Genomic DNA, 55,929 nt, shown 5'->3' with positions numbered 1-55,929 from the left:
CCCCGCGGCGACTTCGACGAGCAGGAGCGGCTGGACCCATCCGGCGCCGTGGCGGTACTGGATCTGCAGGGGAGCGTCGGTCGTTTGCTCGAGCTCGAGGAGCAGTACTGCGTCGGCTTCGACCAGGTTGCGCACGGCGAAATAATCCTCGCCCGGCTCCAGCCGCTCGCGCCAGCGTGCGCGGGTGGCCTCGTCCAGTTCGGACCAAGAACGCAGGCGCCATGCCCGGGTATGCGCGGTCACGGGCCGGCCTTGGTCGAGGCGGATCCATTCGCCGGCAAGCGGCTCGGCCGCAGGGAAGGAGAAGTCGAGGCCGCGGCCGGCGCGCTCGGGGGCGAAACAGGCGGAGAGCCGCGAGTAGCGCCAGAATTCGTTCTTGCGCGTGGGAGGCGTGAGCGTGGCGAACCGCTCGGCGAGCCGTTCGTGCCAGGCGCGCGTTGCCGCGTCTTCCGCCCAGCCGCAGGGGTGGCAGACGGCGAGTGCGGTATTCATGCGACCGACCCCTCGAGCACGGCGGCGTAGCCGCCTGCTTCGATCTGATGGGCGAGCTCGGCTTCGCCCGAGCGGGCGATGCGTCCGCCGTGCAGCACGTGCACCCGGTCGGGACGGACGTATTCGAGGATACGGGGATAGTGGGTGATGATGAGGAAGGCGCGATCGGGGCGGCGCAGGCGATTGACGCCGGCGGCCACGAGCTTGAGCGCATCCACGTCCAGACCCGAATCGGGTTCGTCGAGGATGACGAAGCGCGGCTCGAGCAGCAGCATCTGCAGGATCTCGTTGCGTTTCTTCTCGCCGCCGGAGAAGCCTTCATTGACGCCGCGCTTGAGGAAGTCGGCCGGCAGCCCCAGCACTTGCGCCGCTTCGCGCGCGGCGCGCAGCAAGGCGGCGCTGTCGAGCGGCGCTTCGCCCCGGGCCTTGCGCAGGCAGTCGAGGGCGGTGCGCAGGAATTGCAGGTTGCTCACGCCGGGAATTTCCACCGGATGCTGGAAAGAGAGAAAAAGCCCCGCCTGGGCGCGCGCTTCCGGCTCCATGGTGAGCAGGTCTTGGCCATCGAGGAGCGCTTCGCCTTCCAGGACTTCGTATCCTTCGCGGCCGGCCAGCACGTTGGCGAGCGTGCTCTTGCCCGCACCGTTGGGGCCCATGAGGGCATGGACTTCGCCGGCGGCGATGTCCAGATCGAGCCCATCGAGGATGCGCCGGCCTTCGACGGCGACGGTGAGGTTGCGTATCGTGAGCATCATCCGACCGATCCTTCTAGACTGACTTCGAGGAGTTTGCCGGCCTCGACGGCGAATTCGAGCGGCAGTTTCTGGAACACGTCCTTGCAAAAGCCCCCGACGATGAGGGCGACGGCGCGCTCGGGGTCGATGCCGCGCTGGCGGCAATAGAAGAGCTGCTCTTCGCTCACGCGCGAGGTGCTGGCTTCGTGTTCCACGATGGCGCGCGGATTGCGGCTCTCGATGTAGGGAAAAGTGTGCGCGCCGCAGTGCGGGCCGATGAGCAGCGAATCGCACTGGGTGTAGTTGCGCGCGCCGCTCGCGCCGGGGTTGATGCGCACCAGCCCCCGGTAGGCGTTCTGGCTGTGGCCGGCGGCGATGCCCTTGGAGACGATGGTGCTGCGGGTGTTGCGCCCCAGGTGGATCATCTTGGTGCCGGTGTCGGCCTGTTGTCGGCCGCGGGTGAGCGCCACCGAGTAGAATTCGCCCACGCTGTCGTCGCCCTTGAGGATCACGCTGGGATACTTCCAGGTGATGGCTGAACCGGTCTCGACCTGGGTCCAGGAGATCTTGGCGCCGCGCCCGGCGCACAGCCCGCGTTTGGTGACGAAGTTGTAGACGCCGCCGCGGCCTTCTTCGTCGCCGGGGTACCAGTTTTGTACCGTGCTGTAGCGAATCTCGGCCCCTTCGAGGGCGATGAGCTCGACCACCGCAGCGTGCAGCTGGTGCTCGTCGCGCATGGGCGCGGTGCAGCCTTCGAGGTAGGAGACGTAGCTGCCTTCGTCGGCGATGATGAGCGTGCGCTCGAACTGCCCGGTGCGGGCGGTGTTGATGCGAAAGTAGGTGGAGAGCTCGAGCGGACAGCGCACGCCCTTGGGGACATAGACGAAGGAGCCGTCGCTGAAGACGGCGGAATTGAGCGCGGCGAAGAAGTTGTCTCCCGGCGGGACCACGCTGCCGAGATACTTCTGCACGAGTTCGGGATATTTTTGCACCGCTTCCGAGATGGGGCAGAAAATGACGCCGGCTTCGGCGAGCTTGTCCTTGAAGGTGGTGAGCACCGAGACCGAGTCGAACACGGCGTCGACCGCCACGCCGGCGAGCGCGGCCCTCTCGTGCACCGGCACGCCGAGTTTTTCATAGGTCTCGAGGAGCTTGGGATCGATCTCGGTTTCACTGCGGCGCTTGGGCGCGGCGTAGTAGATGAGCCCTTGGTAGTCGATGGGCTCGTAGTGCACGTGCGCCCAGTGCGGTTCGCGCATCGTCTGCCAGCGGCGGAAGGCATCGAGCCGCCATTGGCGCAGAAAATCGGGTTCGTTTTTCTTGGCCGAGATGTATTCGATCACTTTTTCGTCGAGGCCGGGCGGTAGCGTCTCGGTCTCGATGTCGGTGACGAAGCCGGCCTCGTAGGCTTGGTTGAGGGCGGCGTCGAGTTCGGTGGTGGACATGCGGCTCACTCCCCCGGAAGTCCGTGGATTTGTTGACCATTATACTAGGTTTTTTTGCCCGAAGGGGGCTATGCGCGCCCTAGGCTGAACCTATTGGGCGCGGGAAGAGGAGGTTTCGTTGAGGACGATGTTGACTTCGAGGATCTCGAGGTTGTCTTGCCGCTCGAGCTGGACCTTGATGTCTTCGGGGGCGATCTTCACGTATTTGGAAATGACGTCGAGCAGTTCTTTTTGTAATGCAGGGAGGAAGTCGGGCGAGGACTTGCCGTCGACGTGCTCGCGCGCGATGATGAGCTGCAAACGCTCCTTGGCGATTGCCGCGGTTTTTTTCTTTTCCCCGAAGAGGCGCGTGAGCAGCGACATCAGGTACCCCCGAAGATGCGTTTGATGAGGCTGGGTTTTTCGTAGGAGACGAAACGCAGGGGCTTGTCTTCTCCGAGGAAACGGGAGACGACGTCGGCGTAGGCTTCGGCGACGTCGGTGCCCTTGAGGTGGATTGCCGGAACCCCCTGGTTGGAGGCGTGCAGCACGGCATCGGACTCGGGGATGACACCAAGGAGCGGGACGCGCAGCAGCTCTTGGATGTCTTTGTAGGAGAGCATCTCGCCTTCCTCGACGCGCTTGGCGCTGTAGCGCGTCACCAGCAGGTGCTCCTTGACCGGATCGCGCCCTTCGATCGCCCGGCGGGACTTGGATTGCAAGATGCCGAGGATGCGGTCGGAATCGCGCACCGAGGAGACTTCCGGATTGGTGACGACGATGGCCTCGTCGGCGAAGAGCAGCGCCATCAAGGCACCGCGCTCGATCCCGGCGGGCGAGTCGCACACGACGTAGTCGAAGCCCATTGCTTCGAGCTCTTTGATGACCTTTTCCACGCCCTCTTCGGTGAGGGCATCCTTGTCCTTGGTCTGGGAGGCGGGCAAGATGTGGAGGGTATCGACGTGTTTGTCCTTGATGAGGGCTTGGGTGAGCTTGGCTTCTCCCTGGACCACGTTGACGAAATCGTAGACGACGCGGCGCTCGCATCCCATGATGAGATCGAGGTTGCGCAGACCGACGTCGAAGTCGATGACTGCGGTCTTGAAGCCGCGAAGCGCCAGGCCCGAGGCGAAAGCGGCGCTGGTGGTGGTCTTGCCCACCCCACCTTTGCCGGAAGTGACGACGACGATGCGCACGAGTGGAGCCTCTCAGAGGGTATCGATGGGTTCGATGAGCAGTTGGTTTTGCCCTTGGTTAATTTGCAATTTTACCTGGACGGAACGGTTTGCGATAGAGGCGGGCAGCCCGTTTTCGAAAGTCCGGTAAATGCCGGCGATGGAGACGAGTTCGGGGCCGAAGTAGGTGGCGAGAATGCGGGCTTGCAGATTGCCGCCGGCACCGGCGAGTACCCGCCCACGCAAGGGACCCCAGCAGTGGATGCTGCCAGCGGCGATGATTTCGGCGCCGGGATTGGAGCCGGCCAGGAGGACGACGTCTCCCTCGGGGGCGTAGATCTGCTGTCCGGCGCGTACGGGCCGTTCGATGAACTTGGTGGGCGCAGGGACGAGCGGCTCCGCAGACGAGGGCGATTCCGGCGGCGGGGGTGGGGGTTTGACGGGTTTGGGCGTGGCTGCGGCTTCGAGGCGCATTGCTGCTTCGTCGAGTACCGCCAGGTGCAAGCGCTTCAGGGCGGCGTCGAACGATTCGGGCACGCCGCGCACGCCGATGGGTTGCAGCCCGAGGCGGCGAAAAAAAGCCACGAGGCCGCTCCAGTCGACCTGTTCGGGCCAGTCGCCTACCTCGGAGAAATCGAGCACGGCCGGCTCGCCGCCAAAATAGCTCTCGGTGCCGGCAAAGCGCTTGTGTAGCACGTCGGCAAGCCGCGCTGGGCTCACGAGGGGGGAGCGCACGACGATGCCTTCGAATCGTCCGCTCTCGAATCGTACCTCTTCGCTCATCGGATTGACCCTTTCGATCAGTGGCGGGTGGCGGGCGCGGTGCCGTCGTCCTCGGTGAAGATGCGGGGAAGATCGTCGCGGGTGAAACGGTATTCCAGACCGCCGAGCTCGTCGCGCACGAGGATTTCTCCATCGCGATCGAGTTGCGCTTCGACTTCCTCCCGGCCGAGTAATCGCAGCATCCGGATCACGGCGGCCTCGTTGGGCTTGACCTCGTGCGTGATGCCGAGCGCGGTGAAGAGGCGCACCGTCTCTTCGGGGAAGAGGCGCGAAAGGAGCTCGGGGGCGTCGAGGGAAAGGAGTTCGGCCGCGGTGACGGTGTCGGCGAGCCGGGTGAGGCGGTTCCAGCCGTCGGGGTCTTTTTCGTCGGCAGAGGGGAGTTTTTGCAACAATAGCCCCGCGGCGGCGTGCTCGTCGGCGGCGAGCCACAGGCGCGCCGGCTGCTGCTCGGACTGGGCGAGAAAGGCTTCCAGCGTGTCGCGTAGCGTCTGGCCGTTCCAGGGAACGATGCTCACGTAGGGTTCCTTCGAGACCGGGAGGTCGAGCACCATCTGCAGCTGGGCTTCACCCAGGAGCTCGCGCGCATCGGCATCGGGTCGCGGTGCGCGATCGGGCTCGTAGCGGGCGAAGGCACGCAAATTGCGATCGGGGCCGAGGTCGACCACGAGCAGGCTCACCGGGCCTTCTCCCTGGGCCTGGAAGGTGATGCGGGTGGGATCCTTGAGTCGGGCGGCGATCATGGCGGCGAAGGCGGCGAGTTCGCCGAGCAGGCGCCGCACGGCGGGAGGGTCGTTCCGGCGGGCGAGGATGCCTTGCCAGGCGTCGACCAGGCGGACGTGGGCGCCGCGGATGTCGGCGTTGTCGATGAGGAAAGGTTGGACGGCGTCGTGCATGGCGAACCTCAGCGTTCCAGGGCGCGGGCGAGCGCTTGGGCGAGGGCGCTCTCGGGGGCAGGGGATTCGCGCCGGCCAGGCTTGGCGGGTTTGGCCGTCTTGGCGGGGCGACGCACTTCCTTGGCGGCGGGTTCGGCGCGCGGCTGGGCCGTCGGGGCCCCTTCGGCACGTTCCTTTTTCAACGACAGAGCGATGCGGCGCCGCTCGAGGTCGACTTCGAGCACGCGCACCCGCACGATTTGCCCTGGTTTGACGACCTCGTGCGGGTCGCGCACGAAGCGCTCGGAGAGCTCGGAGACGTGCGCGAGACCATCTTGATGCACGCCGATGTCGATGAAGGCGCCGAAATTGGTGACGTTGGTGACCACGCCTTCGAGCCATTGGCCGGGACGGAGGTCTTCGAGCGTCTCGATTCCTTCGGCGAAGCGTGCGGTGCGGAATTCCGGCCGCGGGTCGCGCCCCGGCTTGACGAGTTCGGCGAGGATGTCGCGCACGGTGGGCAAGCCGAAGCGCTCGTCGGTGAATTCGGCCGGGTCGAGCGTTTCGATGAGGGCGCGCTGGCCGAGGACTTCGCGCACGTCCTTGCCGATGCGTTGGAGGATTTTGCGCACCAGGGGATAGGCTTCGGGGTGCACGGCGGAGGCATCCAGCGGGTCGTCTCCTTCGGGGATGCGCAGGAATCCGGCGGCCTGCTCGAAGGTGCGGGGGCCGATGCGCGGAACCTCACGCAGTTGCTCGCGCCGGCGAAATCCGCCGTGGCGCTGGCGCCAGGCGACGATCTCTTCGGCGATGCTACGGTTGAGCCCCGAGACGCGGGCGAGCAGCGCGGGGCTGGCGGTGTTGAGGTCGACGCCGACGGCGTTGACGCAATCCTCGACCACGGCGTCCAGCGTGCGCGACAGTTGCGTCGCGTCGAGATCGTGCTGATACTGACCGATGCCGATCGACTTGGGATCGATCTTGACGAGTTCGGCGAGCGGATCCTGCAGGCGGCGGGCGATGGAGACGGCGCCGCGCAGGGAGACGTCGAGCTCGGGGAGTTCCTGCGAGGCGAGCTCGGAGGCGGAGTAGACCGAGGCGCCGGCTTCCGAGACGACCACTTTCTGCGCCCGCAGCTCGGAGTGGCGCGCCAGGCACTCGGCGACGAGGCGTTCGGTCTCGCGGCTGGCGGTGCCGTTGCCGATGGCGATGAGTTCGACGTTGTGCCGGGCGATGAGCGTGGCGAGTGCGGCGATCGTCGGCTCGTAGTGGCGCCGCGGCTCGAAGGGGTAGAGGGTGTCGGTGGCGATCACGCGGCCGGTGGCGTCGACCACGGCGACCTTGATGCCGGTGCGGATGCCCGGGTCGATGCCCATGGTCACGCGGGCGCCGGCCGGGGCGGCGAGCAGCAGTTCCTTCAGGTTGCGCCCGAAGACGCGGATCGCTTCCGTGCCGGCGCGCTCGCGCATGCGGTTGAGGGCGTCGAGTTCGAGATGGACCGAAAGCTTGGTCGCCCAGGCCCAGCGGGCGGTGTCGAGCCGCCAGCGGTCGGCGGGGCGCCCCTGGTCGGCCAGGCCATAGCGGCGCGCGATGACGGCGAGCGCGGGGTGGGGACGATCTTCGTCGTGGGGGATGTCGACGCTGAGCCGCAGCACGCCTTCGTTGCGTCCGCGCAGCAGGGCGAGCGCCCGGTGCGAGGGGATGGCGGCGATCGGTTCGTGGTGGTCGAACCAGTCGCGGAACTTGGCGCCTTCCGTTTCCTTGCCTTCGACGACGCGGCTATAGACATGGGCCTCCCGCTCGAAGAGGGCGCGCAGCTCGGCGAGCAGATCGGCATCTTCGGCGTAGCGCTCGGCGAGGATCTGGCGCGCCCCCTCGAGCACGGCCTTGACGTCGGCAAAGCCTGCGTCCGGGTTGAGGTAAGCGGCGGCGAGCGCTTCCGGTTCGGCGAGCGGGTCGCTGGCGAGCGCGTCGGCGAGCGGCTCCAGCCCCGCCTCGCGGGCGATCATGGCCTTGGTGCGCCGTTTGGGGCGATAAGGGAGGTAGAGGTCTTCGAGCGCTTGTTTGGTGTCGGCGGCGCGCAGCTTTTCTTCGAGTTCGGCGGTGAGCTTGCCTTGCTCGGCGATGGAGGAGCGAATCGCTTCGCGGCGCGCTTCGAGTTCGCGCAGGTAGCCCAGACGCTCTTCGAGCTGGCGCAGCTGCGTGTCGTCGAGCCCGCCAGTGAGCTCCTTGCGGTAGCGGGCGATGAAGGGGACGGTGGATCCGGCATCGAGCAGTGCCACGGCGGCCATCACCTGGCGCGGCGCGACGCCCAGTTCTTGGGCGATTCGGTTTTCGATCGTCGACATCGGCTATCGTCTTGGCAGGAAAAGGCGGATTGTGGCCGTCGGCGCGACGGCGGTCAACGTTCGGGGAGCATGAGTGCCTGTCGTCCAGCCCATTCCTCGTCGGGTTCGAGCGACACGGGGACGCTCGCCTGCGCGGCCTCGATGCAGACGAAACGCTGCCAGGCACCGGCGGGGAGGTCGGCGGGGCCGGCTTCGCCGGGGTTCCAGAGTACGGTCTCGCCGAAACCGGCCTGTGCGATCTCGGTGCGCAGGGTGGGGGTGGCGAGCGTGAGCACGCGTTCGCCACCACGGTAGAGCCGGTCGAGCGGCGGCTCCAGTCGTGTGACGTTCTCCGCTTCGGCGTGCCACAGGCGGGGGTCGGCCGGGTCGGTGTATTCGCTGCCGCCCAGTCCTTGCAGGGCGCTGCGCTCGATCTCGGGTACGGCCAGATAGGTGTGTAGCGCCGCGGTGAAGGTGAAAGGGGCGGTGCCGGTGTTGCGCACGGCGAGTTCCACGTCCAGGCGTCGCTCGGAGAGGAGCACGGTGACTTCGGCGAGGAAGTCGTGAGGGAAGGTGGTGCGTGCGCCGGGTTCGAGCAGGGTGGGGTCGAGCTGCAGGGTCACGAGCACGTAGTCTTCGCCTTGGCGCGTCTCGTCAATGCGCCAGGCGTGGGTGCGGGCGAAGCCGTGGCGCGCTCCGGAGCCGAGCGTGCCGAATTGGGGAAAAATGATGGGGATGCCGCCGCGGATGGGCTGCGCTCCGGTGAGAGCGGCGGATTCGCTCCTCAGATAGAGCCGCTCCTGGCCGTCTTCGGGGATCCAGGAGAGGACCTGGGCGCCGAACGGGGTGAGGGTGGCGCGGGCTTCACCCAGCGAGAGGGTGAGCGCCGGGAGTTCGCCGAGGCGGTGGGTGTCGATGTGGACGGTGGGCATGGTCAGGAACCTTGCAGCGGCAGGATGCCTTTCTTGATGGTGCGGTCTTCGGGGTCGTCGGTGAGGGTGAAGCCGAGGCTCTGCACGAAACGCAGCATGCGCTCGTTGTTGGCAAGGAAGACGCCGGTCATGTATTTCAGACCCCGGCTGCGGGCCGTTTCGATGAGGATCTGCATGAGGCGGCGGGCGAGCCCCCGACCCTGCCATTCGTCGGCGACGACGATGGCGAACTCGCAGGATTCGCCGTCGGGGTTCACGGCATAGCGGGCCACGCCCAGTTCGATCTCTTCGCCGTTCTTGTCTTTGGTGACAGCGATGAAGGCCATTTCGCGGTCGTAGTCGATCTGGGTGAGCCGCGCGAGCATGGGCGGAGGCAGCTCGTTGAGCGTGGTCATGAAACGGAAGTACTTGGTCTCGGGCGAGAGGCGGCGCACGAACTCGGCCTCGAGCTCGGCGTCTTCGGGGCGGATGGGCCGGATGGTGATCTGGGTGCCGTCTCCCAGAGTCCAGATGTGGATGAGGTGCGAAGGGTAGGGGTGGATCGCCATGTGGGCGTAGCGATCCGCCGAGGGATTGATGGGCTGGATGGTGATCTTGGCATCCAGAGCGATGGCTTCCCGTTCGTCGACCACCAGCGGATTGATGCTGAGGTAGTCGATCCAGGGGAGTTCGCATACCATCTCGGAGACGCGCAACAGCACCTGTTCGAGCTTGTCGAAGGCGATCGCCGGCATATTTCGGTATTCCTGAAGCATGGGGTAGACGCGGCTGTTGCGCACGAGATCCTGGGCGAGGAAGCCGTTCAAGGGGGGGAGGGCCACGTTCATATCCTCTTCCATGCCTACCCGCCTGCCTCCCTCACCGAAGAGGATCACCGGGCCGAAAATGGGGTCGCGGCGCACGCGGATCGCCAGTTCTCGCCCATGACGCTTGATGACCATCGGTTCGATGGCTACGCCGTTGATTACCGCATCGGGCACGTTCTTCTTGACGTCGGCGATGATCTCCTGATAGGCGGTGCGTACCGCGGCCAAGGAACCGAGGTTCAGGCGTACGCCGCCCGAGTCGGCTTTGTCGATCACCGAGGGGGAATCGATCTTCATCGCCACGGGCAAGCCCAGCTCTTCGGCGAGCACCATGGCCTCGGTGACACTGCGCGCGACCACCGTCTGGGCGATGGGAATGTGGAAAGCCGCGAGGATGGCTTTCGATTCCATTTCGTTGAGACGGTTGCGCCGCTCGGAGAGTGCCGTTTCGATGACGAGCTGCGCATTCTCCACGCGCGGCGGCTCGTGGTGCGACAGAGGAGCCGGCGTTTGGGCGAGGAGCTTCTGGTTGCGGTAGTAGGAGGAGACGTGCGAGAAGAGCTCGACCGCGGGCTCGGGCGCTTCGAACGTGGGAATGCCGGCGGCGATGAATTTCTGCCGTGCCTCTTCGACGAGCTCCTGTCCGAGCCAGCAGGTGACGACGGGCTTTTCGGCGTGCTTTTCTTCTTCGATGATCGCCTCGGCCACGGCGGTGGGGTCGGTCATGGCCTGTGGCGTGAGGATGAGGAGCACGCCGTCGACTTCGGGAGATTCGAGCACGATCTGGAAGGTTTTGCGGTAGCGCTCGGCATCGGCATCGCCCAGGATGTCGAGGGGATTGCCGTGTGACCAGGATTCGGGCAGGAAGGCATCGAGCCGCCCGAGGGTGTCGCTGCTGAGTTTGGCCAGGGGGATTTTCAGATCGGCGGCACGGTCGGCCGCCATCGCTCCGAGGCCGCCGCCGTTGGTGATGATGGCGAGCCGGTTGCCGCGTGGACGCAGGCGGGCGAAGAGGGCGGTGGCAGCCGCGTAGAGCTGACTGATGTTGTACAGGCGGATCACGCCGGAGCGGCGCAGGGCGGCATCGAATACGGCGTCGTTGCCGGGTTGGTTGCCGGTATGGGCAAGGATGACCTGCATCACTTCCGGTCGGCGCCCGGCCTTGAGTACCAGGACGGGCTTGACGCGGGCGGCGGCCCGCAGCGCGCTCATGAAGCGGCGCGCGTTGCGGATGCCTTCGATGTAGAGGATGATGGATTCGGTGCGGTGGTCGGTGGCGAGAAAGTCGAGTACGTCGCCGAAATCGACGTCGGCCGACACGCCCAGCGACACGACGGCGGAAAAACCCACGCCGTTGGGTTTGGCCCAGTCGAGCACGGCGGCACACAGGGCGCCCGACTGCGATACGAGCCCGATGGACCCCTTGATGGCCGAGGCATGGGCAAAGGTGGCGTTGAGTCCGATGCTCGGGCGCACGACCCCGAGGCAGTTGGGTCCGAGCACGCGCATCTTGTAGCGCCGGGCGATCTCGATGATCTGACGCTCGAGATAGCTGCCGCGCGGGCCGGATTCGGAGAAACCGGAGCTGAGCACGACGATGGCCTTGACTCCGGCGCGGCCGCAGGCCTCGACGATGCCGGGGGCCCGTTCGGGCCGGGTGCAGATGACCGCCAGGTCGAGCCGGTGCGGCACGTCTTCGACCGACTTGTAGCAGGGCAGGTCGAAGAGCGTTTCGTGGTTGGGGTTGATCAGGAAGAGCCGCCCATGGAAGCCGGCCTCCAGCATGTTGCGGGTGACGGTCTGCCCGAGCGAACCCGGGCGGTCGGAGGCGCCGATGATGCCGACGGAACGCGGTTCGAGCAGCGGCTGGAGATAATGGGTCTCTTTCATGACGTCGGGCCCCGAGCGATGAGGCCATAAGTTTATCGCACCCCAGCGCAGCGCGGGCATGGTGCGCGGCGCTCGGGGGTAGAATCGTCGGGCGGCTGTGCGCGCGATGAGAGGAAAGGAGCGAAGGATGTCGCTGGAGGCGGTGCGGGCAAAGGGTTTGCTGGTCGATCGGGCCTGGATCGGAGGGCAATGGTGCGAGGCCGATTCGGGAAGGCGCTTCCCCGTCTTCGATCCGGCAAGCGGCGATCGCCTGGCCGAAGTGCCGGACATGGGAGAGGCCGAGACCCGGCGGGCGATCGCGGCGGCTGCGGCGGCGTTCGATTCCTGGCGCCGGAGCCTGCCTCAGGAGCGGGCGGTGGTGCTGTCGCGCTGGGCGGCTCTGATGCGCTCTTCGCTCGAGGAGCTCGCCACGCTGGTGATGCACGAGCAGGGGAAACCGCTCGCGCAGGCGCGCGGCGAAGTGGCGCACGCGGCGGCTTTCGTCGAGTGGTTCGCCGAAGAAGGGAAGCGCATCTACGGCGAGATCATGCCGACCAATCGGGCCGACCGGCGTTTCCTCGTGCTGCGTCAGCCGGTGGGCGTGTGCGCGGCGATCACGCCGTGGAATTTTCCTGCCTCGATGATCACGCGCAAGGTGGCGCCGGCGCTGGCGGTGGGCTGCACCGTGGTGGTGAAGCCGGCCGAGCAGACGCCGCTCACGGCCCTGGCGCTCGCGCGGCTCGCCGAGCAGGCGGGCATGCCGCCCGGGGTGCTCGATGTCGTCACCGGCGCCGATCCAGCGCCGATCGGCCTGGCGCTCACGTCCGATCCTCGCGTGCGCAAGATTTCTTTCACCGGCTCGACCGAGGTCGGGCGGCTGCTGATGGCGCAAAGCGCCGCCACGCTCAAGCGCCTGTCGCTGGAGCTGGGGGGCGACGCGCCTTTTCTCGTGTTCGACGACGCGGACGTGGAGGCCGCGGTACAGGGGGCGATCGCCTCGAAATACCGCAATTCGGGGCAGACCTGCGTGTGCGCCAACCGCATCCTGGTGCAGGCGGGGATCTACGAAGCGTTCGTGCGCCGCTACGTCGAGGAGGTAGAGAAGCTCGCCGTCGGGCCGGGATGGCAGCCGGGGGTGACGGTGGGGCCGCTCATCGACGAGGCGGCGCTCGACAAGGTGGAGGCTTTGGTGGCCGACGCGCGCGAAAAAGGGGCGCGGCTCTTGTGCGGCGGTCGGCGCGCGCAGGGGCTTTTTTACACGCCGACGGCGCTCGAGGGGATCACGCCCGACATGCGCATCGCGCACGAGGAGATCTTCGGGCCGGTGGCGCCGCTCTACCGCTTCGAGACGGAGGAAGAAGGCATCGCCTTGGCGAACGCCAGCGACTACGGTCTGGCGGGATATCTGTATGCGCGCGACGTGGGCCGCATCCTGCGCGTGGCCGAGGCGCTCGAAGTGGGCGTGGTCGGGGTCAATACCGGCTCGACCTCGAACGAGGCGGCGCCTTTCGGCGGCATCAAACAGTCCGGCTTCGGGCGCGAGGGCTCGAAGTACGGCGTGGAGGAGTATCTGGAGTTGAAGTCGGTATGCCTGGCGGGGCTGTAGCCCCGTTTCACCCTTACTGGGCGGCGAGCGCGCGGGCGGCGGTGCGCTGGTTCTCGCCCAGTGCCGCCAGGCCGATGCCCAGGAGCAGCAGCACGAAACCGAGCGCCTGCAGACCGCCGAGCCGCTCGCCGAACACGAGCCAGGCGAGCAGGCTGCTGCCCACCGGCTCGCCCAGGGTGACGATGGCCACAAAAGCGGCCGAGACGTGGCGCAGCGACCAGTTGTAGGCCGTGTGCCCCACCACCTGCGGCAAGAGGGCGAGCAGCAGCAATGCCTGCCAGCCTGCAGAAGACCACCCCGAAAGCGGCGTGCCGCTGAGCAGGCAGGCGAGCATGAGGAGCGCCGCGGCGCTGGTGTAGACGCTGAAGACGTAGGCCGGCAGCGTGAGCCGAGCCCGCAGCCGGTGGCCCACAAGCAGATAGGCCGAGAAACACCAGGCGCCGGCGAGCGCGAGGAAGTTGCCCCAGAGGGAATCGGCGCCGCCCGTGTGCCGGTCGCTCCAGAAGATGGCCAGACTGCCGGCGAGCGCGAGCGCCATGCCGGCGAGCAGTGTGCGGTTGAACCGCTCGCGCAGGAAGAGGAAGCCCACGAGGGCGATCCAGATGGGGTTGGTGGTGACCAGCACCGTGCTCGAGGCGACCGAGGTGAGGGCGAGCGAGCGGATCCACAGCGCGAAGTGCAGGGCGAGGAAGGCGCCGGCGAGTAGCGCCAGACCCAGCTGCCGCAGGGTCATGGCGCGCAGCGAGGCCCGGTCGAAGAAGAGCGCCACCGGCGCCACGGCGAGCGCGGCGAAGGTGAGACGCCAGGCGGCCACGGCGAGCGATTCCACGCCCTCGCCCTGGGCGAGGCGCGCGCAGATCGCCCCGGCGGCGATCGACAACATCCCACCCACGGCGATGAGATAGGCGATCAGCCGGCGTTCGATCATGAGGCAGCGTCGAGGTAGGCGGCGCGCACCTGGGGATCGGCGAGCAGGGCGGCACCGCTACCTTCGAGCACGATACGTCCGTTTTGTAGCACGTAGCCGCGGTGCGCGATCTTCAATGCCTGCCGGGCATTTTGTTCCACCAGCAGGATGGTGAGACCGTGTTCGCGGTTGAGGGCGACGATGGTGCGAAAGATGGTGCGGATGACGAGCGGCGCGAGCCCCAGCGAGGGTTCGTCGAGCAACAGCAGGCGTGGTTCGCTCATCAGCGCCCGCCCGATGGCCAGCATCTGCTGCTCGCCGCCGGAGAGCGTGCCGGCACGTTGGGCGCGGCGCGTTTCGAGCACTGGAAAGAGCGAGAAGACCCGCCGCAGGTTTTCTTCCACGTGAGCTCCGTCGAGCGGCGTGGCCCCCAGCAGCAGATTTTCGTAGACGCTCATTTTGGCGAAGACGCGGCGCCCCTCCGGAACGAGGGCCATGCCGCGGCGCGCGATGCGGTGCGGCGGTAGCGCCGTGATGTCCTCGCCCTCGAGCAGGATGCGGCCGCTGCTCGCGCGCGGGGTGCCGAAGAGCGTCGTCATCAAGGTGGATTTGCCGGCGCCGTTCGCGCCGATGAGCGTGACGATCTCGCCGGCGCGCACCACCAGGTCGACCTCGGCCAGTGCCTGGATGGGGCCGTAGTGGGCGCTGACGTGCTGCAATTCAAGCATCGGCGGCCTCTTCGTCTTCTTCGCCCAGATAGGCACGTATCACTTCGGGGTCGCGGCGCACCGCCTCGGGCGGCCCTTCGGCGATCTTGCGCCCGAAGTTCATCACCACCACGTAATCGGACACGTTCATCACTACGCTCATGTCGTGCTCGATGAAGAGCAGCGTCAGGCCGTGTGCGTCACGCAGCGCCGTGAGCAGCGCCTTGAGCTCGGCCGATTCGCGCGGATTGAGGCCGGCGGCCGGCTCGTCCAGGCACAGCAGGCGCGGTCGCGCGCACAGGGCGCGGGCGATTTCCACGCGGCGTTGAGTGCCATAGGGTAGCGCCCCGGCCGGCGTGTCGGCAAAGGCGGTGAGCCCCAGTTCGGCGAGCCAGCGCCGGGCGAGTTCGATCGCCTCGCGTTCGGCACGCCGATAGCCTGGTGTGTGCAGCAAACCGGCAAGGGCGAAACGCGACGCCCGCGTGAGCGCCTGATGCTGGGCGACGAGCAAATTTTCCAGCACCGTCATGCCACCGAAGAGGCGGATGTTCTGGAACGTGCGCACGATGCGCGCCTCGCGCGCGATGCGGTGGCCCTTGAGACGGGTGAGGTCGCGCTCGCTGCCGTCGTCCTCGTGCAGTAGGATGCGGCCGGCGCTGGGGCGATAGAAACCGGTGAGGCAGTTGAAGAGCGTCGTCTTGCCCGCTCCGTTGGGGCCGATGATGGCGGTGATCGCTCCGCGCGGCACCTGCAGCGAGAGCCCGTCGATGGCGGTGATGCCGCCGAAGCGCATCACGAGGTGGTCTACCGTGACGAGTGGCGTCATGGTGCGCTGCTCCGCGACGGGTTCAGGCGCACGGTGGGTTCGCGCCGCGCGAGCAGGCCCATGGGCCTCACCGCCATGATGGTGACCATGGCCGCACCGAAGACGAGCATGCGGTAGTCGGCGAACTGGCGCCCCACTTCCGGCAGTACGACCAGCACCGCCGCGGCCAGCACCACGCCGAGCTGCGACCCCATGCCGCCCAGCACGACGATGGCGAGGATCGTGGCCGATTCGGCGAAAGTGAAACTCTCCGGCGAAATGAATCCCTGCCGGGCGGCGAAGAACACGCCGGCAAAGCCGGCGAGCATCGCCCCGGTGGCGAACGCCGAGAGCTTGACGGTGGTGGTATTGATCCCCAGGGACTTGCAGGCGATCTCGTCTTCGCGCAGCGCTTCCCAGGCTCGTCCCGTGGGCAGCACGCGCAGGCGGCTGACCAGGGCGTGTGTGAGCAACGCCAAGGTGACGATGAGATAGTAGAGGAAGATGAGGCGGTGCATGGGCGAAAATTCCAGCCCGAAGAATTCATGGAAGGTTTGCCCCTCGGCGCTGCGTGCGAACGGCAGCCCGAAGAAACTAGGCCGGGGAATGCTGCCGATGCCGTTGGGGCCGCCGGAAAAGGAAGTCCAGTTGAGTAGCACGACGCGGATGATTTCGCCGAAACCCAGGGTGACGATGGCGAGGTAGTCGCCACGCAGCCGCAACACCGGATAGCCGAGCAGGATGCCGAAGAGCGCCGCCAGGGCGCCCGCCGCTGGCAGCGCCGCCCAGAAGCTCCAGCCGAACTGCGTCGACAGCAGCGCATAGGTATAGGCGCCCACGGCGTAGAAGGCGACGTAGCCCAGATCGAGCAGCCCGGCGAGCCCTACCACCACGTTGAGCCCCCAGCCGAGCATCACGTAGATGCCCAGCGTCGTGGCCGTGTCGATCACGTAGCGGTTGTCGGCGAAGAAGACCGGCAGCAGGAGCGCCGCCGCCAGCAGGCTCGTGCCGGCGGCGCGGCGCAGCACGGCGTCCCCGCTCGAGAAGACGGCGCGCCTGCCGGCCGGTCTGCGGCTGCGCCAGGCATCGAGCGCCGCCCGCAGCACCAGCCGCCCGAAGAAGAGTGCCGCGAGCGTCGCCCCCCACGCCCCCCAGCGGGTACGCACGGTGAGCGCGCCTCCCTCTTCGACGGTGACGAGCCCGATGAAAGGCAAGGCGAGCAGCCCGCCGAGTACCGTGACGGCGAGCGCGTCGCGCAGGCGCAGGGCAAGCGGCGAAGACGCAGAGATCACGGCGGCGGTCATCACACTTTCTCCACGTCGGGTTTGCCCAGCAGCCCCGTGGGACGAAAGAGCAGCACCAGCACGAGGATGGAGAAGGTGGCTACGTCTTTGTACTCCGGCGAGAGGTAGGCCGACCAGAACGCCTCGACGAGGCCGATGAGGAGGCCGCCCAGCATGGCGCCGGGAATGGAGCCGATGCCGCCGAGCACTGCGGCGGTGAAGGCCTTGATGCCGGCGATGAAGCCGATAGAGAAGTCGATCACGCCGTACTGCAGCACCGCCATCATTCCCGCTACGGCCGCCAGCGCCGCACCGAGGATGAAGGTGAGCGAAATGGTGCGATCGACGTCGATGCCCAGCAAGGCGGCCATTTTGGGATCCTGCTCACAGGCGCGCTGCTGGCGGCCGAAGGAGGTGCGTGTGATCATCCAGGCAAACCCGGCCATGACGATCAGCGTGACGACGACCACGGTGAGCTGTGCCCAGCCGAAGGTGACGCGGAAGTCGTCGGCCGACCACAGCGTCACCCCTCCCTGCCACAGCGGCGGCACGGCCTTGATGCGCGCGCCCTGCGTGAGCTGGACGTAGTTCTGCAGGAAGATGGACATGCCGATGGCCGAAATCAGCGGAGCGAGGCGCGGCGCCCCGCGCAGCGGCCGGTAGCCGATGCGCTCGACCGCCCATCCGTAGAGGGCGGTGAAAGCGACCGACACGAAGAGCATGGCGAGCAGCACGAGCGGCGTCGGCCCGATCCCCAACGCGGTGCACAGCACGTAGGTGAGCACCGAGAGGAAGGCGCCGATCATGTAGATCTCGCCGTGGGCGAAGTTGATCATGCCGATGATGCCGTACACCATCGTGTAACCGATGGCGATGAGGCCATAGGTTGCCCCCAAGGTCAGGCCATTGATGAGTTGCTGCAGCGCGTAACCCAAAGGCGTTTCCCCTCCAGCGTCCGTTGAGCTTACTCGGCGTAGTCGTAGCTGCCGCCGGTCCACTTATAGACGGCGAAGGCCGGCTTCTTCAAGTCGCCTTTCTCGTCGAATTCCAGCGTGCCGATGGCCGTGTCGAATTTTCCTCGACGCAGCACCGGCTCGAGCTTGGCGCGCTCGACCCCGCCGGCCTGCGTCACGGCCTGCTCGAAGAGCTGCAGGGCCGCGTAGGCATAGAGCACGTACCCCTCGGGTTCGATCTTGGCGGCGCGGAAACGCTCGACGATGGGCGCGGCTTGCGGATTCTTGCGCGGATCGGGCGTGAAGGTGAAGTAGACGCGATCGGCGAGCTGGCCCGCAGCGGTGACGAGCTCGGAGTTGGTCATGGTGTCGCCTCCCACCACGACCAGCGGCAGCCCCACCTGATCGGCCTGGCGCAGCAGCAGCGCGACTTCGGTGTGATAGCCGCCGTAGGCGAGCACGTCGACGCCGGCGTTCTTCAGCCGGGTGACGATGCCGGAATAATCTTTTTCGCCGGCGGTGATGGATTCACGCAGCACCGGTTCCTTGCCGGCGGCTTTCATCGCCTTGGCGATCTCGTCGGCCAGCCCCTTGCCATAGGCGCTCTTGTCGTCGAGCACGGCGACTTTCTTGTCCTTGAATTTGCTGGCGATCCATTGCCCGATCACCGAGCCTTGCTGGTCGTCGCGCCCCATGATGCGGAAGATGTTCTTCAGGCCGCGTTCGGTCACCTGCGGGTTGGTCGACACGGTGGCCATGAGGATGTCGGCATCGTTGTAGATGTCGGAGGCGGGGATGGTGGAGCTGGAGCACCAGTGGCCGTGTACGAACTGTACTTTCTTGTTGACGAGGGCGTTGGCCACGGCCACGGCCTGTTTGGGATCGCAGGCGTCGTCGCCGTATTCGAGCTTGATCTTCTGCCCGAGCACGCCGCCCTTGGCGTTGATGTCGGCGGCGGCCGCTTCCGCCCCTTTTTTGATCTGGTCGCCGGCGGAGGCGTATTGGCCGGTGAAGGGGCCGGCCACGCCCACCAGCCAGTCGGCATGGGCAAGAAGGGGCGCGGCCAGACCGGCGGCGAGGACGAGGGTACGCAAAGGGGTCATCGGAGTCTCCTTTTGATATGGATGCAAACGGCGCTCGGAGGTGGGTGCGGCGCGAAGCATAGCGCGCGCCGCGGTGCTCGCCTATTGGGGTTTTCCCGCCTCAATCCTCCAGCGTCATGAGGCTCGCGTTCCCACCCACGGCGGCCGTGTTGATGCTGAGGCTGCGCTCGTGAATCAGCCGCTCGGCGCGGTAGGGTGGGGTGAGCAGGGGCACGATCGGCCCCGGTCGCTCGGCAAGCCGGGTTCGCCACAGGACGGCGAGGGCGGCCTCGCCCGAGAAGAGCAGCAAGTCGATGGGTTCGGCGAGCAGATCTTCGCTCGAGCGGCAGCGTGCCTGCAAGGACTCGGGCAGGCTATGCCGGATGCGCTCGGTCTCCGGCGTTCTGGGGAGCACGAGGGGGGCATCGTTGGCAAACGCCGTCACGATCTGTTCGGCGTAGCCTTCGAGCGTGGTGGCGAAACCGCCGACGAGGCGACGTGGCAGGAATCGCAGGCGATTCTCCTCGCCGGTTGGACCGGGCAAGAGCAATTCCTTGCCGACGAGCGAACGTTCGCGCCAAGCCTCGAGCGTCGTGAGCAGCCGTTGCTTGGCTGCCGGGCCGAAGAGCGCTTCGCCCTGCCTTTCCAACCAGTCGCGCAGGGGGGCCAGATCGGCAGGCTCGTGCAGGAGCCGTGCCTGAGGAAAGCGCGGTTCGGGCGCGTGTGCGAGTAGCCGCAACAGGTAGAGCGGTCCTCCGGCTTTGGGGCCCGTGCCGGAGAGCCCTTCGCCGCCGAAGGGCTGTACGCCCACTGCGGCACCGATGATGGTGCGATTGACGTAGAGGTTGCCGACGTGGGCGCGTTGGGCGATGAATTCCACGGTGCCGTCGATGCGGCTGTGGATGCCCATCGTCAGCCCATAGCCCGTGGCATCGATCTCCTCGAGCAGAGCGTCGAGCGCCTCGGCACGAAAACGTTTCACGTGCAGGATGGGGCCGAAACGTTCGCCTCCGATGGATTCGATGCGGTCGATCTCGATCACGGTCGGGGCGACGAAGGTGCCGGTGGCGCATCCAGCCGGAGGATCCAGCCGATGGACGCGATGACCGGCACGCGCCATGCGTTCGACGTGCGCTTCGAGGGCGGCTTGGGCTTCGGCGTCGATCACGGGGCCGACGTCGGTACGCAGATCTCGCGGATCGCCCAAACGCAGCTCGCGCAGGGCCCCGAGCAGCATGGTCAGGGTCTTGTCGGCAATCTCCTCTTGTAGACAGAGGACGCGCAGGGCCGAACAGCGTTGTCCGGCCGAGTCGAAAGCGGAAGTGATCGCGTCGGCCACCACCTGCTCGGTGAGGGCGCTCGAGTCGACGATCATCGTATTGAGCCCGCCGGTCTCGGCGATGAGCGGCACTTCTTCCTCACGCGCGGCGAGCGTGCGCTGGATGGCACGCGCCACGGTGGTGGAGCCGGTAAACATCACCCCCCGCACGCGGGGATCGGCCACGAGGCGCGCGCCCACCGTCTCGCCGCGACCGGGCAGGAGTTGCAACGCTTCGCCGGGGATGCCCGCTTCGTGCAGCAGCCGCACGGCCTCAAAGGCGGTGAGCGGCGTCTGTTCGGCCGGTTTGGCGAGCACGGCATTGCCTGCCGCAAGTGCCGCCGCGATCTGGCCGACGAAGATCGACAAGGGAAAGTTCCACGGGCTGATGCACACCACGGGCCCCAAGGGTTGGAGCTCGGGCGCGTCGGTGGCGAGGCGACGGATCTCGGCGGCGTAATAGCGGCAGAAATCGACCGCCTCGCGGATCTCACCCACGGCATTGGCCCAAGTCTTGCCGGCCTCGCGCACGATGAGGGCAAGCAGCGCATCGGTATGGGCTTCGAGGGCATCGGCCGCCGCCTCGAGTCGTCGGGCACGCTCCGGCGGGGGAGTCGCACCCCAGCGGGCACGAACGGCGATCTCCAAGGCCGCTTCGATCGTCGAATCGTCAGCCTCGATCGCCTCGCCGAGTACGTCGGCGGCATCGGCCGGATTGCGGCAGGGCAGACGGAAGGTGCCCTCGCCCGCCGCTCCTGCGACGAGCGGGCTCGCGGTACGTCGGATCGTCTTGTCGGCGGCGATGCGCGCCGCGAGCCGGCGCTGGGTGGGGCGATCGGCGAGATCCAGCCCCAGCGAATTGCGCCGCTGCGGCGCGAAGAGCTCGGGCGGCACGGGGATGTTGGGGTGGGGCGCACCGCCCAGCGCCCGGGCGCGCGCCACCGGGTCGGCGATCAGGGTCTCCAGGGGCACGTCGGCGGCGATGCGGTTGACGAAACTGGTGTTGGCGCCGTTTTCCAGCAGGCGGCGCACGAGGTAGGGGAGCAGCGTCTCGTGGCTGCCCACTGGCGCATAGATGCGTACCTGTCGGTGCCGCTCGGGGTGCCCGACGAGCGACTCGTAGAGCGGCTCGCCCATGCCGTGCAGGCATTGGAATTCATAATCGCCCGGCTGCCAGCGCTCGCCGGCCAGGTGAAAGACCGCCGCGAGCGTATGGGCGTTGTGCGTGGCGAATTGGGGATAGATCACGTCGCGCGCGGCGAGCAGCCGTTTGGCGCAGGCGAGATAGGAGACGTCGGTGTAGACCTTGCGCGTATAGACGGGATAGCCCGTGAGTCCGTCGACCTGGGCGCGTTTGATCTCGCTGTCCCAGTAGGCGCCCTTGACGAGACGGATCATCAGCCGGCGCTCGCGCGCCCGCGCCCGGGCCACTACCCAGTCGATGACGAAAGGCGCGCGTTTCTGGTACGCCTGGACGACGAATCCGAGCCCTTGCCAGCCGGCGAGCTCGGGATCGGCGAGCGCCGCATCCAGCAGGTCGAGCGAGAGTTCGAGCCGGTCGGCTTCCTCGGCGTCGATGTTGAGTCCAATGTCGTAGCGCTTGGCGAGGTGGCACAGCTGCAGCAGGCGCGGTAGCAGCTCGGCGAGCACACGGTCGGGCTGCGACCAGTGATAGCGCGGGTGCAGGGCGCTCAGCTTCACCGAGATGCCGTTGCCGTCGACCACGCCGCGTCCGGCATCGCGCCGGCCGATGGCGTGGATGGCGTGCTCGTAATCGGCCAGGTAGCGCGCGGCGTCTTCGGCCGTCATCGCCGCTTCGCCCAGCATGTCGAAGGAGTAACGGAACCCTTTCTGCTCGAGCGGCCGCACGCGATCGAGCGCTTCCTCGATCGTGCGGCCGGTGACGAAGGTTTCACCCAGCAGGCGCATGGCCACGTCCAGCCCCTTGCGCACCAGCGGCTCGCCGCCGCGCGCGAGCAGGCGCGTGAGGGCGGAGGAAAGCGCCTTTTCCTCGGCAAGGGAAACGAGCTTGCCGGTGACGACCAAGCCCCAGGCGGCGGCATTGACGAAGATCGAGCGGCTGCGGCCCAGATGCTCGCGCCATTGGCCGCGCGCGAGTTTGTCGCGGATGAGGGCATCGCGCGTGGCGGCGTCCGGGATACGCAGCAGCGCCTCGGCCAGGCACATGAGCGCCACGCCTTCGCGGCTGGAAAGGCTGAATTCGGCCATCAGCGCGGCCACGCCGCCCTGCTTGCGCTGGCGCTCGCGCAACGCCCGGGCGAGCGCCGCGGCCAAACCTTCGATGCGCGGCGAGAGTTCGGCAGGCAAGGTGGCCTCGTCGATTCGGGTCGGTACACAGTCCGGCTCGGGTGGCCGGGTGGCAAGCGCGATGATGTCGCGCCGGGGGTCCGCGGGGGCCGCGGAGCGGGGAGTGAAGCTCATGGCGTCTCCCGCAGGATCAAGGGGTGCGCCGATTATAAAGTATCTGGATGGTAGTATTGGCGGATCGCGGGCACTTTGCCGATGTCCCAGTGCGCCACCGCCCAGGCGAGGAGTTCGGCGGGCGGGGCGCCGCGCAGTTCCGCCGGCGGCGCATGGCCGAGAAAGTCGAGCGCTTGGGCGATACGCACGCTCGCCTCGGCGGCCTCCAACGGGCGGGCGAGCGTTTGCTTCGAGAGCTTGTCGCCGTGCGCGTCGACGGCCACCGGCAGATGTGCGTAGCGCGGCACCGGCAGCTCCAGCGCACGGTGCAGGGCGATTTGGCGCGCGGTGGAACCGAGCAGGTCGGCGCCGCGCACCACGTCGGTCACGCCGCCGAGCGCATCGTCGATCACCACCGCGAGCTGGTAGGCGAAAACGCCGTCGGCGCGCTTGACGACGAAGTCGCCCACCTCGCGCGGCAGATCCTCGACGATACGCCCCTGGATGCGATCGTCGAAGGTTACCGTTCCTTCAGCACGGAAACGCCAGGCTCGCGCCGCTTTGCCCGGCGGCAACCCGTGGCGGCAGGTACCGGGGTAGAGCGTGCTGCCGTCGATCGCCCGCGGCGCCTCGGTGAGGTCCTTGCGGCTGCAGCCGCAGGGATAGAGCCAAGCACCCTCGCGCAACCTCGCGAACGCGGCCTCGTACTGCGCCAGATTTCGGCTCTGGTAGGCGACTTCGCCGTCCCAGGCAAAACCGTAGGCTTCGAGCGTGCGCAGGATGTCGGCATCCATGCCGGGAATGGCACGCGCCGCGTCGAGATCGTCGATGCGCACGAGCCAGCGCCCGCCGCGCGATCTCGCGTCGCAATGGCTGGCGAGCGCCGCCAGCAGCGAGCCGAAGTGCAGCCGACCGGTAGGGGAGGGGGCGAAGCGGCCGACGACGGGGGAGGGCGGAGCGGCACGGGGCGGATGTTTCATCGTCGCTTGCGGCATGGCGGGGAAAGATGGCATGCTCGATCCTACTACGAGACGTGTGCAAGGAGAGGGGGATGGAGGAACGGCCCGTGCAGGGAAAGGACGGTGCGGCGTATCGGCTCCGGGAAGTGCCCCGCTGCCGGCGGCTGCCGCTGCGGGGTCTGGAAGAATCGTGCGTGCGCGAATGGGGGCCGGAAGGCGGGCTGCCCGTGTTCCTGCTGCACGGCTGGATGGACAGCGGTGCCACCTGGCAGTTCGTCGTCGATGTCCTCTTGGAGCAGGCGCCATCCTGCCGTCTGATCGCCCCGGACTGGCGCGGCTTCGGCGATAGCGCCTGGTGTACCCACGGCTACTGGTTTCCGGACTATCTGGCGGATCTGGAAGCGCTGCTCGATGCGCTCGCGCCTGGGAAAGACGTGGTGCTGATCGGGCACAGCATGGGGGGCAACGTCGCCGGACTCTATGCCGGCATTCGCCCGGAACGCGTGCGCGCGCTCGCCCTGCTGGAAGGCTTTGGTCTGCCGGAACATCGCCCCGAAGAAGCGCCGCAGCGTTATCGCAGCTGGCTCGACCAGCTCGCAGCGCCGCCCACCTTGAACGCCCCGGAATCGATCGAGGAATTCGCACAGCGCCTGTGCCGGCGGCACCCTCGTCTGCCGCTCGATCGGGCGCGCTTCGTGGCGGCCTCCTGGCTGCGGCAAACGCCGGAGGGGCGACTCGTTTTTCGCGCCGATCCGCGGCACAAGATCCTCAACCCCATTCTCTATCGTCTGGAGGAAGCCAAAGCCTGCTGGCGCGCCATCACCGCGCCTTGCCTGTGGCTGTGGGGCGAGGAATCGGAAATCCCCCGCCAGCTCGCTGCCGACTGGGAGGCGCGCAAGGCGTGTTTCCGCCGCTGTGAGGGACGGTCGATCGCCGAAGCGGGACACATGATGCATCACGAGCAGCCGCAGGCCGTGGCGCAGGCGTTGGGGGAATTCATCGAACGGGCAGTGCGGACGCCAGACTGAGACCGTCGGTTCAGTCGATCACTTCCCAGCGTCCTTCGCCCACGGCGCAGGCCTTGCCGCGGACTTTCTCCTTGCGCCCGTCGCGGGTGATCACCGTCTCGTAATGACGGCACTTGCGCCCATCACGGACGAATTCATCCAGCGGGGTGACGGCATAGGTGACGCCATAAGGAGTACGCCAGCTCACGGTCTGTCCCCGTTTGCCAAGCTCCAGCGTGTGCCCAAAACAGGCCCGATCCTCTTCGTCCATCTGGCGTCCCAGTTCGGCGCCAAGCACGGCGCCGAGGACGCTGCCGAGGATGATCGCCGCCGCCCGACCGCCGCCCTCGCCGATTTGGCTACCCACGGCGGCGCCGGCCATGCCGCCCAGGGCCGCACCGAGCGCCTCGCGGTTGCAGCGTCCGGCATAGATGCCGAAATCATTGCCCCATTTTTTTCCCGAATACCCCAGATAGAGCGGGTCGTGCTGCTTGCGCCAGCCGTGGGCCGGGGCCCAAGAAGGAGGATCGGCAAGCACGGGGGCCGGCAGTGCAGAGGAGAGGAGGGTGGCTGCGGCGGCAATCAGGATGCCACGTGAAAAAGGACGTTCCATCGAAAGACTCCAGGATGTCATGCCGAACGATGCAAGATTATCTCGTGTCGTCGGTCGTGGCGCATCATTTTTTCAGACGGTAACTCAATTGCGGCCGCGTCAGCCCGAGCAGACGCGCTGCCGCCGAGAGATTGCCGCCGGCGCGTTCCACTGCGCGGTGCAAGACCATGCGCTCGAAAGATTCGAGGGGAATGCCCCGTTCGATCAGCGTGTCGGCGAGGTCGGCGTGCGTTTCCCCGGTGTTTTCTTCCAGACCTCCGCTCACGCCCAGCACGTGGGCGGGCGGTCCTTCAGTGCCTTTGCCAACGAAGAGATGTTCTACCTCGATGGTGCCGTGGTTCGGCGCAAGGATCACGCCGCGTTCGATCATGTTCTCCAGTTCGCGCACGTTGCCCGGCCAGCGATAGGCTTTGAGTGCGAGCATGGCCTTGTCGCTGATGCCGGCGATCTTCTTGCCATGCAAACTCTGGAAACGCTCGATCATCGCTTCTACGAGGAGGGGAATATCGGAGATGCGCTCGCGCAGCGGTGGGATATGGATCGGATAGACGTTGAGCCGATAGAAGAGATCACGGCGAAAACGCCCTGATTCGACGGCCTGCTGCAGGTCGACATTGGTGGCGGCGACCAACCGGACGTTGATCTTGCGTACCTGCTCGCCGCCGAGCCGCTCGATTTCCCCTTCTTGGAGTACCCGCAGGAGTTTCGCCTGGGCCGAGAGCGAGAGCTCCCCAACCTCGTCGAGAAAGAGCGTGCCGCCATCGGCCCGTTCGAATTTGCCGGCACGCGGGGCATGGGCGCCCGTGAAGGCGCCACGCTCGACGCCAAAGAGCTCGGATTCGATCAGCTCTTCCGGAATGGCCGCGCAATTGACAGCAACGAAAGGCCCGTTCTTGCGGGGGCTGAGCTCATGCAGCGTACGCGCGAAGCGTTCTTTACCCACGCCGGTTTCGCCCAGCAGCAAAACGGTCACCTGCGTGGACGCAGCCCGGGCCACGAGATCGTAGGCACGCAGGAACGCAGCAGAGGTACCGATGAGATCGGGCACGCGGCGCGGTTCGGCCAGGGTGTTGCGCATCGCCTCGATCTCTTCACGCAGTTCCAGCAAACGGCCAACGATGGGGTCTTCCTCGAAGAAATGAATTAGTTCCGGAGCGTCTTCCCATTTTTCCTTCGGTTTGCCCACGATGTGGCAGTGTTCGTGCCCCATCGCCGCGCAGGCGGTTTCCCGGAATAGGATGAAGCGGTTCATGAAGGCGGAGGTGTAGCCCGAAGCGTAACCAATCATCATCCAGCAGGTCGGCTCCTCGCTCCCGCCGAAGACCTGCAGGTGAGCCTCTGCCTCCCAGGAATGAACCCAGGCGAATTCGCCATGGAACGTATCGGCCTCGAGCTCGATCTTGAGGGGAATGACGCGGGCGCTGCCTTCGAGCATGTGCAGCTGGGGGCCGACGACGAAGGCATCCCGTAGTGTGCTGTGCGGTCGTGTCTTCTTGGCGAGTTCCGCATCGCGCATGCCCGAGACGAATCCCATCCGCGTCAGCAGCCTGCGCGCCTGAAGCTTGCCCACCGAAGTAACCAGCTCCTTGCGCAGGGCGGCGAGCGACCCGACGTGCAGCAACAGCATGCGGTGCTCGCCGAGCCAAATCAAACCGTCTTCGGGCAGGAAACGCAGCAGGCTGCGCAGATCGGAGCCTTCCGGGTACTGAATCACTGCCATCTCTCCTCCCCCGTGTGATCGGCGTCTGCGCGCCGTGAATTCCCGGAACGTTCGACGAGGCGACACCCCGGATGGTTCTTGCTTGTTTCGTCGCGCCGGCTCTTCGGGCTGTCCGTTCATCGATGATACAGGCTCTTCCGGGAGATTTTCGGGGAGACGGCGAATCGTCCACCCGGAGTTTACGTTGCAGCGCAATAAATTTCATGTATCAAATAATAAAGCAAATTGGCTGATTTGATCAAATGATTAACCGCATCTCGATAAAAATCTCGAGAAAACGTGTTTTTTACAGGAGATTATTGTTTGGCACGAGATTTGCTAATGATTGATGGCCAACATGAGCGGAGTCATGGCATGGAAAATCCGGAACAGGGATTCGACGTCGAGCGCAAGTTCGTTCGGGTGCTGGAACGGCGTGCCGATGGCCTCGTGGTCTTCGAGTTTGCCATCGGTGAGCCGCAGCTGTGCGTCGACATGCTGCTGCCCGCCGATGCGTTCGAGCGTTTTTGCGAAGAACAAGGGGTGATTCGCCTGAGGGAAGGTGAGCGGGAAGAATCATCTTCTGATTGGGATTGGAACATGCACAAGGCGGCACAGCAGCGCTTTCGCTGAGCCTCGTTCAAACAAGGAGGAGACGTTTCATGCAAATCGATCTGCGAACGGTGACGATCAAGCCATTGCGCCAAACGTTCGACCATATCGCCCGATACCTCGGCACCGACAAGCCGGTGTCGCGCTACCTCGAAGGCAGCCTCGGCATCCAACCGAAGGACATTTTCCACTACCGCCCAACCTGGGAGCCGGAGCGGGAGATCTTCGATGAGGGACGCACGAAGATCCGTATGAAGGATTGGGATGCGCTCAAGGATCCGCGCCAGTTCTATTACGGTGCCTATACCAGTGCCCGGGCCCGGCAGCAGGATACGGCCGAGGCCAATTTCGACTTCGTCGAATCGCGCGGCTTGGTCGAGGCGCTACCCGAGGAGGTGCGGCAAGCCGCCATCGCGCTGCTCGTGCCCCTGCGCCACCTCGCTTGGGGAGCGAACATGAACAACGCCGCCGTTTGTGCCTACGCCTATGGCGGAATGGCGGCGCAGGCAGCCATCTACCAGTCGATGGACCAGCTCGGCATCGCGCAGTACCTTACGCGCATCGGGTTGCTCTTGGGAGACGTGGAGGCGCTGTCGGCGGGCAAGCAAGCTTGGATGAACGATCCGGCCTGGCAGCCGCTGCGTCGCTACGTCGAGGACAGTTTCGTCGTCAAGGATCCTTTCGAGCTGCACACGGTGCAAAACCTCGTGCTCGACGGGCTGCTCTACCCCCTGGTCTATGACACGATCGTCGATCAGGTCTTCGCCGCGCGCGGTGGGGCGGCGATTGCCATGCTCACCCAGTTCATGACCCAGTGGTCGGCGGAGACGCGCAAGTGGGTCGATGCGACGCTGAAGGCGATCGTGACGGAATCGGCGGAGAACCGCAGCATCGTGCAGGATTGGGTCGATGCTTGGCTTCCCCGGGCGAAGGAGGCCTTGTTGCCGGTGGTGGCGATCGCCGTGTCCGAGCAAGCGCCGGCGCTGCTCGATGAGGTGATGGAGGGGTTTGCCCAGCGCCTGGCCAAGATCGGCCTGTCGGCCTGAGGGAGGAAGAAGATGTCGACCGTATTCATCGCCTTTCAGACGAACGAAGAGACCCGCCCGATCATCGAGGCCATCGTCGAGGACAACCCCCACGCGCGCGTCAATGAAGCACCGGCCATGGTGAAGATCGATGCCGATGGGCGGCTCATCGTCAAACGCAGCTCGATCGAGGAGCGCCTCGGGCGCGAGTTCGATCTGCAGGAGCTGCACATCAACCTCATCTCGCTCTCTGGCAACATCGAAGAGGACGAAGATCAATTCGTGCTGGTTTGGAAAAACTGACACCGGGAAGGAGCAAGGGACATGGATATGCAAGTGGCGAAAAAGAAGCTTGGCCTGAAGGAGAAGTACCAGGTCATGACGCGGGATCTCGACTGGACCCCGACCTACCAGAAGATGGAGGACATCTACCCTTACGTACACTACGAAGGCATCAAGATCCACGACTGGGACCGCTGGGAGGACCCTTTCCGCCTGACGATGGACGCCTACTGGAAGTACCAGGCGGAAAAGGAGAAAAAACTCTACGCCATCATCGATGCCTATGCGCAGAACAACGGGCATCTCAACGTCACCGACGCGCGCTATATCAACACCGTAAAACTCTTCCTCACCGGCGTCAGCCCCCTCGAATACATGGCACATCGCGGTTTTGCCCATGTGGGCAGAGCGTTTCCCGGCCCGGGGCCGCGCGTGGCCTGCCTGATGCAGTCGCTCGACGAGATGCGGCACTTCCAGACCCAGGTCCACGCCATCTCCAACTACAACAAGTATTACAACGGATTCCACGATTTTCGCAAATGGCATGATAGGGTCTGGTATCTCTCGGTACCCAAGTCTTTCTTCGACGATGCCATCACCGCCGGACCGTTCGAGTTCATCGTCGCCATCGGCTTTTCCTTCGAATACGTGCTCACCAACTTGCTGTTCGTACCCTTCGTCTCGGGGGCGGCCTACAACGGCGACATGGGAACGATGGCCTATGGTTTTTCGGCCCAATCCGACGAGGCGCGGCACATGACGCTGGGGCTGGAGGTGATCAAGTTCATCCTCGAACAGGATCCGGCCAATCTGCCCATCGTGCAGCGCTGGATCGACAAATGGACTTGGCGCGGCTATCGGGTGCTGACGCTCGTGGCAATGATGATGGACTACATGCTGCCCAAGCGCACCATGAGCTGGAAGGAGGCTTGGGAGATCTACTTCGAGGAAAACGGCGGAGCGCTCTTCCGCGATCTGGCCCGCTACGGCATTCGCATGCCGAAGTGCGCCGAGACGATCGCCCTGGAAAAAGATCATCTCTCGCATCAGGCGTGGTGTACCTTCTACAACTACACCGCCGCCACCGCGTTCCATACTTGGCTGCCGAATGAGGACGAGATGCAGTGGCTCTCGGCCAAGTATCCCGACAGCTTCGACAAATACTACCGGCCACGCTTCGACTTCTGGCGCGAGCAGGCGGCCAGGGGGAACCGTTTTTACAACACCACGTTACCCATGCTGTGCCAGACCTGCCAGGTTCCCTTGTTTTTTACCGAGCCGGGCGACCCGACCAAGATCTGCTACCGCGAAACCGATTACAAAGGCATGAAGTACCACTTCTGCTCGGACCACTGCAAGGAGATCTTCGAGCACGAGCCGGAAAAATACGTCCAGGCATGGCTTCCGGTACACCAGATCTACCAGGGCAATTGTTTTCCCGAAGGAACCGATCCCACGGCCGAAGGATTCGATCCGCTCAAGGCGGTATTGCAGTGGTACAACATCATCCACGGTCGCGATAATCTCGATTTCGAGGGTTCCGAAGACCAGAGGAATTTTGCCGCCTGGCGCGCCCAAGCGACCCGTAACGTTTGAATCCGATCATCCATGAAAAACACGAGACGACGGTGTCAACCGTCGTCCTTTCAGGAAGGAGACCGACATGGCTGTTGCCGCCATTGGTGAATATTCGTTCGAACCGCTCGACCTCGAGGAGAAATTCCACGGGAATCGCCTCCTCTACGTGGGCTGGGAAGACCATCTACTGTTTTGCGCACCGTTCGCTTTTCCCTTGCCTCCCTCGATGCCTTTCCGCGATCTGGTAGAAAAGGTCTTGCCTCCTGCGTACAGCTACCACCCCGATTTCGCCCGCATCGATTGGGCTGCGGTGCAGTGGTTCAAGTCTGGCCAACCATGGCAGCCCCAATGGGACGAAAGTCTGGAAGCAAACGGATTGCGCCATAAGGATGTGATCCGTTTTCGTACGCCCGGCCTGACCGGCATCGCCGGATCGTGCAGCTGACCAGGATACGAACCTCGGGGAGGACGGCATGAGCCATCAGCTGACGATAGAACCATTGGGGCAGACGATCGAGGTCGAGGAGGGGCAGACCATCCTCGATGCGGCACTTCGCGCCGGTATCTGGTTGCCACATGCCTGTTGCCATGGTTTATGCGCCACGTGCAAGGTACAGGTGCTGGAAGGGGAAGTCGATCATGGCGAGGCGTCGAACTTCGCGCTGATGGATTTCGAACGGGAAGAAGGAAAAACACTCGCCTGCTGTGCCCGGCTGGAAAGCGACGTGGTGATCGAAGCGGAGATCGACGAGGAGCCCGACGCCGAGATCATCCCGGTGCGCGATTATACCGGTACCGTCAGCCGGCTCGTGGATCTGACGCCGACCATCAAGGGCGTGTTCATCACGCTCGACGAGCCGCTGCGTTTCCAGGCAGGACAGTACATCAACCTCGAGATCGATGGAGGACGCCTCACGCGAGCGTTCTCGCTGGCCAATCCTCCTTCGCAGGCAACAGAGGTGGAACTCAACGTCCGCCTCGTGCCCGGCGGGGAAGGAACGACCTGGATCCACACGCAGCTCGCCGAAGGCGACCGTATCCGCCTCTCCGGCCCTTACGGTCGCTTCTTCGTGCGCAAGTCCGCCCCGGGCGACTTGATCTTCATGGCGGGAGGATCGGGACTATCGAGCCCGCGCTCCATGATCCTCGACCTGCTGGAAGAAGGGGATCGGCGCAACATCACCCTCATCTATGGCCAGCGACGTCGCGACGAACTCTATTACCACGAGGAGTTTCTCGAATTGGCCCGCCGCCACCCCAACTTCCGCTATGTGCCGGCACTCTCCGACGAACCGGCCGAGTCTTCATGGGATGGGTTTCGTGGCTTCGTACATGAGGCAGCCAAAGAGGCTTTCGGCGGCGATTTCCGCGGCCACAAAGCGTATCTGTGTGGTCCGCCCAAAATGATCGAGGCGTGCATCGCCACGCTCATGCAAGGGCGACTCTACGAGCGGGACATCCATACCGAAAAGTTCATCTCGGCGGCCGATGCCCAGCAAGTGCGTAGTCCGCTCTTTCGTAGCCTGTGAACGGAGACGCCGAATGGCCGACTCAAGGGTTCAAGGTGAAGAAATCTCGCGGCATGCGCCGTACGGCTTCCAGCGTGCGCAAGATATGGTCTCGCAACAAGGCCGTGGCTTGCGCCGCGTCGCGCCGCAAGGCTGCCTCGAACAGGGCGTGATGTTCCGCATGGACGTCGCGCGGGATGGGGCGGCGAAACACGCTCAGACGGCGGTAGCGTTCCGACTGACGATAGAGGATGGCTTGGAAATGATGCAACCAGCGGGAGGGGCAAGCCTGGATGAGACTTTCATGGAAGATGCGGTTGCGCGTTTCCCATTCGGCCACGGCTCCATGATCTTGCGCCAGACGCTCCTCGGCGCGACTCAGGAGATGAAAAGCGGAGACGAGATTCGCTTCCCACTCCTCGTCACCGGCTTGGATCGACTGGCGCAGGGCCTCGGTTTCGATCAGGACGCGGGTGCGGGTGATGTCCTCGAAGTCCGTCAAGGAGATAGGAGCGACGCGAAACCCTCGTTGACCTTGTACCAGCACGAGGGCATCGGAGACCAGGCGCAACAACGCTTCCCGCAGTGTGCCCGCGCCGACGTCGTAGCGGTCCTTGAGGTGTTCGACACGCAGTTTCTCACCCGGGGCGAGGATGCCTTCGACGATATCGTCGCGCAGACGCTGATAGGCCGCTTCGACGAGGGTGGTTGGTTCGGGGGCAGAGAAAATGGTTCGATCGTTCATGGAAGAAGTCAAAGGACGTCAGTGCGCATTGTATCGGAATCGGTTGCAAGAGGTACTTGAAAATCTCGAGATTCTATGTTTAAATCGAAAAAAATAATAATCGATACGGAGGAAGGAGATGGAAATGGAGCTAGAAGTTCCGACGACGACGCTCAGTTGCGAAGCCGGGCAAGCAGCCGTCAGTGCCGCCGTGCAACACGCGCGACAGCTGGGCGTGCGGATCAACGTCGCCGTGTGCGACGCTTCTGGCTTGCTCGTCGCCTTTCTGCGCATGCCGCTCTCCTTCCCCCAATCGATCGAACTGGCCATCGACAAGGCGCGCACTGCGGCAGGTTTCGGTTTTCCGACCTCGGCCTGGCTGTCGGTCTGCGGCGAGGACGAGGCGATGAAACTTGGCTTTTCCTCGCGTGCCGGACTCATTTTTTTTGGCGGCGGGGTGCCGATCCGCCTCGGTGATCGGGTCATTGGCGGCATTGGTGTCTCTGGTGCTTCCGCCTCACAGGACGAAGAGTGCGCCCATGCCGCGCTTGAGGCCTTGGGGATCGGGGCGACGGTTCGATGAACCGCGTGGCAGCATGCCGTGAGGAGAAAAAGGATGGAGACGATAGAACTTGCCTTGGGGGACGAGATGACTTCGAACCCTGCGCCGGAGCCTGAAAAAGAATCCCATGAAGTCCTGCTCGTTCAAACCGGTGAGGTGTACGCCTGCAGTGAAAACGAGTCCCTGCTTGCCGGTATGTGTCGCCTCGGTCGCAGGGGAATCCCCGTAGGTTGCCTCGGTGGTGGCTGCGGTGTTTGCAAGGTCAAAGTGGTTCGCGGTGAAGTGGCCAGTCTTGGGCCGATCAGTAGGGCTCATGTCAGCGAGGAGGAGGAACGGCAAGGATACACCTTGGCGTGCCGTGCTGCGCCGAAAGGAGCTGTCATCTTGGAGGTGGTCGGTAAGATGCAGAAATCATTTTTTCATGGGTTCGCCATACAACAGAACGTTTCACGCACGAAGCAAGGAGGAGCATCATGGGAGTCTTGAGAATGGGCCATGCCAGCCTGCGGGTCATGGATATGGATGCTGCGCTGAGGCATTATGAGGACGTCTTGGGTTTGAAGACCGTCATGAAAGACAAAGACGGAAACGTTTATTTGAAGTGCTGGGACGAATGGGACAAATATTCTTTGATTCTGACCCCTTCTGATCGGGCGGGTTTGAACCATGTCGCCTACAAAGTTGAGAAAGAGGAGGATCTCGATATCCTGCAAAAACGCATCGAGGACTATGGCATCGCCACCGAGATGCTGCCCGAAGGCAGTCTTCCTTCGACCGGGCGCATGCTGAAATTTTCTCTGCCCAGCGGCCATGAAATGCGCCTCTACGCCACGAAAGAGTATGTCGGCACCGATGTGGGTACCGTCAATCCCGATCCGTGGCCAGACGGACTCAAAGGGGCGGGGGCGCACTGGCTCGATCATTGCCTTTTGATGTGTGAGCTCAATCCGGAGAAAGGCATCAACCGGGTGGCCGAAAATACCAAGTTCATGCAGGAAGTGCTCGATTTCTTCCTCGTCGAACAAGTGGTGGTCGGTCCGGGCGGCGCGATGCAGGCGGCCACTTGGCTCGCGCGCACCAGCACGCCGCACGACATCGCCTTCGTCGGCGGGCCGAGAAATGGGCTGCACCATATAGCCTTCTTCCTCGATTCTTGGGACGACATTTTGAAAGCGGCCGATGTGATGGGCAAACATGGCACCAAGATCGATGTGGGGCCCACGCGACACGGCATCACACGGGGGGCGACGATCTATTTCTTCGACCCGAGCGGAAACCGCAACGAGACTTTTGCTGGACTCGGTTATCTCGCCCAGCCAGATCGTCCGGTGACGACATGGACGGAGGATAAGCTCTGGAATGGCATTTTTTATCATACTGGGGAACCAGTGCCGTCATTTACAGAAGTTTATACCTGAGGATACGGTGATTAACCCAGGTTCCGTCTTGGAGCCTGGCTTGTTACGCCGCTGCGATCCATAATTTAAATTGAGTATGATTATGAAAGAAATCAGTAACTTTGTTAACGGTGCCTTCGTCGCCACCGGCAAGACGTTCGAGAAACGCTCACCCGTCGACGGCCGGGTGATCGCCTTGGTTCATGAGGCGGGACAAGCCGAGGTCGACGCCGCGGTTCAGGCGGCTCGTGCCGCCCTGAAAGGCCCTTGGGGCAAGCTGACGGTGGCCGAGCGCGTCGAGCTGCTCTATGCCGTGGCCGATGGCATCAATCGGCGTTTCGACGAATTCCTCGCGGCCGAGTGTGCTGATACCGGCAAACCGATGAGCCTCGCGCGTCACATCGACATTCCTCGCGGCGCGGCCAACTTCAAAATCTTTGCCGACGTCGTCAAGAACGTACCGACGGAATTCTTCGAAACGCCGACGCCCGATGGCCGTGGGGCGCTCAACTATGCGGTGCGGCGTCCCATCGGCGTGGTCGGCGTGATCTGTCCGTGGAATCTGCCGCTGCTGCTCATGACCTGGAAAGTCGGCCCGGCGCTGGCCTGTGGCAACACGGTGGTGGTCAAACCCTCCGAAGAGACGCCGCAGACGGCCACGCTCCTTGGGGAGGTAATGAACGAAGTCGGCATCCCCAAAGGGGTTTACAACGTCGTGCATGGCTTCGGCCCGCAATCGGCCGGTGAGTACGTCACCACCCACCCGGGAGTGAATGCCGTCACCTTTACCGGCGAGACGCGCACGGGCGAAGTCATCATGAAGGCGGCTGCTCATGGAGCGCGCCCCGTCTCGCTCGAGATGGGGGGCAAGAATCCCGGCATCATTTTCGCCGACTGCGATTTCGACGCGGCAATCGAAGGGACGATGCGTTCGGTCTTCGCCAACTGTGGTCAAGTGTGTCTGGGTACCGAGCGCCTCTACGTCGAACGCCCCCTCTTCGAGCGCTTCGTCGAGGCGCTCAAGAAAGGTGCTGAGAACCTCAAGCTGGGACGCCCCGAGGATCCGACCACGACCCTGGGCCCGCTCATTTCCCACGAACATCGCCGCAAGGTGCTCTCTTATTACGAAAAAGCCAAGGCGCTGGGTGCGACGGTGGTCACCGGCGGCGGCATTCCCGACATGCCGCCGGAGCTCGCCGGCGGCTCTTGGATCCAGCCCACCATCTGGACCGGGCTGGGCGACGATTCTCCCATCGCCCGGGAAGAAATCTTCGGCCCTTGCACCTTGATTCAGCCGTTCGACGACGAAGACGAGGTGATCGCCCGGGCGAATGACACCGACTATGGGTTGGCCTGCGCGATTTGGACCAAGGATCTCAGCCGGGCGCACCGCGTCGCTGGCCAGATCGAGGCTGGGCTCGTGTGGATCAATTCCTGGTTCCTGCGTGATCTGCGCACCCCCTTTGGCGGCATGAAACAATCCGGCATCGGTCGCGAAGGGGGCGTGCATTCGCTCGAGTTCTACACCGAGCTCAAGAATATCTGCGTCAAACTGTGAAGGCGAGGGCACGATGAGCGAAAACAACCCCGAAATCGGTCGCAGTATCGTCGCCGCCGGGATTCGTACCAACTACCATGACATGGGTAACGGCTTTCCCGTCCTGCTCATCCATGGTTCCGGCCCCGGTGTATCGGCCTGGGCCAACTGGCGGCTGGTGATGCCCAAGCTGGCGGAAAAGTGCCGGGTGATCGCCCCCGACATGGTGGGATTCGGTTTCACCGAACGTCCGCAGGGCTACACCTATTCGATGGACAACTGGGTGCAGCATGCCTTGGGGCTGCTCGATGCGCTCGGGCTGGAGAAAGTCGACCTGGTAGGCAATTCCTTTGGTGGGGCGCTGTCGCTCGCGCTCACCATCCGTCATCCTCATCGCGTGCGCCGGCTCGTGCTGATGGGAAGTGCCGGGGTTCATTTCGAGATCACGCCCGGTCTGGACGCCGTGTGGGGCTATACGCCCAGTTTCGAGAACATGCGCAAGCTCATGGATCTCTTCGCCTGGAATCGGAATCTGGTCAATGACGAACTGGCCGAGTTGCGCTATCGCGCGAGCATCCGTCCCGGGTTTCAGGAGAGTTTCGCCGCCATGTTCCCAGCGCCGCGCCAGCGTTGGGTCGATGCGCTCGCCAGCCCCGAGGCGGCGATCCGTGCCATTCCGCACGAAACCTTGGTCATTCACGGTCGTGAAGATCGCATCATCCCGCTCGAGACCTCGCTCAAACTGTCGCAGTGGATCGCTCGTTCGCAACTGCACGTCTTTGGCCGCTGCGGGCACTGGACGCAGATCGAACATGCCGACCGTTTCGCCCGCCTGGTGAGCGATTTCTTCGCCGAAGCGAGCATCGACGAACCCCATCCCCTGGAAGGAACCGCATGATGGAAGATTCTCTGTTACAGCGACTGGGCGTGGAGCTCTACGAGGCGTGGAAAAGCGCTCGTATGATCGAGCCGCTCAGTGATCGCCATCCGGAGCTCACGATCGAGGCGGCCTATCGCATCCAGCAGCATTTCATCGGGCAGCGGCTGGCCGCCGGCGAGCGCGTCGTCGGCAAGAAGATCGGCGTCACCTCCAAGGCCGTCATGAACATGTTGGGTGTGTATCAGCCGGATTTCGGCTATCTGCTCGATGGCATGGTCTACAACGAGGGCGAGGCGATTCCCGCCGACAGCCTCATCCAACCCAAGGCCGAGGGCGAGATCGCCTTTCTGCTCAAGCGCGATCTGCGCGGTCCCGGCGTGACCGCGGTCGACGTGCTCGCGGCCACCGAAGCGGTAATGGCCTGTTTCGAGATCGTCGACTCCCGCATCCGCGATTGGAAGATCAAGATTCAAGACACGGTGGCCGACAACGCCTCCTGCGGCGTCTTCGTGCTTGGTGATCAACTCGTCGATCCCCGCCGTGTCGATCTTTCCACCTGCGGCATGGTTCTGGAGAAAAATGGCGAGATCGTCGCCACGGGGGCCGGAGCAGCCGCGCTCGGCGCACCAGCCAACGCCGTGGCCTGGCTCGCCAACACGCTCGGCCGGCTGGGCGTGCCGCTCGAGGCTGGCGAGATCATCCTCTCCGGCTCACTCGCCGCCATGGTGCCGGTGCGTGCGGGCGACAGCCTCTGCGTGACGATCGGCGGCATTGGCCGCTGCTCGGTTCGTTTCACCTGACCCACAAAAAAGAGGGAACCCATGAAGAAGATCCGCTGCGCCGTGATCGGCTCCGGCAACATCGGCACCGATCTGCTCTACAAACTCAAACGCAGCAGCGTGCTCGAGCCGGTGTGGATGGTCGGCATCGACCCGGCCTCGGAAGGCCTTGCGCGCGCCCGCGAAATGGGGCTCAAGACCACCGCCGAGGGGGTCGACGGCCTGCTGCCGCACGTCGAAGAAGACGAGATCCGCATCGCGTTCGACGCGACCAGCGCCTACGTGCATCCGGAAAACAGCCGTAAGCTCAACGCGCTCGGCGTGCTGATGATCGATCTCACCCCCGCGGCCATCGGCCCCTACTGTGTTCCCCCGGTCAACCTCAAGGAACACGTCGGCAAGGGCGAGATGAACGTCAACATGGTCACCTGCGGGGGCCAGGCGACGATCCCCATGGTCTATGCCGTCTCGCGGGTGCAGTCGGTCGCCTATGGCGAGATCGTTGCCACCGTGGCGAGCAAATCCGCCGGGCCGGGCACGCGCAAGAACATCGACGAATTCACCCGTACCACTGCCGGGGCCGTGGAAAAAGTGGGCGGTGCCAAGAAAGGCAAGGCCATCATTATCCTCAACCCCGCCGAACCGCCGCTCATCATGCGCGACACGGTGCATTGCCTCACCGAAACCGAACCCGAGCGCGAGCTCATCACCGCCTCGATCCACGACATGATCAAGGAAGTGCAGAAATACGTTCCCGGCTACCGGCTGGTCAATGGCCCCGTCTTCGACGGGAACCGCGTCTCCGTCTATCTCGAAGTCGAAGGGCTGGGCGATTATCTGCCCAAATACGCCGGCAACCTCGACATCATGACCGCGGCCGCGGCACGAACCGCCGAGATGTTCGCCGAAGAAATCCTGGCCGGCAAGCTGCGCCTCGAACCCAACCGCGCCGTGGCGCTCGCCTGATAGGAGACAAACGATGGATCTTCGCGGCAAAAAAATCACCGTTCATGACATGACCCTGCGTGATGGGATGCACCCCAAGCGCCATCAGATCACGCTCGAACAGATGGTGGCGATCGCCAAGGGGCTCGACGAGGCCGGCGTGCCCCTCATCGAGATCTCCCACGGCGACGGGCTGGGTGGTGCGTCGGTCAATTACGGTTTCCCGGCACACAGCGACGAAGAATACCTCGCCGCCGTCATCCCTCAGCTCAAACGCGCCAAGGTCTCCGCCCTGCTGCTGCCGGGCATCGGCACCGTCGATCACTTGAAGATGGCCCATGAACTCGGGGTGAATACCATCCGCGTGGCCACGCACTGCACCGAGGCCGACGTCTCGGAGCAGCACATCGGCATGGCACGCAAACTCGGCATGGACACCGTGGGCTTTCTCATGATGGCCCACATGAACACGCCCGAAGGTCTGGTGCAGCAAGCCAAGCTCATGGAGAGCTACGGGGCCAACTGCATCTACGTCACCGACTCGGCCGGACATCTGCTGCCCGACGGCGTCAAGGCGCGAGTGGGTGCGGTGCGCGAGGCGCTCAAGCCCGAGACCGAAGTGGGGTTCCACGCGCACAATAACCTGGGCATGGCGATCGCCAATTCGCTCGCCGCGATCGAAGTGGGCGCCGTGCGTATCGACGGTTCGGCCGCGGGGCTGGGGGCGGGCGCGGGCAACACGCCCACCGAAGTGCTGGTGGCCGTGTGCGATCTCATGGGCATCGAGACCGGCATCGACGTCTTCAAAATCCAGGACGTGGCCGAAGACCTCGTCGTGCCGATCATGGATTTCCCCATCCGCATCGACCGCGACGCGCTCACTCTGGGCTACGCCGGCGTCTACGGCTCTTTCCTGCTCTTTGCCAAACGCGCCGAGCAGAAATACGGTATCCCCGCGCGCGAGATTCTCGTCGAACTCGGGCGTCGCGGCATGGTTGGGGGGCAAGAAGACATGATCGAGGATACGGCGCTCAGCATGGCCAAAGCGCGGGAGATGGCGGCATGAAACTCACCCGGGAAGTGATCGAACGCTTGGCTGAACACCTCGAGCGCTGCGAGCTCGAGGCGCGCGACACGACCAAGATCACCGACGAGCATCCCGACATGGACTGGGAGGACGCTTATGCCATCCAGGAGGCGATCAAGCAGCGCAAGCTTGCCCGGGGTGCGCGGGTGGTTGGTTTCAAGGCAGGGCTCACCTCCCACGCCAAAATGCGGCAAATGGGTGTCTCCACGCCCTGTTTCGGGTTTCTCGTTGACGACTATGCCGTTCCCGAAGGGGGAGAAATCGACACGAGCGCGCTCATCCATCCCAAGGTAGAACCGGAGATTGCGTTCGTGACCAAGGCGCCGCTCAAGGGGCCGGGCTGCCACATCGGCACGGTGCTCGCCGCCACCGATTTCGTGATTCCCGCCATCGAGGTGATCGACAGCCGCTACCGCGATTTCAAGTTCGATCTGAAGAGCGTGATCGCCGACAACTGCTCGAGCAGCCGTTTCGTCGTGGGCGGGCGCATCGCGCCACCCCAGGAGCTCGATCTGCGCACGATCGGGGTGGTGCTGGAGAAGAACGGCGAGCCGGTGGCTTTCGGCGCCGGTGCCGCCGTGCTGGGACATCCGGCGAGCGCCATTGCCATGCTCGCCAACGAGCTGGGACGGCGCGGAGAAGAGATTCCCGCGGGGAGTCTCATCCTCTCGGGCGGAATCACGGAAGCCGTGAGCGTGCAAAAAGGCGATGCGATCACGCTGCGCATGCAGCACCTGGGATCGGTCGGGGTTCGTTTTCGTTGAAGGGGGAGAAAAATCGTGCCGTTCGTACAGATCTACATCCTTGAAGGTCGTACCGAAGAGCAGAAGAAGGCGGCAATCGCCAAGGTGACCGAGGCGCTGGTTGAATCGCTCGGTTCACCCAAGGAGAACGTCCGCGTGATGATCCAGGACGTGCCGAAGTCGCAATGGGGTATCGGCGGCGTTACGGCCAAAGACTTGGGACGATGAGTCCGAACAAACGATGAAAAGAGGAGGAGGCAATGAACATATGATTTTAATTCAATATATTAAATTTATCTAAATTTACTTTTTATTTTTAAGTGACTAGCGAACTCTTAAACTTGAACTTCAAAGGAGATAAAAATGGCTCTGCTCAATAGAATGGACTGGTATGACCTAGCCAGAACCACAAACTGGACGCCAACTTACGTTACCGAAAATGAATTATTTCCCCCAAAATTATCAGGGGATTTTGGTCTGCCACAAAACGCGTGGGAAAATTACGATGAACCTTATAAACAGACTTATCCTGAGTATGTGAAGGTACAGCGCGAAAAAGATGCAGGTGCTTACTCGGTTAAGGCTGCCCTTGAGCGCAGTCGAATTTTCGAGAATGCTGATCCAGGTTGGAAAGCAGTAATTAAAGAGCACTATGGTGCGATCGCTCGCGGAGAATATGCTGCTGCCAGTGCTGAAGCCCGTATGATGCGTTTCTCTAAGGCTCCCGGCATGCGCAACATGGCCACATTAGGTTGTCTAGATGAAATTCGTCACGGTCAAATTCAGCTCTATTTTGCTCATGAACATGTATCGAAGGATCGTCAGATGGATTGGGCCTTCAAGGCCTATGACACTAACGAGTGGGCAATGATAGCGGCTCGTCATTTCTTCGACGATATCATGATGACGAGAGATGCTATTAGCGTATCTATTATGTTGACCTTCGCCTTTGAAACGGGTTTTACCAACATGCAGTTTCTCGGTCTTGCTGCCGATGCAGCTGAATCTGGCGATCACACTTTTTCCAACCTGATTTCTAGTATTCAGACTGACGAATCTCGACATGCCCAAATTGGGGGACCAGCCCTCAAGGTGTTGATTGAGAATGGTAAGAAAGCGGAGGCCCAAAAGCGAGTAGACATTGCGGTCTGGCGTGCCTGGAAGTTATTTTCAGTGCTGACTGGCCCGATTATGGACTACTATACGCCATTAGTGCATCGCAAGCAGTCTTTCAAAGAATTTATGGAAGAATGGATTGTCGCTCAGTTTGAACGTGCTTTGACCGACATGGGGCTAGATTTGCCTTGGTATTGGGATATCTTTCTCAGAGATCTCGGTGAAACTCATCATGGTATGCATTTGGGTGTTTATTTTTGGCGCCCTACTGTATGGTGGAGTCCTGCTGCTGGTGTAACACCTGATGAGCGTGCTTGGCTGGAAGAAAAATATCCTGGTTGGAATGACACCTGGGGGCAATGTTGGGATGTGATCATTGATAACGTTGTGGAGGGTAACATGTCCATGGCTTATCCGGAAACTTTGCCTGTAATTTGCAATATGTGTCAATTGCCGATAATGGGCACACCGGGTAAAGGTTGGAATGTCAAAGATTATCCATTGGAGTACAACGGTCGCCTCTACCACTTCGGATCGGAAGTAGATCGTTGGGTTTTTCAGCAAGAACCGGAACGCTATGCTGGTCATCTTACCCTCGTCGATCGTTTTCTGGCAGGAATGATCCAACCGATGGATCTCAATGGAGCGCTCCAGTATATGAATCTTGCACCTGGTGAAATTGGCGACGATGCTCATAAATATGCATGGGCTGAGGTGTATCGTCAATTGCGTTCAGTCAAGAAAGTTGCCTGATACGACAACAAGCAAGTGACCCGGCGTTTTAGCGTCGGGTCCAATCGACCAGGAGATGAGAAAATGGCCCTTTTTCCGCTGACTTCGAATTTCGAAGGGGATTTTGTTTTGCAATTAGTAGCAGTAGATACAGAGAGTACCATGGATGAGGTTGCTGCTGCGGCTGCTATACATTCAGTTGGCCGACGTGTCAAAGCTCGTCCTGGTTGTATATTACGTGTTCGTAGACAGGGGGAAAAAGAATTTTTTCCCAGAGAAATGAAGGTTTCGGAGTCTGGGTTGAAACCAACAGAAACGATCGAGATTATTTGGGAATCAATCGAGAAATGAACGGAGCAAGAGATGCCCTATACAAAAGTTTGCACTCTCGATGATCTGTGGGAAGGCGAAATGGCTTCCTATACCGTAAACGGCCATGAAATTTTGCTAGTTTCTCTTGACGGCGGTGAAATCAAGGCGTTTCAGGGTATTTGTCCACATCAGGATATTCCACTCGTTGAGGGCAAGTTTGATGGGAAGAAGGTGGTTTGTCGGGCGCATTTATGGCAATTTGATGCCCATACAGGAAAGGGTATTAATCCAGATGATTGCGCTTTAGCCGAATATCCAGTAAAAGTTGATGGAAATGACATTTTAATTGATACCGAGGGAGTTAATCCTTTTTTTGCCCATACATAATGATTTATAACTGTATGGCCGGAATAGATTAAAGGGAGAATCCGATGAGTATAGAGACAGCTAGGCAAGCTTATCATAATAACATGGTGGGCCCTGTCATGCGAGCTGGAGAATTGGCAGAAGCGATTATTGAGGCTGCTAAAATCGATAATCCGGGAAAGGAAATATACGTTGATGATAAGTTGGCTTATATCCGTATCCATGCGGATAACGAGTTGATACTGCGAGAAGAGACTATTGAGAGGCAACTCGGTAGGCCTTTTCAAATGAAAGATCTAGAAATTGATCTTTGTTCTTTTGCAGGTCAGATTGAAACTAAAGATAAATTTGTACGATTCTACTTCGTTAAAAAGATTTAATCTAAAATCGGTCGAGGAGACTAAAATGTCCGAATTGCAATTGCTTAAACCACTGAAAACTTGGAGTCACTTGGCGTCTCGTCGTCGCAAACCTAGCGAGTACGAGATTGTCAGCGTGAAACTTCACTACAACGATCGGGATCCTAATGCGCCCTATGAACTTGACCCTCATATGTTCATGAATGAGTGGTATAAGAAATATACTTTTGGTTCTCCGCTCAAACATGAAGATTGGAATGCTTTTCGTGATCCAGATGAAGTAATTTATCGTACCTATAATCTGATACAAGATGGTCAAGAGACATATGTTTATGGACTCTTTGACCAATTCAACGAGCGTGAGCATGACAAAGCTCTTGATCCTCGGTGGGTGCGGTCGTTGGCTCGGCTGTATACCCCATCGCGTTATCTATTTCATGCCATGCAGATGGCTTCGGCTTATGTTGGTCAGGTATCTCCAGCTAGTACTATTACCAATTGCAATTATTTTCAGATGGCCGATTGTCTACGTTGGGTGAGCCATACTGCATACCGAACTAAGGAACTTTCTCTGAACTTTCCTGATATGGGGTTCACGCGAGATGAACGTGATTACTGGGAGAATGATCCTGCATGGCAGGGATTCCGAGAACTAATAGAAAAAGTTTTGACAGTTTGGGACTGGGGCGAGGGTATTATTGCGCTTAACCTGATTGCTAAACCTGCTATAGAAGAAAGCGTTTTGCGCAAGCTGGGTGAATCTGCACGGCATAACGGGGATACGCTTCTTGGGCTTCTTACAGATGCACAATTGATTGATGTCGCCCGGCACCGTCGATGGATTGCTGCTTTCGTGAAGATGGCATTAGAAACTCCTGAAAATTACAAAATTATCCAGAGTTGGATTACTAAATGGGAACCGATAGCCAACAGGGCAATAGATGCTTACTGTGCATCGTTACCCGATGTGCCAGATGCTGCAGATTCTGTTAAGGAGACTATGCGCGAATTTCTCCGTTCTTTTGGGTTTTGATCATCATTCTGGCTGCTGGTTCGATCTTTATTTATATTTAATTATTGATATATCCAGCAGCCATTCGACATATATTCGGTGACCCATGAACGATTTTGTGAATATCAAAAATCAAAAGGATGGCAGTGTATTCGTCCAACATCTGGGCGATACCATCCTGCGTGCTGCTCTGCGCGCCGGGGTAGGTTTGACTTACGAATGTAATTCTGGAGGGTGCGGAGGATGTAAGTTCGAGCTTGTCGCTGGTGAGGTGGAAAATCTCTGGCCTGAAGCACCCGGTTTGAGTGAGCGCGACAAAAAACGTGGTCGGTACTTGGCATGTCAGTGCAGTGCTATTGGTGATGTGTGTATCAAGGCGGCTACGGCAGCTGAATATATACCACAGATTCTCCCCAAGCGGCAGCATGCTGTTCTGATGGAAAGTACAGAGATCACTCACGACATTCGTGAGTTTCGTTTCATCGCCAGTGAGGAGGCAAATTTCCTTCCTGGTCAGTACGCTATGCTTGACTTGCCGGGAGTCAAAGGTTCGCGTGCTTATTCCATGGCCAATATCGCCAACGAACAGCGTGAATGGTGTTTCTATATTCGACGGGTTCCTCATGGACAGGGGACACACGTTCTCTTCGATTGCCTTGCTGCTGGCGATCAGATTGGTCTCGATGGTCCGTATGGAGTGGCCTATCTGCGAACTGGTTCGCCCCGTGATATTGTGTGCGTAGCAGGCGGTTCTGGTCTTGCGCCCATGATCTCTATTGCGAGGGGAGCTGCTGCGGCAGGAATGTTGAATAATAGAAATCTATATTTTTTCTATGGAGCTCGAACTCCTCGCGATGTCTGCGGTGAAGTACAACTCCGAGAACTGCCAGGTTATGGCGAAGCCATTCATTTCATTCCTGTAGTTTCTCTTTTTAAAGATGCAGGCGAATGGTCTGGTCGTACGGGCTATGTGCACGATTCGCTTATTGAAGCTTTGCCAAAGCCATTGCCCGAGTATGAATTCTATTTTGCTGGCCCTCCTCCAATGACACAAGCGTTGCAGGAGCTTCTTATGCTCGATCACGGAGTACCTTTTACACAGATTCATTTCGATCGATTTTTTTAAAACTTAAAACTAACAACCATAGAAAAGCTGAAATATCAAATACCATAAAAAAGAGGAGGAGGCAATGAATGTTCAAAAGCATATCATTGGGGTTGCTGTCGTTTGTGGGTTGGTTACCCATACGCCGTTCTCCATGGCGACAGACGTATTTCATTTCGAAGGGTATGGCGCAGTGTCACGAGCCATGGGAGGAACGGCCGTAGCGCAAGATGTGGGTGCTGCTGGGATGATGACCAATCCGGCAACCCTATCCTTGTCTCCCGATGTGCATCAGCTGATGCTTGGTCTAGATATTGTGACCACGGACATTAATGTGCGTGATCGAAATACTGGAGAATCCGTTAGCTCGGATGATCATTCCAATAACCGGGGGCCGTATATTGCTCCGGAATTGGCTTATACTCAGCGCGTCGGGCAATGGTCATTTGGAGTCGGTGCTTTCGCAAAAGGGGGATTGGGGACTGAATATGGAAAAAACAGTTTCCTTTCTCGAGCTACAGGTGGTGCGAATACTGGGCTTGATAATTCTAGCAGGCTATTGGTTTTGGATATTCCGTTTGCTGCCAGCTATCAGGTTACGGATGATTTATCCATTGGCGCCAGCTTGGACGCCCTATGGCAAGGTTTAAACCTTGATCTTCTACTTGGTGCTGATCAGGTTGGCAGCTTAATTGGAAGCGGCCGGGTTTCCGGATCTCTGTTGCCGGTTATTGGTGGGATTCCGGAGCTTCAGGGAGCTCATTTTAGCTTGACAAAGAACAAACCGCTTGCCAGTGGCGTCGATGCGTGGGGGTACTCAGGTCGTTTCGGGATAGTATATCAAGCAGTCCCAGGAACTAAGTTGGGAGCTTCTTATACGTTTAAGAGCCAAATTAGCGATATGGAAGGCGATGCAACTTTGACTGCCATTTCTGGAGAGCTCGGTCAGATTCCGCTTTCTGGAAAAATTAAAATCAAGGATTTTCAAATGCCAGCCAAAGCCGATATTGGTATAAGTCACCAATTGACGTCGGCTTGGACTGTTGCTGCTGATATTTCTCGAGTGTTTTGGAAGGATGCTATGAAAGACATTAAAGTTTCCTTCCAAGCAAACGGTGGTGGTAATATGAACATCCTACTTCCACAAAATTACAAGAATCAAACTATTCTCGCCTTAGGGGCTGCCTACGTACTTTCGCCAAAGTGGACCTTTCGTGCAGGACTACGCATTGCCTCAGAGGCTTTGCGGAGTGAGACACTTTTTGCGGTAATTCCTGCAACACCGACCAAACATGCCACTTTTGGTTTTAGCTATACGATATCAAAGGAAAGTAGAGTTGATTTTGCGTATTCACATGCTTTTGAGAAAAAGATGAATAATGAAAATCTGCCAAATACTTCTGACCCTATCCAGGTAACGCATTCTCAAGATAATGCTGTTATCAATTATGTTTATCGATTTTAAAACTATTTGTCGAGTTATCGGCGATGACAACAGCGAATCGAGTTTTACGCGCCTACTGCGTGCCCAAGGGTAAATGTCACTGGGGCAGCAGCCGTGCACCGCAGCGCGCACGAGCGCCGACGACGCACGTGTGGCCACCGCCTCAGCCAAGTGTGGTTCTGGAACTTGACATCTAACTGACGAAAAACACGGAAATTTCAAAACGCATTCTTAAAACGTGGTTCAAACCAAAGGAGAATGGAATGAAGGCTGCTGTTTATTTCGGACCAGAAGACATCCGCTGTACCGACATTGCCGATCCGGTAATCCGCGCCGATCACGAAATATTGGTGGCGGTCTGCGCTACGTCTATATGCGGTTCCGATCTTCACATGTATCGAGGGGCACTGGACCCCATTATGGAAAAGGGACGATCACAGACCGGACATGAACTGATCGGCGAGGTAGTCGATGTCGGCAAGTCAGTCGGACGGTTCAAGAAGGGGGATCGCGTTAGCATGGCCTATTCGTGCTCATGTGGCGATTGCTATATGTGCAAAGTCGGCCAGACGGCGCACTGCGAAACGACCCAGAAGGCGGTCTACGGGTTTGGCATACCGTTTGGTAACCTCAATGGAACCCATGCGGAACTCATGGTGCTGCCGCATGCCGACGCGCATACGATTCATGTCCCAAATGCGATTCCCGATGCCGCGGCCCTGACCCTGTCCTGCAACCTCCCGTCGGCCATCATCGCTAATAGGCTTGCTGATATTCAACCCGGCGAGTCGGTCGCGCTCATCGGCTGCGGGCCGACCGGATTGATGACGCTCGATATTTCCTTGAAGCGTGCTCCGGGGCGCTGTGTCGCGATCGATCGAGTACCACATCGCCTAGCTGCGGCGGCGAAGAAGGGCGCGACGACCGTCGACGCCAGCCAGCCGGATTGGAAAGAGAAGGCGATTGCGCAATGCGGAGGCCGTGGGTTCGACAAGGTTATCGAAGTCGTTGGCTATCCGGAAACCCTGCAGATGTGTCTGGATATCGTTCGACCCGGAGGTACGGTTGCGGCCATCGGAGTGTTCACTGATGGTCAGTTCAATCTGAATTTGGCTGACGTTTCCCTGCGCGACATCACCCTGCACTTGAACGGATTCGCTAACGTCCAGCCGTATATGTGGGACGGGCTTCGGTTGCTCGAGAATGGAGTGGTAAATCCACAGGAATATTTTTCACACGAGTTTGGACTGCGTGATATCGATAAGGCATATGCTACTTTCTATAATAAGACGGACGGTGCGATGAAGATGCTCATTCGCCCCTGACAGCTATCGAAACGGCAATTATTTTGACACGGAGAGATGGATCGTCGGACCAAAAAGATCAACCGCGGTTCGCGCGCCCGCGGCGATGGCGCAAGGCATCGTCGAGCGTGGCGGCCACCAGGCCGGTGAGGATGAACACGAAACCGGCGAGGTCGTTCCACGGCAGCGTCTCGCCCAGCATGGCCATGGAGGCGAGATAGCCCACCAGCGGCACGCTCAGGGTGGCGAGGCTGGTGGTGATGGCGGGCAGCGCCCGCGTGACGGTGATCATCGCCCAGAAACAGAAAGCGGTGGTGATCGGCCCGTTGTAGAGCAGGATGGCCCACAGCGGGGTTTCCCAGCGGATGTGGGCGACGTCTTCCAGCGCGAGGGAGAGCGGCAGCAGCACCAGGGCCGCGATGCCCATCTGCCAGGGAGCGAGCGAAAGCGGCGTGCCGCGCCAGCGATGGCCCCGTACCTGCACGATCAGTACCGCCCACAGGAGCGCCGCGAGCAGCAGCGCCCCGTTGCCGAACAGCACCTGAGGATCATGCCAATCGAAGGCAAGCGGATTGAACAGGATCAGCACGCCGGCAAGCCCTAGGGTGACGCCCAGCAGCCGCAGGCGCGTGAGCGGCTCGCGCAGCCGCCATACGGCGAGCGGCAACACCCACAGCGGGGTGGTATAGGCGAGGATGGCCGAGCGCCCGGCGGAGACGTACTGCAAACCGACGTTGACCAGGGCGCTGAAAGCGGCCATCTGCAGCAAACCTACGCCGAGCACCACCGGCCAGTCGTCGCGGTGCGGTCACTTCAACTGGCCGCGCCAGGCGGCCACGGCGGCGAGGATGACGGCGCCGAGTACCATGCGCGCCGCGGCAAACGCGATCGGCGGGATGTACTGCAGGCCGTATTTCATGATGGGCCAGTTGGCCCCCCAGAGGATGACGACGAGCAGCAGCAGGGCCCAGGCGCTACGCGGAGAAGAGGGGGCGGGATCGGACGGCGACATGGTGCTTCGGCCTGCGCTCAGACGTTGAACAGGAAGTGGATCACGTCGCCGTCCTGCACCACGTACTCCTTGCCCTCGGCGCGCATCTTGCCGGCCTCTTTCGCACCATGTTCGCCTCCGTAATGGATGAAGTCCTCGTAGGCGATGGTTTGGGCGCGGATGAAGCCGCGCTCGAAGTCGGTGTGGATGACGCCGGCGGCCTGCGGGGCGGTGGCACCGATGGGAATGGTCCAGGCGCGTACTTCCTTGACGCCGGCGGTGAAGTAGGTCTGCAAACCGAGGAGCCGGTAGGCGGCACGAATGAGCCGGTTCAGGCCCGGTTCCTCCAGCCCCATCTCGGCGAGGAAGGCTTGTTTGTCCTCGTCGTCGAGCTCGGCGATCTCGGCCTCGATCGCGGCGCAGATGGGAACGACTTCGGCCCCCTCGGCGGCGGCGTGTTCGCGTACGGATTCGAGCAGGGGGTTGTCGGCGAAACCGTTTTCGCTCACGTTCGCGGCATAGAGCACGGGCTTGGCGGTGAGCAGAAAGAGGGGTTTGAGGAGTGCCCGCTCTTCTTTGCCGAGCGCGAGCGCCCGCACCGGCTTGCCGGCGTCGAGCTGGGCGTAGGCGCGTTCGAGCACGGCCACCAGCGCCTTGGCGTCCTTGTCCCCGGCCTGTGCCGGTTTGCGCCAGCGGGTGAGCGCCTTTTCCACCGTGGCGAGATCGGCGAGCGCGAGCTCGGTGTCGATCACCTCGATGTCGCGCAAGGGATCGACACCGCCGGCGACGTGCACCACGTTGGGATCCTCAAAACAACGCACGACGTGCACGATGGCGTCGGTCTCGCGAATGTTGGCGAGAAACTGGTTGCCCAGCCCCTCGCCCTTGCTCGCGCCGGCCACCAGTCCGGCGATGTCGACGAATTCGACGATGGCCGGGACGATGCGCTGGGGCTGTACGATGCGGGCGAGTTCGGCCAGGCGCGGGTCGGGGACTTCGACCACCCCCACGTTGGGTTCGATGGTACAGAAGGGGTAGTTGGCCGCTTCGATCCCCGCTTTGGTAAGCGCGTTGAAGAGGGTGGATTTGCCGACGTTGGGTAGTCCGACGATGCCACAGCGCAGACTCATGACTTTACTTCCTTGTCCGTTGGGCCGCTTTTGGGCGGTTTGGGTTTGGCGTTGATGCGCCCCATGGCGCGTTCCCACTGCCCGGCGGCGATGTCGGGCCAGGCGGCGAGCGCGCGCTCGATGGCCTCCTCGATCGCCTCGCGCTCTTCGGCGCGGGGGGGCTTGAGTACGTAGTGGATCACGGCGTCGCGTTGCCCCGGATGACCGATTCCCAAGCGCAAACGCCAGAAATGGTCGGTGCCGAGCGCTGCTTGGATGTCCTTGAGGCCGTTGTGGCCAGCGTGGCTGCCGCCGAACTTGAGGCGCACCTGCCCGGGGGGGAGGTCTAGCTCATCGTGGACCACGAGGATCGCTTCGGGTTCGATGCGAAAGAAGCGCGCGAGCGTTCCCACCGCCAGCCCGCTGCGGTTCATGTAGGTGGTGGGCAGCAACAGCCGCAGCTCGCCCGCGCGGCCGACGAGGCCGTGAAATCGACTCTCGGGGGCGAGCGGGATACCGAGCCGCTCGGCGAGCCGCTCACAAAACCAAAACCCGGCATTGTGCCGGGTCTGGGCGTATTCGGCCCCGGGGTTGCCGAGGCCGACCACGAGACGCGGTGAGGCGGTAGGGAGTCGCGTCATCGCCGGGTTGTCTGCCTCATTCAGCTTTCGGTGGTTTCGCCGCCCTCAGGCCCACTTTCGCCGCGCACCTTGAGCGCCGTGGCCACGACCGGATCGCCTTCGCCGTGGTGTACGGCTTCGACGCCGGGGGGGAGTTCGAGCTGCGACAGGTGCAAGGATTGTTCGGGCTGCATATTGGAGAGGTCGACGGTGATGTATTCGGGCAGATCCTTGGGCAGGCAGCGTACCTCGATTTCGGTGAGTACGTGGCTGATGATGCAGCCGCCGAGCTTGACGGCGGGGCTGTTCTCACCGCCGACGAAGTGCAGCGGCACGTTGAGGTGAATCTTCTCGCCGGCCGAGACGCGCTGGAAATCGACGTGCAGCACGAGCGGTTTGTAGGCGTGCCATTGAGTATCGCGCAGCAGGACGCTCTCGCGCTCGCCGTCGATCTCGAGCGTCAGGATCGAGGCGTGGAAGGCCTCGTTGTTGAGCTGGTGGTAGAGCTCGTTGTGATCGAGGGTGATCGGCTGGGGGGCCTTGTCGCCACCATAGACGATTCCGGGCACGCGGCCGGCACGACGCAGGCGGCGGCTCGCACGCGATCCCTGCTCGGTTCTCCGGCTGGCTTTCACGGTGATTTGCATGAGGAGTTCTCCTTACGGTTGCTGGGTGCCGCCCGCGACCAGGCGGCGTAACCCCCCGACGCTCGCGCGTCGGGGAAAATTAGAGTGCTCATTCGCTGAACAGGGAACTGACGGATTCCTCGTTGCTGATGCGCAGCAAAGTGTCGGCGAGCAGGGCGCCGACGGAAATTTGGCGAATCCTGGGACAGGCGCGGGCATCGTCACGCAGCGGGATGGTATCGGTGACCACGAGTTCGTCGAGTTCGGAATCTTGGATACGGGCGACCGCCGTGCCGGAGAGCACGGGATGGGTACAGTAGGCGAGCACGCGCGTGGCACCATTTTCCTTGAGCGCTTGGGCAGCCTTGCAGAGGGTGCCGGCGGTGTCGACGATGTCGTCCATGATGACGCAGGTGCGCCCCTTGACTTCGCCGATGATGTTCATGACCTCGGAGACGTTGGCCTTGGGGCGGCGCTTGTCGATGATCGCGAGGTCACAGTCGAGGCGCTTGGCAAACGCGCGGGCGCGCACCACGCCGCCGACGTCGGGCGAGACGACCATGAGGTTCTCGTAACGCTGTTTTTCGAGGTCGTCGAGCAGTACCGGCGTGGCGTAGATGTTGTCCACCGGGATGTCGAAGAATCCTTGGATCTGGTCGGCGTGGAGATCCATGGTGAGCACGCGCTGCACGCCCACGGCCTGGAGCATGTTGGCCACGACCTTGGCGGTGATGGGCACCCGGGCGGAGCGGGGGCGGCGGTCTTGTCGCGCATAGCCGAAGTAGGGCAGGGCCGCGGTGATGCGCCAGGCCGAGGCGCGCTTGAGCGCATCGACCAGCACGATGAGCTCCATCAGGTTGTCGTTGGTCGGGGCGCAGGTGGGCTGCAGGATGAAGACGTCCTGACCGCGGACGTTTTCCAGGATCTCGACGTTGATTTCTCCGTCGGAGAAACGGCCGACCGTGGCCGCTCCCAGCGGGATTCCCAGGCGCCGCACGACGTCTTGTGCGAGCTTGGGGTTGGCGTTGCCGGTGAAAACCATCATGCTGCCGCGAGGCATGCGTATTCTCCGCACCCGAGTCCGTCTTCACGGGACCAGACCCGTGAAAGTCGAAACGGGCAGGCGATGCTTGCCTGCCCGTCGTGTTGGCTGGGGAGGAAGGATTCGAACCCTCGAATGCCGGAATCAAAATCCGGTGCCTTGACCAGCTTGGCGACTCCCCAAGTAACCGGTTCGCAGCGGCGCTCAGATCCAGTCGTGTAGTGGATGGCGATGCAGGGTTCGCGCGACCTTCGCCTGCCAGCCCGAAGGCACTTCGGCGGCGATGCGCTCGGCCTCGGAGGGCTCCGCGAATTCGGCGAACACGCAACTGCCCGATCCACTCATCCTGGCCGCTCCGGCATGCCGGGCGAGCCATTCCAGCGCCGCATCGACTTCCGGAAACAGCTCTCTTACTACTGGTTCGAGATCGTTTCGCGGAGGCGTCGTTGCGAGAGACGCTATTGTGCCAATGGGGGTATTTCTTGTCAAGCGGGGCGAGGCGAAAACCCGTGATGTAGGGACGTTGACGCCTGGCCACAGGATCAGGAACCAACGTTCGGGGCCAGGGTACGGGGTGAGGAGTTCGCCGATACCTTCGACGAAGGCGTCTTCGCCGAAGAGGAAGAAAGGAACGTCGGCGCCGAGCTGCAGGCCGAGTTCCATGAGCTGGGCCCGGGAAAGTCCCCCCTGCCACAAACGGTTGAGGGCGATCAGGGTGGTGGCGGCATCCGAACTGCCGCCGCCCAGGCCTGCGCCCGTGGGCAGGACTTTGTGCAGGGTGATGTCGACTCCGTAAGGGGTGCCGAGACGAGACTGGAGCAGATGGGCGGCCCGCAGGGTGAGATCGGCCGATTCCGGTACGCCGGGGAGCTCGTGCGTGCGGCGGATGCGTCCGTCGTCGCGGCGCACGAAGTCGAGGGTGTCGCTCCAATCGATGAGGCGAAAGTGCGATTGCAGCAGGTGGTAGCCGTCTTTACGCCGACCGACGACGTGCAGGAAGGTGTTGAGCTTGGCCGGGGCCGGACAGCCGCTGAGCCGCGCGCTCATGATTCGGGGTTCCAGGTGTCGAGGAGCAGGACCAACCGTGCGGCGCCGCGCTCGATCGTCAGGCGCCGGGGACGGGCGTCTTGCCAGGAGTCGAACGTGACGATCCAACCAGAATGCCAGACGCGCTGGAGTCTGCCCGTCGGGTCGCGTTCGATCCGGTCGGGCGTAGGCCCGGGATGGCCTTGGATCCAGGCGGTGAGGGCGGACAGTGGGGGCGGGGCGAATCCGAGGAGCGGTTCGAGGAGCGCAGCGGCGTCGGTTTCCTGGCGTTCGCCATCGGGTGTGCGCAGGGTGGCTACGCTGGCTTCGAGTGTCAGGATCGCCAAAGTTTGTCCGGTGGGGGAGAGCAGAGTGAGCGTGCTGCGTTTGGGGGCGTGGTCCCAGGAGAAGGAGGTCGCAAAACGCTGTTGGTCATCTTCGGCGAGCAAGCGGCCGCCGAGGCGAAACGTTTCGCGATATGGGACTTGCGTCGGTGTGGTCGCAGAAGGGGTGTCGACCGGGGAAGTGGCGCAGCCGCCGACGAACAGGAGCAGCAAGGGGAGTAGGTAGGCGATGAACCAAGCACGATGGCTGCATGGCGGCGTTCTCCGATGCTCGGACGTTTGCCCATCGAGGTGATGTGGCTCACAGCCTGCGCTTCGGCTGTCTACCCTTGCAGCCGATCTCGAGGGGCTTTTGCGGCAGCGGCAAGATAGATCGTTGCAGTACAGGGGACGCCTGGCGAGGATTTTGCTGCCGACGAATTTTTCACGAGGGATCATCGGTTCCGTTGCTCGAGCCAGCCCCGCACGCGTTGTAGCGGCTCGGCATCGGGTGAGCGTGCAGTCGCTTGTTTGAGCAGGGCTTGGGCTTCTTCATGTCGCCCGAGGACGGTGAGGACTTCGACCAAATGGGCGGCGATCTCGGGGTCGTACTGGCGTCGGTAGGCGTTTTGCAGCAGGGAAAGCGCTTCTTCGAGCCGCCCCTGGCGATAGCGTAGCCAGCCGACGCTGTCGAGGATGAACGGATCGTTGGGAGCGAGCTCGAGCGCTCGGGTGAGCAGGCGTTCGGCTTCGTCGAGGTCGCGGTTGGCATCGGCGAGTAGATAGCCCAGGGCATTGAGGCCATGGGCATGGTCGGGGTATAGCGCAATGAGTTTGCGCAAGTATCCTTCGGCGGATTCGTGTCTGCCGAGCCGTTCCAGGATCATGGCATATTCATAGAGCAGATCGGGTTCGTCGCCGAGCTCGGCGATTGCTTCGTCGACCCAGCGACGGGCGTCTTCCAAACGGTCGGCATCTTGTAGCAAGCGACTCTTGAGCAGGACCTCCGTTGTCGGGTCGAGTACGATCCTCGTCTGGTCGAGCGTTTCGAAGGCGGCGTCGATCTTGCCTTGTTTGGCGAGTGCGTGTGCGAGCAGGCGCTTGCTTTGGTCTTCGAGGGCGGGGTGGGTGATTTGGCGCAATACGGATTCAGCGCGACGTGGCTGCTTGGCGGTAAGGTAGAGTTGCGCGAGTTGGAGGCGCAGAAAATCGGCGTTGTCTCCGCCTTTGGAAATGACGTGCTCGAGGGCGGAGATGGCGCGGTCGAGGTGGCCGGTGCGTTCGGCCATCAATGCCACGGCCTGGAGCAATTGCGCATCGTCAGGGGCATTCGCCAGCAGTATTTCGAGGTGTCGTAAGGATTCTTCTTCCCGGCCGGGGGTCACGGCGAGGTGCTTGGCCAGGGTGAAACGTACGACTCGGGCGTAAGGGTACTCTCGGAGGTAGGTTTCGAGGCGGGCGATTGCCGTATCGGTCTCGCCGAGTTCGCCGAGGATTTCGGCCCATAGCGCCAGCGCGAGATCCCAGTCGGGACGTAGGGAGAGCGCATGTTCGGCTGCAATGCGTGCCGTGAGGAGGTCGTTGGCACGGCGTGCGGCTTCGGCACGGGCGAGTTGCGCTTCGGGGTATTCGAGGTAGGGCGTGGTGGCCAGCTCGATGATACGGCGAGCCATTTCGGGGTCGCCGAGCTCTTCGAGGGCGGCGTTGAGCCCTAGCAGGTTGTTCGGGAGTTGTTCGGGGTGTCGCCTCAGGATTTCATCCAGTTGGGCCAGGACGGCTTTTTCGCGTTGGGCGTCGAGCTCGGCCCGCATGCGTTCGAATCGTTCGATGGTCTCGGCGTTCGGTTCCACTTGGCGCCATAGGGTGAGGGCGCGGTTGAGCATTTCGTTTTGGCGGGTGATGGCGGCGATCTCGGCGGCCCGGCGAGCGAGTTCCGGAGCGCGTGCGTGTTGTGCGGCAAGCAGAAAGGCTTGCGCTGCGCTGCCGAAGTCTTGTTGCCTCAGTGCGATCTC

The 55,929-nt window shown here is 62.3% G+C and carries 55 protein-coding genes, 1 tRNA gene and 1 pseudogene (1 of these 57 cut by a window edge); 26 read left to right on the top strand and 31 right to left on the bottom strand.

What is annotated here, in order from left to right; all coding sequences use genetic code 11:
* From EPD81_RS07450 to EPD81_RS07405, 10 genes are all read right to left on the bottom strand, one after another.
* Positions 1–492 carry the start of a SufD family Fe-S cluster assembly protein gene (locus EPD81_RS07450; RefSeq protein WP_142804826.1) on the bottom strand. The gene continues 717 nt to the left of window position 1, outside the view, so only the first 492 of its 1,209 coding nucleotides appear in the window; its start codon is at positions 490–492; the stop codon falls past the left edge of the window.
* Positions 489–1,241, bottom strand: coding sequence for a Fe-S cluster assembly ATPase SufC (sufC, locus tag EPD81_RS07445; protein ID WP_142804840.1), 753 nt, complete (start codon positions 1,239–1,241; stop codon positions 489–491). Before sufC ends, EPD81_RS07450 begins: the two co-directional genes overlap by 4 nt.
* Entirely contained in the window at positions 1,241–2,668 is a 1,428-nt protein-coding gene (gene sufB / locus EPD81_RS07440) for a Fe-S cluster assembly protein SufB (protein ID WP_142804825.1), read from the bottom strand. The genes sufC and sufB overlap by 1 nt, the downstream gene beginning before the upstream one ends.
* A 90-nt stretch (positions 2,669–2,758) precedes the next feature.
* Positions 2,759–3,031 (bottom strand): cell division topological specificity factor MinE, encoded by a 273-nt coding sequence (minE, locus tag EPD81_RS07435; RefSeq protein ID WP_142804824.1) that lies wholly within the window; start codon positions 3,029–3,031, stop codon positions 2,759–2,761.
* On the bottom strand, positions 3,031–3,843 hold the full coding sequence (gene minD, locus EPD81_RS07430; protein WP_142804823.1) for a septum site-determining protein MinD: 813 nt from the start codon (positions 3,841–3,843) through the stop codon (positions 3,031–3,033). Before minD ends, minE begins: the two co-directional genes overlap by 1 nt.
* Positions 3,844–3,855: 12 nt before the next feature.
* On the bottom strand, positions 3,856–4,605 hold the full coding sequence (gene minC, locus EPD81_RS07425) for a septum site-determining protein MinC (protein ID WP_142804822.1): 750 nt from the start codon (positions 4,603–4,605) through the stop codon (positions 3,856–3,858).
* 17 nt (positions 4,606–4,622) lie between these two features.
* Entirely contained in the window at positions 4,623–5,498 is an 876-nt protein-coding gene (locus tag EPD81_RS07420; protein WP_142804821.1) for an Hsp33 family molecular chaperone HslO, read from the bottom strand.
* 8 nt (positions 5,499–5,506) lie between these two features.
* Positions 5,507–7,825, bottom strand: coding sequence for a Tex family protein (locus tag EPD81_RS07415; RefSeq protein WP_142804820.1), 2,319 nt, complete (start codon positions 7,823–7,825; stop codon positions 5,507–5,509).
* 53 nt (positions 7,826–7,878) lie between these two features.
* Positions 7,879–8,736: a D-hexose-6-phosphate mutarotase gene (locus tag EPD81_RS07410; protein ID WP_142804819.1), complete on the bottom strand. Its 858-nt coding sequence runs from the start codon at positions 8,734–8,736 to the stop codon at positions 7,879–7,881.
* 2 nt (positions 8,737–8,738) lie between these two features.
* Positions 8,739–11,432 (bottom strand): GNAT family N-acetyltransferase, encoded by a 2,694-nt coding sequence (locus tag EPD81_RS07405; RefSeq protein WP_142804818.1) that lies wholly within the window; start codon positions 11,430–11,432, stop codon positions 8,739–8,741.
* A gap of 127 nt (positions 11,433–11,559) precedes the next feature.
* Here EPD81_RS07405 and EPD81_RS07400 point away from each other — a divergent pair, with 127 nt between their 5' ends.
* Positions 11,560–13,017, top strand: a complete 1,458-nt coding sequence (locus tag EPD81_RS07400) for an NAD-dependent succinate-semialdehyde dehydrogenase (protein WP_055422921.1) — start codon at positions 11,560–11,562, stop codon at positions 13,015–13,017.
* Positions 13,018–13,030: 13 nt separating this feature from the next.
* Here EPD81_RS07400 and EPD81_RS07395 read toward each other — a convergent pair whose 3' ends face one another.
* From EPD81_RS07395 to gluQRS, 8 genes are all read right to left on the bottom strand, one after another.
* On the bottom strand, positions 13,031–13,945 hold the full coding sequence (locus EPD81_RS07395) for a DMT family transporter (RefSeq protein WP_142804817.1): 915 nt from the start codon (positions 13,943–13,945) through the stop codon (positions 13,031–13,033).
* A complete protein-coding gene (locus EPD81_RS07390; RefSeq protein ID WP_142804816.1) occupies positions 13,942–14,652 on the bottom strand; it encodes an ABC transporter ATP-binding protein in 711 nt (236 codons plus the stop codon). Before EPD81_RS07390 ends, EPD81_RS07395 begins: the two co-directional genes overlap by 4 nt.
* The gene (locus tag EPD81_RS07385) at positions 14,645–15,457 is read right to left on the bottom strand and encodes an ABC transporter ATP-binding protein (RefSeq protein WP_142804815.1); all 813 of its coding nucleotides are present in this window, start codon (positions 15,455–15,457) and stop codon (positions 14,645–14,647) included. The genes EPD81_RS07390 and EPD81_RS07385 overlap by 8 nt, the downstream gene beginning before the upstream one ends.
* Complete coding sequence (livM, locus tag EPD81_RS07380; RefSeq protein WP_142804814.1) at positions 15,454–16,740, bottom strand: high-affinity branched-chain amino acid ABC transporter permease LivM; 1,287 nt, start codon at positions 16,738–16,740, stop codon at positions 15,454–15,456. Before livM ends, EPD81_RS07385 begins: the two co-directional genes overlap by 4 nt.
* On the bottom strand, positions 16,740–17,654 hold the full coding sequence (locus EPD81_RS07375) for a branched-chain amino acid ABC transporter permease LivH (RefSeq protein ID WP_142804813.1): 915 nt from the start codon (positions 17,652–17,654) through the stop codon (positions 16,740–16,742). The genes livM and EPD81_RS07375 overlap by 1 nt, the downstream gene beginning before the upstream one ends.
* Before the next feature lie 29 nt (positions 17,655–17,683).
* Positions 17,684–18,775 carry a branched-chain amino acid ABC transporter substrate-binding protein gene (locus EPD81_RS07370; RefSeq protein WP_142804812.1) on the bottom strand — a complete coding sequence of 364 codons (1,092 nt, stop codon included), beginning with the start codon at positions 18,773–18,775 and terminating at the stop codon, positions 17,684–17,686.
* Between the two features lie 100 nt (positions 18,776–18,875).
* Positions 18,876–22,514, bottom strand: a complete 3,639-nt coding sequence (putA, locus tag EPD81_RS07365) for a bifunctional proline dehydrogenase/L-glutamate gamma-semialdehyde dehydrogenase PutA (RefSeq protein ID WP_142804811.1) — start codon at positions 22,512–22,514, stop codon at positions 18,876–18,878.
* 32 nt (positions 22,515–22,546) lie between these two features.
* Positions 22,547–23,473 (bottom strand): tRNA glutamyl-Q(34) synthetase GluQRS, encoded by a 927-nt coding sequence (gluQRS, locus tag EPD81_RS07360; RefSeq protein WP_142804839.1) that lies wholly within the window; start codon positions 23,471–23,473, stop codon positions 22,547–22,549.
* A 71-nt stretch (positions 23,474–23,544) separates the two neighbouring features.
* Here gluQRS and EPD81_RS07355 point away from each other — a divergent pair, with 71 nt between their 5' ends.
* Entirely contained in the window at positions 23,545–24,480 is a 936-nt protein-coding gene (locus EPD81_RS07355; RefSeq protein WP_142804810.1) for an alpha/beta fold hydrolase, read from the top strand.
* Between the two features lie 10 nt (positions 24,481–24,490).
* On the opposite strand, the gene EPD81_RS07350 is transcribed toward EPD81_RS07355, so the two are convergent.
* A complete protein-coding gene (locus EPD81_RS07350; protein WP_221929264.1) occupies positions 24,491–25,072 on the bottom strand; it encodes an RT0821/Lpp0805 family surface protein in 582 nt (193 codons plus the stop codon).
* 64 nt (positions 25,073–25,136) lie between these two features.
* Entirely contained in the window at positions 25,137–26,792 is a 1,656-nt protein-coding gene (locus tag EPD81_RS07345) for a sigma-54-dependent Fis family transcriptional regulator (RefSeq protein WP_142804808.1), read from the bottom strand.
* Between the two features lie 354 nt (positions 26,793–27,146).
* Here EPD81_RS07345 and EPD81_RS07340 point away from each other — a divergent pair, with 354 nt between their 5' ends.
* The 6 genes from EPD81_RS07340 to EPD81_RS07315 all read left to right on the top strand — a co-directional run bounded on the left by EPD81_RS07340 (position 27,147) and on the right by EPD81_RS07315 (position 31,797).
* Positions 27,147–27,404, top strand: coding sequence for a phenol hydroxylase subunit (locus EPD81_RS07340; protein ID WP_142804807.1), 258 nt, complete (start codon positions 27,147–27,149; stop codon positions 27,402–27,404).
* A 29-nt stretch (positions 27,405–27,433) separates the two neighbouring features.
* Entirely contained in the window at positions 27,434–28,429 is a 996-nt protein-coding gene (locus EPD81_RS07335) for an aromatic/alkene monooxygenase hydroxylase subunit beta (protein ID WP_142804806.1), read from the top strand.
* Positions 28,430–28,441: 12 nt separating this feature from the next.
* A complete protein-coding gene (locus EPD81_RS07330; RefSeq protein ID WP_055422909.1) occupies positions 28,442–28,711 on the top strand; it encodes an MmoB/DmpM family protein in 270 nt (89 codons plus the stop codon).
* Positions 28,712–28,732: 21 nt separating this feature from the next.
* Complete coding sequence (locus EPD81_RS07325) at positions 28,733–30,286, top strand: aromatic/alkene/methane monooxygenase hydroxylase/oxygenase subunit alpha (protein ID WP_142804805.1); 1,554 nt, start codon at positions 28,733–28,735, stop codon at positions 30,284–30,286.
* Between the two features lie 67 nt (positions 30,287–30,353).
* On the top strand, positions 30,354–30,713 hold the full coding sequence (locus EPD81_RS07320) for a phenol hydroxylase subunit P4 (protein WP_142804804.1): 360 nt from the start codon (positions 30,354–30,356) through the stop codon (positions 30,711–30,713).
* 28 nt (positions 30,714–30,741) lie between these two features.
* On the top strand, positions 30,742–31,797 hold the full coding sequence (locus tag EPD81_RS07315; protein WP_142804803.1) for an NADH:ubiquinone reductase (Na(+)-transporting) subunit F: 1,056 nt from the start codon (positions 30,742–30,744) through the stop codon (positions 31,795–31,797).
* A gap of 22 nt (positions 31,798–31,819) precedes the next feature.
* Here the strand turns inward: EPD81_RS07315 and EPD81_RS07310 are convergent, their stop codons facing one another.
* Entirely contained in the window at positions 31,820–32,521 is a 702-nt protein-coding gene (locus EPD81_RS07310; protein WP_142804802.1) for a GntR family transcriptional regulator, read from the bottom strand.
* Positions 32,522–32,645: 124 nt separating this feature from the next.
* Between EPD81_RS07310 and EPD81_RS07305 the strand changes: the two genes are divergently transcribed.
* The 18 genes from EPD81_RS07305 (at position 32,646) to EPD81_RS07220 (ending at position 48,201) form a co-directional block, all read left to right on the top strand.
* Entirely contained in the window at positions 32,646–33,083 is a 438-nt protein-coding gene (locus EPD81_RS07305; RefSeq protein ID WP_142804801.1) for a heme-binding protein, read from the top strand.
* 66 nt (positions 33,084–33,149) lie between these two features.
* Positions 33,150–33,548: a 2Fe-2S iron-sulfur cluster-binding protein gene (locus tag EPD81_RS07300; protein WP_142804838.1), complete on the top strand. Its 399-nt coding sequence runs from the start codon at positions 33,150–33,152 to the stop codon at positions 33,546–33,548.
* Positions 33,536–34,480 carry a catechol 2,3-dioxygenase gene (locus tag EPD81_RS07295; RefSeq protein WP_142804800.1) on the top strand — a complete coding sequence of 315 codons (945 nt, stop codon included), beginning with the start codon at positions 33,536–33,538 and terminating at the stop codon, positions 34,478–34,480. Before EPD81_RS07300 ends, EPD81_RS07295 begins: the two co-directional genes overlap by 13 nt.
* Positions 34,481–34,562: 82 nt before the next feature.
* The gene (locus tag EPD81_RS07290; RefSeq protein ID WP_142804799.1) at positions 34,563–36,017 is read left to right on the top strand and encodes a 2-hydroxymuconic semialdehyde dehydrogenase; all 1,455 of its coding nucleotides are present in this window, start codon (positions 34,563–34,565) and stop codon (positions 36,015–36,017) included.
* Between the two features lie 13 nt (positions 36,018–36,030).
* Positions 36,031–36,894, top strand: a complete 864-nt coding sequence (locus tag EPD81_RS07285) for an alpha/beta fold hydrolase (RefSeq protein ID WP_142804798.1) — start codon at positions 36,031–36,033, stop codon at positions 36,892–36,894.
* The gene (dmpE, locus tag EPD81_RS07280) at positions 36,894–37,676 is read left to right on the top strand and encodes a 2-oxopent-4-enoate hydratase (protein ID WP_142804837.1); all 783 of its coding nucleotides are present in this window, start codon (positions 36,894–36,896) and stop codon (positions 37,674–37,676) included. Before EPD81_RS07285 ends, dmpE begins: the two co-directional genes overlap by 1 nt.
* 21 nt (positions 37,677–37,697) lie before the next feature.
* Positions 37,698–38,621: an acetaldehyde dehydrogenase (acetylating) gene (locus tag EPD81_RS07275; protein WP_142804797.1), complete on the top strand. Its 924-nt coding sequence runs from the start codon at positions 37,698–37,700 to the stop codon at positions 38,619–38,621.
* A gap of 13 nt (positions 38,622–38,634) precedes the next feature.
* Positions 38,635–39,666 (top strand): 4-hydroxy-2-oxovalerate aldolase, encoded by a 1,032-nt coding sequence (dmpG, locus tag EPD81_RS07270; RefSeq protein ID WP_142804796.1) that lies wholly within the window; start codon positions 38,635–38,637, stop codon positions 39,664–39,666.
* Positions 39,663–40,451, top strand: coding sequence for a 2-oxo-3-hexenedioate decarboxylase (gene dmpH / locus EPD81_RS07265; protein WP_142804795.1), 789 nt, complete (start codon positions 39,663–39,665; stop codon positions 40,449–40,451). Before dmpG ends, dmpH begins: the two co-directional genes overlap by 4 nt.
* Positions 40,452–40,466: 15 nt before the next feature.
* A complete protein-coding gene (locus tag EPD81_RS07260) occupies positions 40,467–40,658 on the top strand; it encodes a 4-oxalocrotonate tautomerase (protein WP_142804794.1) in 192 nt (63 codons plus the stop codon).
* Positions 40,659–40,793: 135 nt separating this feature from the next.
* Complete coding sequence (locus tag EPD81_RS07255; RefSeq protein WP_142804793.1) at positions 40,794–42,299, top strand: aromatic/alkene/methane monooxygenase hydroxylase/oxygenase subunit alpha; 1,506 nt, start codon at positions 40,794–40,796, stop codon at positions 42,297–42,299.
* A 63-nt stretch (positions 42,300–42,362) separates the two neighbouring features.
* Positions 42,363–42,629 (top strand): toluene-4-monooxygenase system B family protein, encoded by a 267-nt coding sequence (locus EPD81_RS07250; RefSeq protein ID WP_142804792.1) that lies wholly within the window; start codon positions 42,363–42,365, stop codon positions 42,627–42,629.
* A 12-nt stretch (positions 42,630–42,641) separates the two neighbouring features.
* Positions 42,642–42,977, top strand: coding sequence for a Rieske 2Fe-2S domain-containing protein (locus EPD81_RS07245; protein WP_142804791.1), 336 nt, complete (start codon positions 42,642–42,644; stop codon positions 42,975–42,977).
* Positions 42,978–43,021: 44 nt separating this feature from the next.
* Entirely contained in the window at positions 43,022–43,336 is a 315-nt protein-coding gene (locus tag EPD81_RS07240) for an MmoB/DmpM family protein (protein WP_142804790.1), read from the top strand.
* A 25-nt stretch (positions 43,337–43,361) separates the two neighbouring features.
* A complete protein-coding gene (locus tag EPD81_RS07235) occupies positions 43,362–44,348 on the top strand; it encodes an aromatic/alkene monooxygenase hydroxylase subunit beta (protein ID WP_142804789.1) in 987 nt (328 codons plus the stop codon).
* An 85-nt stretch (positions 44,349–44,433) separates the two neighbouring features.
* Entirely contained in the window at positions 44,434–45,453 is a 1,020-nt protein-coding gene (locus EPD81_RS07230; protein ID WP_142804788.1) for a 2Fe-2S iron-sulfur cluster-binding protein, read from the top strand.
* Between the two features lie 64 nt (positions 45,454–45,517).
* Complete coding sequence (locus EPD81_RS07225) at positions 45,518–46,897, top strand: OmpP1/FadL family transporter (RefSeq protein WP_142804787.1); 1,380 nt, start codon at positions 45,518–45,520, stop codon at positions 46,895–46,897.
* A 242-nt stretch (positions 46,898–47,139) separates the two neighbouring features.
* On the top strand, positions 47,140–48,201 hold the full coding sequence (locus tag EPD81_RS07220; protein ID WP_142804786.1) for an alcohol dehydrogenase catalytic domain-containing protein: 1,062 nt from the start codon (positions 47,140–47,142) through the stop codon (positions 48,199–48,201).
* A gap of 58 nt (positions 48,202–48,259) precedes the next feature.
* Here EPD81_RS07220 and EPD81_RS07215 read toward each other — a convergent pair whose 3' ends face one another.
* The 10 genes and pseudogenes from EPD81_RS07215 to EPD81_RS07170 all read right to left on the bottom strand — a co-directional run.
* Positions 48,260–48,721 carry an EamA family transporter gene (locus EPD81_RS07215; protein WP_255446498.1) on the bottom strand — a complete coding sequence of 154 codons (462 nt, stop codon included), beginning with the start codon at positions 48,719–48,721 and terminating at the stop codon, positions 48,260–48,262.
* A gap of 45 nt (positions 48,722–48,766) precedes the next feature.
* Positions 48,767–49,192 (bottom strand): annotated as a pseudogene (locus EPD81_RS10845) (DMT family transporter); the annotation flags it as partial.
* Positions 49,193–49,209: 17 nt separating this feature from the next.
* Entirely contained in the window at positions 49,210–50,301 is a 1,092-nt protein-coding gene (gene ychF / locus EPD81_RS07205) for a redox-regulated ATPase YchF (protein WP_142804783.1), read from the bottom strand.
* A complete protein-coding gene (gene pth, locus EPD81_RS07200; RefSeq protein ID WP_142804782.1) occupies positions 50,298–50,921 on the bottom strand; it encodes an aminoacyl-tRNA hydrolase in 624 nt (207 codons plus the stop codon). The genes ychF and pth overlap by 4 nt, the downstream gene beginning before the upstream one ends.
* Before the next feature lie 20 nt (positions 50,922–50,941).
* On the bottom strand, positions 50,942–51,547 hold the full coding sequence (locus EPD81_RS07195; protein ID WP_142804781.1) for a 50S ribosomal protein L25/general stress protein Ctc: 606 nt from the start codon (positions 51,545–51,547) through the stop codon (positions 50,942–50,944).
* An 88-nt stretch (positions 51,548–51,635) separates the two neighbouring features.
* Positions 51,636–52,586, bottom strand: coding sequence for a ribose-phosphate pyrophosphokinase (locus EPD81_RS07190; RefSeq protein ID WP_142804780.1), 951 nt, complete (start codon positions 52,584–52,586; stop codon positions 51,636–51,638).
* Between the two features lie 87 nt (positions 52,587–52,673).
* Positions 52,674–52,750 (bottom strand) — tRNA-Gln (locus tag EPD81_RS07185).
* A gap of 22 nt (positions 52,751–52,772) precedes the next feature.
* Positions 52,773–53,615: a 4-(cytidine 5'-diphospho)-2-C-methyl-D-erythritol kinase gene (gene ispE, locus EPD81_RS07180; RefSeq protein WP_142804779.1), complete on the bottom strand. Its 843-nt coding sequence runs from the start codon at positions 53,613–53,615 to the stop codon at positions 52,773–52,775.
* The gene (locus EPD81_RS07175; protein ID WP_185955388.1) at positions 53,612–54,151 is read right to left on the bottom strand and encodes an outer membrane lipoprotein LolB; all 540 of its coding nucleotides are present in this window, start codon (positions 54,149–54,151) and stop codon (positions 53,612–53,614) included. Before EPD81_RS07175 ends, ispE begins: the two co-directional genes overlap by 4 nt.
* A gap of 221 nt (positions 54,152–54,372) precedes the next feature.
* Positions 54,373–55,929, bottom strand: a 1,557-nt coding sequence (locus EPD81_RS07170; protein WP_221929262.1) for a tetratricopeptide repeat protein, incomplete at its 5' end; no start/stop codon positions are given.

The organism is Tepidiphilus sp. J10, assembly GCF_006980785.1.
Classification (GTDB): domain Bacteria; phylum Pseudomonadota; class Gammaproteobacteria; order Burkholderiales; family Rhodocyclaceae; genus Tepidiphilus; species Tepidiphilus olei.
Note: the sequence above shows the minus strand (reverse complement) of the source record. Positions and strands in the feature narration are given on the sequence as shown.

Coding starts and splice junctions, on each gene's coding strand:
- EPD81_RS07330 (WP_055422909.1), top strand. CDS start 28,442: ATGTCGACCGTATTCATCGCCTTTCAGACGAACGAAGAGACCCGCCCG.
- EPD81_RS07275 (WP_142804797.1), top strand. CDS start 37,698: ATGAAGAAGATCCGCTGCGCCGTGATCGGCTCCGGCAACATCGGCACC.
- EPD81_RS07350 (WP_221929264.1), bottom strand. CDS start 25,072: ATGGAACGTCCTTTTTCACGTGGCATCCTGATTGCCGCCGCAGCCACC.
- EPD81_RS07285 (WP_142804798.1), top strand. CDS start 36,031: ATGAGCGAAAACAACCCCGAAATCGGTCGCAGTATCGTCGCCGCCGGG.
- pth (WP_142804782.1), bottom strand. CDS start 50,921: ATGACGCGACTCCCTACCGCCTCACCGCGTCTCGTGGTCGGCCTCGGC.
- livM (WP_142804814.1), bottom strand. CDS start 16,740: ATGACCGCCGCCGTGATCTCTGCGTCTTCGCCGCTTGCCCTGCGCCTG.
- minC (WP_142804822.1), bottom strand. CDS start 4,605: ATGAGCGAAGAGGTACGATTCGAGAGCGGACGATTCGAAGGCATCGTC.
- dmpH (WP_142804795.1), top strand. CDS start 39,663: ATGAAACTCACCCGGGAAGTGATCGAACGCTTGGCTGAACACCTCGAG.
- EPD81_RS07390 (WP_142804816.1), bottom strand. CDS start 14,652: ATGCTTGAATTGCAGCACGTCAGCGCCCACTACGGCCCCATCCAGGCA.
- EPD81_RS07295 (WP_142804800.1), top strand. CDS start 33,536: ATGGGAGTCTTGAGAATGGGCCATGCCAGCCTGCGGGTCATGGATATG.
- EPD81_RS07195 (WP_142804781.1), bottom strand. CDS start 51,547: ATGCAAATCACCGTGAAAGCCAGCCGGAGAACCGAGCAGGGATCGCGT.
- EPD81_RS07385 (WP_142804815.1), bottom strand. CDS start 15,457: ATGACGCCACTCGTCACGGTAGACCACCTCGTGATGCGCTTCGGCGGC.
- EPD81_RS07335 (WP_142804806.1), top strand. CDS start 27,434: ATGCAAATCGATCTGCGAACGGTGACGATCAAGCCATTGCGCCAAACG.
- EPD81_RS07395 (WP_142804817.1), bottom strand. CDS start 13,945: ATGATCGAACGCCGGCTGATCGCCTATCTCATCGCCGTGGGTGGGATG.
- EPD81_RS07225 (WP_142804787.1), top strand. CDS start 45,518: ATGAATGTTCAAAAGCATATCATTGGGGTTGCTGTCGTTTGTGGGTTG.
- EPD81_RS07290 (WP_142804799.1), top strand. CDS start 34,563: ATGAAAGAAATCAGTAACTTTGTTAACGGTGCCTTCGTCGCCACCGGC.
- ispE (WP_142804779.1), bottom strand. CDS start 53,615: ATGAGCGCGCGGCTCAGCGGCTGTCCGGCCCCGGCCAAGCTCAACACC.
- EPD81_RS07405 (WP_142804818.1), bottom strand. CDS start 11,432: ATGAAAGAGACCCATTATCTCCAGCCGCTGCTCGAACCGCGTTCCGTC.
- EPD81_RS07340 (WP_142804807.1), top strand. CDS start 27,147: ATGGAAAATCCGGAACAGGGATTCGACGTCGAGCGCAAGTTCGTTCGG.
- dmpG (WP_142804796.1), top strand. CDS start 38,635: ATGGATCTTCGCGGCAAAAAAATCACCGTTCATGACATGACCCTGCGT.
- EPD81_RS07400 (WP_055422921.1), top strand. CDS start 11,560: ATGTCGCTGGAGGCGGTGCGGGCAAAGGGTTTGCTGGTCGATCGGGCC.
- dmpE (WP_142804837.1), top strand. CDS start 36,894: ATGGAAGATTCTCTGTTACAGCGACTGGGCGTGGAGCTCTACGAGGCG.
- EPD81_RS07230 (WP_142804788.1), top strand. CDS start 44,434: ATGAACGATTTTGTGAATATCAAAAATCAAAAGGATGGCAGTGTATTC.
- EPD81_RS07300 (WP_142804838.1), top strand. CDS start 33,150: ATGACTTCGAACCCTGCGCCGGAGCCTGAAAAAGAATCCCATGAAGTC.
- EPD81_RS07220 (WP_142804786.1), top strand. CDS start 47,140: ATGAAGGCTGCTGTTTATTTCGGACCAGAAGACATCCGCTGTACCGAC.
- EPD81_RS07345 (WP_142804808.1), bottom strand. CDS start 26,792: ATGGCAGTGATTCAGTACCCGGAAGGCTCCGATCTGCGCAGCCTGCTG.
- EPD81_RS07325 (WP_142804805.1), top strand. CDS start 28,733: ATGGATATGCAAGTGGCGAAAAAGAAGCTTGGCCTGAAGGAGAAGTAC.
- EPD81_RS07415 (WP_142804820.1), bottom strand. CDS start 7,825: ATGTCGACGATCGAAAACCGAATCGCCCAAGAACTGGGCGTCGCGCCG.
- minE (WP_142804824.1), bottom strand. CDS start 3,031: ATGTCGCTGCTCACGCGCCTCTTCGGGGAAAAGAAAAAAACCGCGGCA.
- ychF (WP_142804783.1), bottom strand. CDS start 50,301: ATGAGTCTGCGCTGTGGCATCGTCGGACTACCCAACGTCGGCAAATCC.
- sufC (WP_142804840.1), bottom strand. CDS start 1,241: ATGCTCACGATACGCAACCTCACCGTCGCCGTCGAAGGCCGGCGCATC.
- sufB (WP_142804825.1), bottom strand. CDS start 2,668: ATGTCCACCACCGAACTCGACGCCGCCCTCAACCAAGCCTACGAGGCC.
- EPD81_RS07190 (WP_142804780.1), bottom strand. CDS start 52,586: ATGCCTCGCGGCAGCATGATGGTTTTCACCGGCAACGCCAACCCCAAG.
- EPD81_RS07370 (WP_142804812.1), bottom strand. CDS start 18,775: ATGACCCCTTTGCGTACCCTCGTCCTCGCCGCCGGTCTGGCCGCGCCC.
- EPD81_RS07305 (WP_142804801.1), top strand. CDS start 32,646: ATGGAGCTAGAAGTTCCGACGACGACGCTCAGTTGCGAAGCCGGGCAA.
- EPD81_RS07245 (WP_142804791.1), top strand. CDS start 42,642: ATGCCCTATACAAAAGTTTGCACTCTCGATGATCTGTGGGAAGGCGAA.
- EPD81_RS07355 (WP_142804810.1), top strand. CDS start 23,545: ATGGAGGAACGGCCCGTGCAGGGAAAGGACGGTGCGGCGTATCGGCTC.
- EPD81_RS07235 (WP_142804789.1), top strand. CDS start 43,362: ATGTCCGAATTGCAATTGCTTAAACCACTGAAAACTTGGAGTCACTTG.
- EPD81_RS07240 (WP_142804790.1), top strand. CDS start 43,022: ATGAGTATAGAGACAGCTAGGCAAGCTTATCATAATAACATGGTGGGC.
- EPD81_RS07255 (WP_142804793.1), top strand. CDS start 40,794: ATGGCTCTGCTCAATAGAATGGACTGGTATGACCTAGCCAGAACCACA.
- EPD81_RS07320 (WP_142804804.1), top strand. CDS start 30,354: ATGGCTGTTGCCGCCATTGGTGAATATTCGTTCGAACCGCTCGACCTC.
- EPD81_RS07315 (WP_142804803.1), top strand. CDS start 30,742: ATGAGCCATCAGCTGACGATAGAACCATTGGGGCAGACGATCGAGGTC.
- EPD81_RS07410 (WP_142804819.1), bottom strand. CDS start 8,736: ATGCCCACCGTCCACATCGACACCCACCGCCTCGGCGAACTCCCGGCG.
- EPD81_RS07310 (WP_142804802.1), bottom strand. CDS start 32,521: ATGAACGATCGAACCATTTTCTCTGCCCCCGAACCAACCACCCTCGTC.
- EPD81_RS07250 (WP_142804792.1), top strand. CDS start 42,363: ATGGCCCTTTTTCCGCTGACTTCGAATTTCGAAGGGGATTTTGTTTTG.
- putA (WP_142804811.1), bottom strand. CDS start 22,514: ATGAGCTTCACTCCCCGCTCCGCGGCCCCCGCGGACCCCCGGCGCGAC.
- gluQRS (WP_142804839.1), bottom strand. CDS start 23,473: ATGAAACATCCGCCCCGTGCCGCTCCGCCCTCCCCCGTCGTCGGCCGC.
- EPD81_RS07420 (WP_142804821.1), bottom strand. CDS start 5,498: ATGCACGACGCCGTCCAACCTTTCCTCATCGACAACGCCGACATCCGC.